64 protein-coding genes and 1 pseudogene (2 of these 65 running past the window's edge) are annotated in these 57,671 nt (G+C 35.2%); 42 read left to right on the top strand and 23 right to left on the bottom strand.

The annotated features are described in order from the left end of the window. Positions 1-114, top strand: the 3' end of a protein-coding gene (locus tag A6J74_RS12860; protein ID WP_000437728.1) for a DsrE/DsrF/DrsH-like family protein. The gene continues 366 nt to the left of window position 1, outside the view; 114 of the gene's 480 nt are visible here — the last part of the coding sequence; its start codon lies off the left edge, out of view; the stop codon is at positions 112-114. 33 nt (positions 115-147) lie between these two features. Then, positions 148-912 carry a sulfite exporter TauE/SafE family protein gene (locus tag A6J74_RS12855; RefSeq protein ID WP_000060711.1) on the top strand — a complete coding sequence of 255 codons (765 nt, stop codon included), beginning with the start codon at positions 148-150 and terminating at the stop codon, positions 910-912. Positions 913-994: 82 nt separating this feature from the next. Here the strand turns inward: A6J74_RS12855 and A6J74_RS12850 are convergent, their stop codons facing one another. Then, positions 995-1,435: a hypothetical protein gene (locus A6J74_RS12850; protein WP_000642366.1), complete on the bottom strand. Its 441-nt coding sequence runs from the start codon at positions 1,433-1,435 to the stop codon at positions 995-997. A 142-nt stretch (positions 1,436-1,577) separates the two neighbouring features. Further along, complete coding sequence (locus A6J74_RS12845) at positions 1,578-2,921, bottom strand: LCP family protein (RefSeq protein WP_002109586.1); 1,344 nt, start codon at positions 2,919-2,921, stop codon at positions 1,578-1,580. 248 nt (positions 2,922-3,169) lie between these two features. Between A6J74_RS12845 and A6J74_RS12840 the strand changes: the two genes are divergently transcribed. Next, complete coding sequence (locus tag A6J74_RS12840; protein WP_303745858.1) at positions 3,170-4,234, top strand: YhdH/YhfP family quinone oxidoreductase; 1,065 nt, start codon at positions 3,170-3,172, stop codon at positions 4,232-4,234. Between the two features lie 33 nt (positions 4,235-4,267). Here A6J74_RS12840 and A6J74_RS12835 read toward each other — a convergent pair whose 3' ends face one another. Next, positions 4,268-5,923 (bottom strand): Na/Pi cotransporter family protein, encoded by a 1,656-nt coding sequence (locus tag A6J74_RS12835; RefSeq protein WP_000456283.1) that lies wholly within the window; start codon positions 5,921-5,923, stop codon positions 4,268-4,270. 362 nt (positions 5,924-6,285) lie between these two features. Then, positions 6,286-7,488 (bottom strand): MFS transporter, encoded by a 1,203-nt coding sequence (locus A6J74_RS12830; protein WP_000503251.1) that lies wholly within the window; start codon positions 7,486-7,488, stop codon positions 6,286-6,288. A gap of 472 nt (positions 7,489-7,960) precedes the next feature. Here A6J74_RS12830 and A6J74_RS12820 point away from each other — a divergent pair, with 472 nt between their 5' ends. From A6J74_RS12820 to A6J74_RS12790, 7 genes are all read left to right on the top strand, one after another. After that, positions 7,961-9,049, top strand: a complete 1,089-nt coding sequence (locus A6J74_RS12820) for a DUF871 domain-containing protein (RefSeq protein WP_001253375.1) — start codon at positions 7,961-7,963, stop codon at positions 9,047-9,049. 76 nt (positions 9,050-9,125) lie between these two features. Continuing rightward, positions 9,126-11,066 carry a BglG family transcription antiterminator gene (locus A6J74_RS12815; RefSeq protein ID WP_000169807.1) on the top strand — a complete coding sequence of 647 codons (1,941 nt, stop codon included), beginning with the start codon at positions 9,126-9,128 and terminating at the stop codon, positions 11,064-11,066. A 109-nt stretch (positions 11,067-11,175) separates the two neighbouring features. Continuing rightward, the gene (locus A6J74_RS12810; RefSeq protein ID WP_000131325.1) at positions 11,176-11,496 is read left to right on the top strand and encodes a PTS lactose/cellobiose transporter subunit IIA; all 321 of its coding nucleotides are present in this window, start codon (positions 11,176-11,178) and stop codon (positions 11,494-11,496) included. Position 11,497: 1 nt separating this feature from the next. Continuing rightward, positions 11,498-11,803, top strand: coding sequence for a PTS sugar transporter subunit IIB (locus A6J74_RS12805; protein ID WP_000275635.1), 306 nt, complete (start codon positions 11,498-11,500; stop codon positions 11,801-11,803). 71 nt (positions 11,804-11,874) lie between these two features. Then, positions 11,875-13,185, top strand: a complete 1,311-nt coding sequence (locus A6J74_RS12800) for a PTS sugar transporter subunit IIC (protein WP_001013063.1) — start codon at positions 11,875-11,877, stop codon at positions 13,183-13,185. Beyond that, on the top strand, positions 13,161-13,439 hold the full coding sequence (locus A6J74_RS12795) for a hypothetical protein (RefSeq protein ID WP_000900038.1): 279 nt from the start codon (positions 13,161-13,163) through the stop codon (positions 13,437-13,439). Before A6J74_RS12800 ends, A6J74_RS12795 begins: the two co-directional genes overlap by 25 nt. Then, the gene (locus A6J74_RS12790) at positions 13,429-14,514 is read left to right on the top strand and encodes a DUF871 domain-containing protein (protein WP_000440064.1); all 1,086 of its coding nucleotides are present in this window, start codon (positions 13,429-13,431) and stop codon (positions 14,512-14,514) included. The genes A6J74_RS12795 and A6J74_RS12790 overlap by 11 nt, the downstream gene beginning before the upstream one ends. Positions 14,515-14,793: 279 nt before the next feature. Here the strand turns inward: A6J74_RS12790 and entC are convergent, their stop codons facing one another. The 4 genes from entC to A6J74_RS12770 form a co-directional block, all read right to left on the bottom strand. Then, positions 14,794-16,173 (bottom strand): cell wall-binding protein EntC, encoded by a 1,380-nt coding sequence (gene entC / locus A6J74_RS12785; protein ID WP_000421954.1) that lies wholly within the window; start codon positions 16,171-16,173, stop codon positions 14,794-14,796. A 458-nt stretch (positions 16,174-16,631) separates the two neighbouring features. Continuing rightward, the gene (locus A6J74_RS12780; RefSeq protein ID WP_002038017.1) at positions 16,632-17,783 is read right to left on the bottom strand and encodes an ABC transporter permease; all 1,152 of its coding nucleotides are present in this window, start codon (positions 17,781-17,783) and stop codon (positions 16,632-16,634) included. 26 nt (positions 17,784-17,809) lie between these two features. Continuing rightward, positions 17,810-18,484 carry an ABC transporter ATP-binding protein gene (locus tag A6J74_RS12775; RefSeq protein WP_000609098.1) on the bottom strand — a complete coding sequence of 225 codons (675 nt, stop codon included), beginning with the start codon at positions 18,482-18,484 and terminating at the stop codon, positions 17,810-17,812. Further along, positions 18,481-19,584 (bottom strand): efflux RND transporter periplasmic adaptor subunit, encoded by a 1,104-nt coding sequence (locus tag A6J74_RS12770; RefSeq protein ID WP_000728809.1) that lies wholly within the window; start codon positions 19,582-19,584, stop codon positions 18,481-18,483. The genes A6J74_RS12775 and A6J74_RS12770 overlap by 4 nt, the downstream gene beginning before the upstream one ends. Before the next feature lie 211 nt (positions 19,585-19,795). On the opposite strand from A6J74_RS12770, the gene A6J74_RS12765 reads away from it, so the two are divergent. The 3 genes from A6J74_RS12765 (at position 19,796) to A6J74_RS12755 (ending at position 22,496) form a co-directional block, all read left to right on the top strand. Next, positions 19,796-20,530 carry a YwaF family protein gene (locus A6J74_RS12765; protein ID WP_000451310.1) on the top strand — a complete coding sequence of 245 codons (735 nt, stop codon included), beginning with the start codon at positions 19,796-19,798 and terminating at the stop codon, positions 20,528-20,530. 87 nt (positions 20,531-20,617) lie between these two features. Next, positions 20,618-21,484, top strand: coding sequence for an ABC transporter permease subunit (locus A6J74_RS12760; RefSeq protein WP_000239651.1), 867 nt, complete (start codon positions 20,618-20,620; stop codon positions 21,482-21,484). Position 21,485: 1 nt separating this feature from the next. Beyond that, positions 21,486-22,496, top strand: a complete 1,011-nt coding sequence (locus tag A6J74_RS12755) for an ABC transporter permease (protein WP_000269941.1) — start codon at positions 21,486-21,488, stop codon at positions 22,494-22,496. 42 nt (positions 22,497-22,538) lie between these two features. Here the strand turns inward: A6J74_RS12755 and brnQ2 are convergent, their stop codons facing one another. The 4 genes from brnQ2 to A6J74_RS12735 form a co-directional block, all read right to left on the bottom strand. Further along, on the bottom strand, positions 22,539-23,855 hold the full coding sequence (gene brnQ2, locus A6J74_RS12750; RefSeq protein ID WP_001260922.1) for a branched-chain amino acid transport system II carrier protein BrnQ2: 1,317 nt from the start codon (positions 23,853-23,855) through the stop codon (positions 22,539-22,541). Between the two features lie 219 nt (positions 23,856-24,074). Beyond that, a complete protein-coding gene (cotJC, locus tag A6J74_RS12745; protein WP_000265285.1) occupies positions 24,075-24,644 on the bottom strand; it encodes a spore coat protein CotJC in 570 nt (189 codons plus the stop codon). Positions 24,645-24,656: 12 nt separating this feature from the next. After that, a complete protein-coding gene (locus tag A6J74_RS12740) occupies positions 24,657-24,920 on the bottom strand; it encodes a spore coat protein CotJB (protein ID WP_000194492.1) in 264 nt (87 codons plus the stop codon). Between the two features lie 8 nt (positions 24,921-24,928). Next, positions 24,929-25,144 carry a spore coat associated protein CotJA gene (locus tag A6J74_RS12735; protein ID WP_080609517.1) on the bottom strand — a complete coding sequence of 72 codons (216 nt, stop codon included), beginning with the start codon at positions 25,142-25,144 and terminating at the stop codon, positions 24,929-24,931. Between the two features lie 93 nt (positions 25,145-25,237). Between A6J74_RS12735 and A6J74_RS12730 the strand changes: the two genes are divergently transcribed. Both A6J74_RS12730 and A6J74_RS12725 read left to right on the top strand, forming a co-directional pair. Beyond that, positions 25,238-25,651, top strand: a complete 414-nt coding sequence (locus A6J74_RS12730; protein ID WP_080025437.1) for a VOC family protein — start codon at positions 25,238-25,240, stop codon at positions 25,649-25,651. Next, the gene (locus A6J74_RS12725; RefSeq protein ID WP_000533385.1) at positions 25,617-26,396 is read left to right on the top strand and encodes a DUF2935 domain-containing protein; all 780 of its coding nucleotides are present in this window, start codon (positions 25,617-25,619) and stop codon (positions 26,394-26,396) included. Before A6J74_RS12730 ends, A6J74_RS12725 begins: the two co-directional genes overlap by 35 nt. A 17-nt stretch (positions 26,397-26,413) precedes the next feature. On the opposite strand, the gene ku is transcribed toward A6J74_RS12725, so the two are convergent. Further along, positions 26,414-27,226: a non-homologous end joining protein Ku gene (gene ku, locus A6J74_RS12720; protein ID WP_000557727.1), complete on the bottom strand. Its 813-nt coding sequence runs from the start codon at positions 27,224-27,226 to the stop codon at positions 26,414-26,416. A gap of 352 nt (positions 27,227-27,578) precedes the next feature. On the opposite strand from ku, the gene A6J74_RS12715 reads away from it, so the two are divergent. The 4 genes from A6J74_RS12715 to A6J74_RS12700 all read left to right on the top strand — a co-directional run bounded on the left by A6J74_RS12715 (position 27,579) and on the right by A6J74_RS12700 (position 29,321). Next, positions 27,579-27,860 (top strand): YkvA family protein, encoded by a 282-nt coding sequence (locus A6J74_RS12715; protein WP_000733839.1) that lies wholly within the window; start codon positions 27,579-27,581, stop codon positions 27,858-27,860. 11 nt (positions 27,861-27,871) lie between these two features. Further along, the gene (locus tag A6J74_RS12710; RefSeq protein ID WP_000435004.1) at positions 27,872-28,477 is read left to right on the top strand and encodes a DedA family protein; all 606 of its coding nucleotides are present in this window, start codon (positions 27,872-27,874) and stop codon (positions 28,475-28,477) included. A gap of 110 nt (positions 28,478-28,587) precedes the next feature. After that, a complete protein-coding gene (locus A6J74_RS12705) occupies positions 28,588-28,956 on the top strand; it encodes a DUF3992 domain-containing protein (protein WP_001277536.1) in 369 nt (122 codons plus the stop codon). Between the two features lie 20 nt (positions 28,957-28,976). Further along, positions 28,977-29,321 carry a DUF3992 domain-containing protein gene (locus A6J74_RS12700; protein ID WP_000525817.1) on the top strand — a complete coding sequence of 115 codons (345 nt, stop codon included), beginning with the start codon at positions 28,977-28,979 and terminating at the stop codon, positions 29,319-29,321. Positions 29,322-29,378: 57 nt separating this feature from the next. Here A6J74_RS12700 and A6J74_RS12695 read toward each other — a convergent pair whose 3' ends face one another. Beyond that, positions 29,379-29,804 carry an S-Ena type endospore appendage gene (locus tag A6J74_RS12695; RefSeq protein WP_000791321.1) on the bottom strand — a complete coding sequence of 142 codons (426 nt, stop codon included), beginning with the start codon at positions 29,802-29,804 and terminating at the stop codon, positions 29,379-29,381. 353 nt (positions 29,805-30,157) lie between these two features. On the opposite strand from A6J74_RS12695, the gene A6J74_RS12690 reads away from it, so the two are divergent. From A6J74_RS12690 to A6J74_RS12680, 3 genes are all read left to right on the top strand, one after another. Beyond that, on the top strand, positions 30,158-32,620 hold the full coding sequence (locus A6J74_RS12690; RefSeq protein WP_000373850.1) for a LamG-like jellyroll fold domain-containing protein: 2,463 nt from the start codon (positions 30,158-30,160) through the stop codon (positions 32,618-32,620). A gap of 80 nt (positions 32,621-32,700) precedes the next feature. Beyond that, a complete protein-coding gene (locus A6J74_RS12685; protein ID WP_000435798.1) occupies positions 32,701-32,901 on the top strand; it encodes a hypothetical protein in 201 nt (66 codons plus the stop codon). 38 nt (positions 32,902-32,939) lie between these two features. Continuing rightward, complete coding sequence (locus tag A6J74_RS12680) at positions 32,940-33,083, top strand: hypothetical protein (RefSeq protein WP_000583224.1); 144 nt, start codon at positions 32,940-32,942, stop codon at positions 33,081-33,083. Between the two features lie 28 nt (positions 33,084-33,111). Here A6J74_RS12680 and A6J74_RS12675 read toward each other — a convergent pair whose 3' ends face one another. Next, positions 33,112-34,515: a branched-chain amino acid transporter BcaP gene (locus A6J74_RS12675; protein WP_000838706.1), complete on the bottom strand. Its 1,404-nt coding sequence runs from the start codon at positions 34,513-34,515 to the stop codon at positions 33,112-33,114. 256 nt (positions 34,516-34,771) lie between these two features. Between A6J74_RS12675 and A6J74_RS12670 the strand changes: the two genes are divergently transcribed. The 9 genes and pseudogenes from A6J74_RS12670 to A6J74_RS12630 all read left to right on the top strand — a co-directional run bounded on the left by A6J74_RS12670 (position 34,772) and on the right by A6J74_RS12630 (position 42,484). Further along, positions 34,772-35,899, top strand: a complete 1,128-nt coding sequence (locus tag A6J74_RS12670) for a cation:proton antiporter (protein ID WP_000899813.1) — start codon at positions 34,772-34,774, stop codon at positions 35,897-35,899. Between the two features lie 125 nt (positions 35,900-36,024). Further along, a pseudogene (locus A6J74_RS12665) lies at positions 36,025-36,353 on the top strand (outer surface protein). 17 nt (positions 36,354-36,370) lie between these two features. Beyond that, complete coding sequence (locus A6J74_RS12660; protein WP_000648150.1) at positions 36,371-37,234, top strand: MurR/RpiR family transcriptional regulator; 864 nt, start codon at positions 36,371-36,373, stop codon at positions 37,232-37,234. Positions 37,235-37,390: 156 nt separating this feature from the next. Continuing rightward, entirely contained in the window at positions 37,391-38,275 is an 885-nt protein-coding gene (murQ, locus tag A6J74_RS12655; RefSeq protein WP_000892375.1) for an N-acetylmuramic acid 6-phosphate etherase, read from the top strand. A gap of 35 nt (positions 38,276-38,310) precedes the next feature. After that, positions 38,311-39,675 carry a PTS transporter subunit EIIC gene (locus A6J74_RS12650; RefSeq protein ID WP_080609513.1) on the top strand — a complete coding sequence of 455 codons (1,365 nt, stop codon included), beginning with the start codon at positions 38,311-38,313 and terminating at the stop codon, positions 39,673-39,675. 48 nt (positions 39,676-39,723) lie between these two features. After that, the gene (locus A6J74_RS12645; protein ID WP_000580648.1) at positions 39,724-40,785 is read left to right on the top strand and encodes a DUF871 domain-containing protein; all 1,062 of its coding nucleotides are present in this window, start codon (positions 39,724-39,726) and stop codon (positions 40,783-40,785) included. A 164-nt stretch (positions 40,786-40,949) separates the two neighbouring features. After that, entirely contained in the window at positions 40,950-41,354 is a 405-nt protein-coding gene (locus A6J74_RS12640) for a DoxX family protein (protein WP_001077742.1), read from the top strand. A 158-nt stretch (positions 41,355-41,512) separates the two neighbouring features. Continuing rightward, positions 41,513-41,914 carry a nuclear transport factor 2 family protein gene (locus A6J74_RS12635; protein ID WP_000920284.1) on the top strand — a complete coding sequence of 134 codons (402 nt, stop codon included), beginning with the start codon at positions 41,513-41,515 and terminating at the stop codon, positions 41,912-41,914. An 87-nt stretch (positions 41,915-42,001) separates the two neighbouring features. Further along, positions 42,002-42,484 (top strand): PRK06770 family protein, encoded by a 483-nt coding sequence (locus tag A6J74_RS12630; RefSeq protein WP_000758760.1) that lies wholly within the window; start codon positions 42,002-42,004, stop codon positions 42,482-42,484. A gap of 34 nt (positions 42,485-42,518) precedes the next feature. Here A6J74_RS12630 and A6J74_RS12625 read toward each other — a convergent pair whose 3' ends face one another. Beyond that, positions 42,519-43,430, bottom strand: coding sequence for a DMT family transporter (locus A6J74_RS12625; RefSeq protein ID WP_001146259.1), 912 nt, complete (start codon positions 43,428-43,430; stop codon positions 42,519-42,521). Positions 43,431-43,635: 205 nt separating this feature from the next. Here A6J74_RS12625 and A6J74_RS12620 point away from each other — a divergent pair, with 205 nt between their 5' ends. Together A6J74_RS12620 and A6J74_RS12615 are read left to right on the top strand one after the other, a co-directional pair. Continuing rightward, on the top strand, positions 43,636-44,130 hold the full coding sequence (locus A6J74_RS12620) for an Lrp/AsnC family transcriptional regulator (RefSeq protein ID WP_000446110.1): 495 nt from the start codon (positions 43,636-43,638) through the stop codon (positions 44,128-44,130). 128 nt (positions 44,131-44,258) lie between these two features. Then, a complete protein-coding gene (locus A6J74_RS12615) occupies positions 44,259-44,714 on the top strand; it encodes an N-acetyltransferase (RefSeq protein ID WP_000686679.1) in 456 nt (151 codons plus the stop codon). A 77-nt stretch (positions 44,715-44,791) separates the two neighbouring features. On the opposite strand, the gene A6J74_RS12610 is transcribed toward A6J74_RS12615, so the two are convergent. Then, positions 44,792-45,562: an SDR family NAD(P)-dependent oxidoreductase gene (locus A6J74_RS12610; protein WP_000878089.1), complete on the bottom strand. Its 771-nt coding sequence runs from the start codon at positions 45,560-45,562 to the stop codon at positions 44,792-44,794. A gap of 137 nt (positions 45,563-45,699) precedes the next feature. On the opposite strand from A6J74_RS12610, the gene A6J74_RS12605 reads away from it, so the two are divergent. The 6 genes from A6J74_RS12605 (at position 45,700) to A6J74_RS12575 (ending at position 50,969) form a co-directional block, all read left to right on the top strand. Then, positions 45,700-46,059: a MerR family transcriptional regulator gene (locus tag A6J74_RS12605; RefSeq protein WP_000288079.1), complete on the top strand. Its 360-nt coding sequence runs from the start codon at positions 45,700-45,702 to the stop codon at positions 46,057-46,059. A gap of 517 nt (positions 46,060-46,576) precedes the next feature. Further along, positions 46,577-47,635, top strand: a complete 1,059-nt coding sequence (locus A6J74_RS12595) for a glucan-binding protein (RefSeq protein WP_000755815.1) — start codon at positions 46,577-46,579, stop codon at positions 47,633-47,635. A gap of 463 nt (positions 47,636-48,098) precedes the next feature. After that, a complete protein-coding gene (locus tag A6J74_RS12590; protein ID WP_000790621.1) occupies positions 48,099-48,455 on the top strand; it encodes a DMT family transporter in 357 nt (118 codons plus the stop codon). Positions 48,456-48,457: 2 nt separating this feature from the next. After that, complete coding sequence (locus A6J74_RS12585; protein WP_000539672.1) at positions 48,458-48,772, top strand: DMT family transporter; 315 nt, start codon at positions 48,458-48,460, stop codon at positions 48,770-48,772. Between the two features lie 137 nt (positions 48,773-48,909). Continuing rightward, positions 48,910-49,488 (top strand): TetR/AcrR family transcriptional regulator, encoded by a 579-nt coding sequence (locus tag A6J74_RS12580; RefSeq protein ID WP_002038002.1) that lies wholly within the window; start codon positions 48,910-48,912, stop codon positions 49,486-49,488. Between the two features lie 278 nt (positions 49,489-49,766). Next, positions 49,767-50,969, top strand: coding sequence for an MFS transporter (locus A6J74_RS12575; protein ID WP_000742964.1), 1,203 nt, complete (start codon positions 49,767-49,769; stop codon positions 50,967-50,969). Positions 50,970-51,022: 53 nt separating this feature from the next. Here A6J74_RS12575 and A6J74_RS12570 read toward each other — a convergent pair whose 3' ends face one another. After that, positions 51,023-51,361, bottom strand: coding sequence for a winged helix-turn-helix transcriptional regulator (locus A6J74_RS12570; protein ID WP_001059478.1), 339 nt, complete (start codon positions 51,359-51,361; stop codon positions 51,023-51,025). A gap of 169 nt (positions 51,362-51,530) precedes the next feature. Here A6J74_RS12570 and A6J74_RS12565 point away from each other — a divergent pair, with 169 nt between their 5' ends. Further along, entirely contained in the window at positions 51,531-52,070 is a 540-nt protein-coding gene (locus A6J74_RS12565; protein ID WP_000061962.1) for an ester cyclase, read from the top strand. Positions 52,071-52,093: 23 nt separating this feature from the next. Next, the gene (locus tag A6J74_RS12560) at positions 52,094-52,642 is read left to right on the top strand and encodes an NAD(P)H-dependent oxidoreductase (protein WP_000789203.1); all 549 of its coding nucleotides are present in this window, start codon (positions 52,094-52,096) and stop codon (positions 52,640-52,642) included. A 49-nt stretch (positions 52,643-52,691) separates the two neighbouring features. Here A6J74_RS12560 and A6J74_RS12555 read toward each other — a convergent pair whose 3' ends face one another. Further along, on the bottom strand, positions 52,692-53,210 hold the full coding sequence (locus A6J74_RS12555; RefSeq protein ID WP_000682229.1) for a hypothetical protein: 519 nt from the start codon (positions 53,208-53,210) through the stop codon (positions 52,692-52,694). A 30-nt stretch (positions 53,211-53,240) separates the two neighbouring features. Further along, the gene (locus A6J74_RS12550) at positions 53,241-55,001 is read right to left on the bottom strand and encodes an SgrR family transcriptional regulator (protein WP_000569527.1); all 1,761 of its coding nucleotides are present in this window, start codon (positions 54,999-55,001) and stop codon (positions 53,241-53,243) included. Between the two features lie 84 nt (positions 55,002-55,085). Between A6J74_RS12550 and A6J74_RS12545 the strand changes: the two genes are divergently transcribed. Further along, positions 55,086-56,348 (top strand): MDR family MFS transporter, encoded by a 1,263-nt coding sequence (locus A6J74_RS12545; RefSeq protein ID WP_000508184.1) that lies wholly within the window; start codon positions 55,086-55,088, stop codon positions 56,346-56,348. 57 nt (positions 56,349-56,405) lie between these two features. On the opposite strand, the gene A6J74_RS12540 is transcribed toward A6J74_RS12545, so the two are convergent. The 3 genes from A6J74_RS12540 to A6J74_RS12530 form a co-directional block, all read right to left on the bottom strand. Next, complete coding sequence (locus A6J74_RS12540; protein WP_001066489.1) at positions 56,406-56,609, bottom strand: hypothetical protein; 204 nt, start codon at positions 56,607-56,609, stop codon at positions 56,406-56,408. A gap of 266 nt (positions 56,610-56,875) precedes the next feature. After that, positions 56,876-57,391 carry a type 1 glutamine amidotransferase domain-containing protein gene (locus A6J74_RS12535; protein ID WP_000037539.1) on the bottom strand — a complete coding sequence of 172 codons (516 nt, stop codon included), beginning with the start codon at positions 57,389-57,391 and terminating at the stop codon, positions 56,876-56,878. Between the two features lie 267 nt (positions 57,392-57,658). Then, a protein-coding gene (locus tag A6J74_RS12530) for an ABC transporter permease (protein WP_000021402.1) crosses the window boundary here: on the bottom strand, positions 57,659-57,671 show its final stretch. Its footprint extends 1,187 nt past the window's final position; 13 of the gene's 1,200 nt are visible here — the last part of the coding sequence; the start codon falls outside the window, past its right edge; it ends in the stop codon at positions 57,659-57,661.

The following is a 57,671-nucleotide window of genomic DNA, read 5'->3' as shown; positions in this document are numbered from 1 at the left end:
ACAGTAGATTTATTAGGGTTAAAAGAGGAAGAGATTATGGAAGGGGTAGAGTTTGCTGGGGTAGGAGCATATTTAGCAGATGCTTCGGATGGGAATGTAAACTTATTCATTTAAATCACCTTCTTTTAAGAAGGCGGGGGATGTAAGGTGAGCTTAGTCGTATTACTTTTTATAATTGGGTTTATAGGATCGTTTATATCAGGAATGGTTGGGATTGGCGGCGCGATTATTAATTATCCGATGATCTTTTACATTCCAGTATTGCTAGGGTTTACTGGTTATACTGCACATGAGGTGAGCGGTATTACAGCGGTACAAGTATTCTTTGCAACTTTTGCAGGTGCGTGGGCATACCGAAAAAGTAATGACATGAATAAAACGTTAGTTATGTATATGGGAGCTAGTATATTAATAGGAAGCTTCATAGGGAGTTTCGGTGCTAACATATTAGAGGAACATACAGTGAATGTTGTTTATGCAGCATTAGCTACAATTGCAGCTATTATGATGTTTGTACCGAAACAAAATAATAGTGGAGACGTGAAGTATAACAAATGGTTAGCGAGCTTGTTAGCGTTCGTTGTAGGGGGAGCTTCAGGCATTATAGGAGCTGGAGGTTCGTTCCTTTTAGTTCCCATTATGCTAGTTATTTTAAAATTACCACTGCGCATGACGATCGCAACATCTATCGCTATTACGTTTATTTCCTCAATAGGGATTACTACAGGAAAAGTGATTACTGGGCAAGTAGTTATCATTCCAGCTCTAATTATTGCGGTTGCAAGTATATTTGCTGCGCCACTTGGAGCACGAGTCGGGAAGAGGCTAAATCAAAAAGTACTGCAATATGTATTGTCCACTTTAATTGTAGGAACTGCTGTTAAAATGTGGGTTGATATGATATCGAAGTAAAAGGATGGTGCTGCTTGCAGCCCATCCTTTTGTTTATCCCGCTAATTGTGGGTAGTAAAACGTCACTGATTATAGTTTTACTTTATGCCCAAATAACTTTCATTAAGTTTTTATATTCGTCGTTCGCTAATTTATACAGCATTCTCGTATGCTCAAAAACAAGTGCCGGATTAAAGTTTGGTTCTGAGAATGCAAGAGATGTCGAAATATCAATTGCATTTTGCTTATTTAGTGTGAATTTTGCAAATCGGTAAGATGTGTTTAATTCATTGATGACATGTAAAATGTCATTTGTTGATGTTTCGTCAGGTACGTGAGCAACATTGAAGCAGTATATATCCACAGTCGGATTTTCATTTTCGAAAGCAGCGATAAGTTGAATTTTTGCGCCAGCTTCTGTTTCTAATCCTACTGAAAAATGCACCGAACCATCATTTTTATCTATATTTTCTTCCATGTATATATCGTTGGATTTTAAGTAGTCTTTAAAATCTGAAATGTTATGTTTTACTGCAGCTTTCATATGTATGAGCCCCCTGATAATTGGAATAGATTACTATTATTTATTATAATTTAAAAATATTAAAAAAGATAGTTGGAAAGTTCTGATTTTTTATGTTTGAAAAAAGAAGCCGCACTCTACCTCCATAGAGTACGGTTTCTTTTTATTCATTGTTATTAGATGATGTTTTTATATCTTCATTGTTATTATCATTATGGTTGTTGTTACTTGACTCACGTTTGTTTGTATTTTCAGAGTCAGTGTCTTTTATTCTCTCAGAGTTAGTGTCTTTTGTTCTCTCAGAGTTAGTGTCTTTTGTTTTCTCAGAGTCAGTGTCTTTTGTTCTCTCAGAGTTAGTGTCTTTTGTTCTCTCAGAGTCAGTGTCTTTTGTTCTCTCAGAGTTAGTGTCTTTCGTTTTCTCTGAATCTGTTTTTTTCGAATCAAAGTCAGTTTTTGTATAGGCAGGTAGTCCAAGGTGAGTACGAAGTTCGTTCGTAACATTTGCTAGTGCTTTTTTATCTGGATTGTAGTAATATGTTCGACCGCCACCAGCAGATTTGCTACATGTATCATCACCTTTTTCCATATAGCAGTCATCACCTTGAATTTGTAACTTTTCAACTGAAGAATCTGCGCCATATTTATAGAATGAAAGCATATCATCGAATGTTAAGTTTGTAACGAATTGTCCGTTAATATCATCAATGATGTTGCCAACTTTTGTTACAGATCCAACGTTTGTTATTTTCTTTAAAATAGCTTCAATAACGAGTTGTTGACGTTGCCCACGCATTGCATCACTATCGATGTGTCGCGTTCTAGCAAGAGCAAGAGCCTCTTCGCCATTTAACTTTTGGACACCTTTTTTCAGGTGAATTGCATCGGCATTATCATTACTATCTTGTTCTGAAAATTCAACAGGTACATCGACTTCAATGCCGCCTAAATCATCGACAATTTTTATAAATGATTTAAAGTTAAATTTTACAAAGTAATCGACAGGAACATTCATTAATTTTTCAACTGCATCGATACTTGCTTGTGGTCCACCCTTTTTACCGTTTTTAGCAGAACCGAATGCATGAGCGTGTGTAATTTTATCTTTTTTCTTTTCTACTGGAATGTAAGTATATGTGTCACGTGGAATACTTAATAGTTTAACAGTTTTGCTGTCTTTATTAAAAGTTGCAAGCAACAGCGCATCTGTTCTTATAGCTTCACCATATTCTTTTCCTCGGACATCGCTTTCATCAACACCCATTATTAAGACAGAGACATTGTTCGTAATAGGTTTTACAGCTTTATCACGTAAATCAGATTTATCACCGCGTGCTAAATCGTGTGCGGCATTTCGAACAGCAGAAGATGCTTTATTTACTAAAAACCACGTATAACCGCCTCCTACTATTAAAAAGAATAGAATGACGCTTATAATAATTTTTGTTTTTTTCTTACTTTTTTTCGGTTTATTGCGTGTATTTTCTTGCAAAGATGGGTTTTGCTCCATTTCTTGTACTCCTTCATTTGGATTGAAATACGACACTCACATCCACTTATTATAATGAAATTTGACGAAAAAAAACATTACAAATCATTTACATTTCGTAAAAATTCAATTTATTTATAAAAAGTCAGATTTTCTATATGTTATTTTTCAGATGTAGGATAAGTATATGTTTTTTTAGTAGAAATGAAAATATATATTGTGAGAAAGTGAGAGAGAAGTAAGATTTGTTGAAATATAGCCAATAAGAAATTGGTAGTACTACTTATTTCTTCTATATAATAAAGAAGAATTTTACGGATGAAGGAGAGAGCATAATGGGTCATACATCATTCCGAGCAATCGTCGTGAAAGAAAAAGAAAATAATCAATTTGAAAGAAAGCTTGTCGAGAGAGAAATCAATCTTTTACCTGAAGGAGATGTGCTAATACGAGTTCATTACTCTTCATTAAATTATAAAGATGCGCTTTCAGCTACTGGTAATAAAGGTGTAACGAGAACATATCCTCATACGCCAGGAATCGATGCTGCAGGAGAAGTTGTGAGTAGTGAAGATGGTTCCTTTAAGGTAGGGGATCAAGTTATTGTAACGGGGTATGATTTAGGTATGAATACGTCTGGTGGATTCGGAGAATATATTCGCGTGCCATCATCTTGGATTGTTTCTTTACCAGAAGGAATGTCTTTGAAGGAAAGTATGATGTATGGGACAGCTGGTTTTACAGCTGCACTATCGGTATATAAGCTCATTGGAGCAGGAATTATGCCTAATATGGGAGATGTTTTAGTAACTGGTGCTACGGGCGGTGTAGGTAGTGTAGCGGTTAGTATTTTAAGTAAGTTAGGATATAACGTAGTCGGAGCAACAGGGAAATTGGAAGAAGAAGAGATGTTACTACGTTTAGGAGCAAAGAAGGTAATTCAGCGTGTAGAGTTGAGTGATGAATCAGGAAGGCCAATGCTTAAAGGAATATACGCCGGGGTTATCGATACTGTGGGCGGAAAGATGTTAGAAACAGTATTGAAATTGGTACGATATGCCGGTTGTGTAACGACATGTGGTAATGTGGCAGGGCATGAATTACACACAACAGTATATCCGTTTATTTTGCGAGGTATTAGCCTTGTAGGAATAGATTCCGTACAATGTCCAGTAGATATGAGAAGAGAAGTGTGGGCATTGTTAGCGACAGAGTGGAAAAACTTAGAACTATTATCTTATACAGAAGAATGTACATTAGAAAAATTAGATGAGAAGTTTTCGCTCATATTGCAAGGAAAGTTAAAAGGAAGAACAGTTGTAAATATGAAATAAAAAAGAGACGCTAACTTGAGCGTCTCTTTCCTATTATAATGATTGTTTTAAATTGACTTTTCCTTGTTCACCTAAAACACCGTCAGCGATATTTACAGCGTGATCACCGATACGCTCTAAGTTACTTACCATGTCAACGAAGATGATGCTTGCATCGCCTGAACAGCTGCGTTCGTTTAGACGTATTACGTGACGTTTGCGAAGAACACGTTCCATTTGGTCGATTTTACGTTCTTTTGCAATAACAGTTTGAGCTAGTTCAGTGTCAAAGTTTGTTAAAGCATTGATTGCATCTTGTAATGTTGAAATTGTTAATTCAAGCATTTCATTTAATTCAGTTAGTGCGTCGTCTGATAGTGAAACGCGGTTTGAAATTTGGAAATCTACAAGTTCTACAAGGTTTTCTACATGATCACCGACACGTTCAATATCTCCAACAACACCAGCTAAAACAGAATGCTTCTCAGAATCTGCTGATGAAAGTGGTTTTTCTGATAGTAAAACTAAATACTCGGTAATTTTTTTATCTAAATTGTTAATAGCTCCTTCTAATTGAGTAGCCATATTAGCGTGTTTTTTGTCTTGTGTATTTAAAAACTGGTTTGCTTCTTTTAATCCATCTAATGAAAACTCCGCCATACGGATAATCTCTTTTTGAGCTTCTGTTAAAGCAATAGCTGGAGATTGTTCAATAAAGATTGGATTTAAATGTTGTGGTTTGAAGTTAATAGATGCATCTTCACCACGAATAATTTTTGTTACAATCCAGGCTAATACTGCAATGAATGGGAACTGAATGATTGTATTCGTTACGTTAAATGTTCCATGTGCAAATGCAATTGTCATTTCTGGATTCAAGTTTAATGACGTTTGGAAATATTGAATTAAATTTGTAAATGGTATCAATATAATCGTAAAGATAATGGTACCGATAATATTAAAGATAACGTGAACTAATGCTGCACGTCTTGCTGCAATTGAAGTACCGATTGCTGCTAATACTGCTGTAATTGTCGTACCGATGTTATCACCGAATAATACAGGAAGGGCAGCTTGTAAATCGATTGCACCTTGACCGAATAATTCTTGTAAAATACCGATTGTTGCGCTTGAGCTTTGTACAATTAAAGTGAAGACTGTACCGACAATAATTCCTAAAATTGGATTATCACTCATGCTAATCATTAAATCTTGGAATGCCTCTAATGAACGAAGAGGTTTCATACCTGCGCTCATTAATTCTAAACCGAAGAATAACATACCAAAACCGAATACAACTTGACCTACAGAATGTACTTTTTTATTTTTAAAGAAGAATAGTAAAATCGCTCCAACTGCCATAACTGGGAGAGCGTATTCTCCGATTTTAATCCCGATAATAAATGCAGTAACTGTCGTACCGATGTTCGCACCCATAATAACACCAATTGCTTGTCTTAATGTCATAAATCCGGCACTTACAAGTCCGACTGTTAAAGCGGTTGTTCCTGAACTTGATTGAATTAATACAGTAACTAACATACCTGCTAGTACACCCATAAGTGGGTTCGTTGTAAAACGATCTAAAATATCGCGAAGACGATCTCCAGCTGCTTGTTGCAGTCCATCGCCCATGTATTTAATCCCGAATAAGAAAATACCTAATCCACCAATGAATTGGAAGATCATTTCTTGAACATTATATTCCACGCATTCCACTCCTTAAATTTCATGTACGATGTAATTATTAACTAAACCTTGAGGCACTGTAAACGGTTTGCTAGTAAAATTTACACTAAATTTACAAAGAGGTGAAAAGTTTACAATTCTTTAAAGAAACAGCTGTATTTTAATGGTTTTCGTCTTTTGTAAATAGTGTTTTTGTAAAGAAATCACACTTTTTAGAATAGTATTATTCAATTGTATATCAAAGAAATCTTCTACAAGTTCATTGTATATTTTTTGATGATAGTTAAAAAAATATGTAGGGAAATGCATGTAGTTTTATAAAGCCAACATGGGGTTTAATATTTATTAAGTAGTCTTTTTTTGCAAGAAAAAAAGCCGCTAAATTATCCAGCAGCTTTTTCTGTATTTTTATCTCCGTGCTTTTGTTTTCTTATACTTGTAATGTAAATGAACAGAAAAGCAATAAGTAATAGGGAAGAATAACGATATACAGTCGCATAGTTTGTAAAATGTGCAATGAATCCGAAAATAATCGCTCCCGCACCAATTCCAAGGTCAAATGCTGAGAAGAATGTAGCTGTTGCGACTCCTCGTCGGTGCGGTGCTACTCGGTCGATCATCCATGCTTGTAGCGCAGGCTGAATCGCTCCGAAGCCACTTCCGTAACAGGCTGCCGCAATAACTAAGCTCGGAATTGTCGTTGTATACGACAATAAAATAATACCTGCGAACGTTATAATAACCCCTGGAATGATGACGAATGTATGGCCTTTCGCATCATATAACTTTCCGGAAAATGGACGAGTTACAGCGATTGCTAGCGCGTTACATAAAAAGAAGAGACTAATATCAGCAATGCCAACTTCGGTAGCAAATAGTGTGATAAAGCTGCCGATTCCTCCGTACATTAATGTAATACATAATATTAATAATGAAGGAAGTAAAGCTTTGCGCTCAATAAATCCATCGAGAAAAGTACCAGATGATTGTTTTGGTGGTTGTTTCGTTTTTTGGATTTGAAGTAGTTTCGTTAAAATTAATGAAACGATTGTGCATGAAAGTGCACATAAAAAAAGAACGTTGAAATTATATGCTTGCATAAGCCATAGTCCGATTAGTGGGCCGAGAGCCATTGCAATGGTTCCAGAAAGTCCGAAATATCCCATGCCTTCTCCGCGGCGAGCTGCTGGAATTAAATCAGAAACGACAGTTCCATATGTAGTCGTTGTAATACCGAAGCCAGCTCCGTGTAAAATACGAACGGCAAGCAAGAGAAAAATGGTAGAGGCGAAAAGGTAACTGCCCATAGCGAGTAAACAAATAGCAGTACCGATCATTAAAATGATTTTTTTATTAAATTTCTGTAAGGCGTTTCCAGTTAGCGGTCTAACAAAAAGTGCCGCAACGGTAAACATACCGACGACCAATCCGATATTTGAACTTGTGCCACCGATTTCTTTCACATAAACAGGTAAAGTTGGAATTAACATTTGAAACCCTAAAAACATACATAAGTTTGCAAAAATTAAAGCAACAAACTCTTTTGTCCATAACGGTTCTCGTTTTACGAGTATTGCCTCTCCCATATATTCATCCCCTATATACATTTTTTCCGCTAATTGCGGACAGTAAAATTTCCACCTCAAAATCTGGCTGGAGCAAAGAAGTTAGGTGGAAGCCCTGCTGCCCGCAAACGCCCGATTGGTGAAGGCTAATAATCGATGGGGGATGAACAAAACCCCCACTGATTAAAGTTTCACTTTATCTCTTTTCTTTTGAGTATATGTATTGGTCAATGTAGCAGTCAAGGAAGGTGTCTTGAAAGCGGATAACAATTTTTAAAATGAAAAACTGACAAATTTGTGTAAACGCTACACAACTATGAAAAAAAGATGTAAAGTATAGATGTATAGACTTGTAGTTGTTATGAATGATAGAAATTGTTTTTTCTTTAAAGAAAGCGGATTCAAAAGGTAGTGAATGAGAAGGGGATATATACTTTTTTACTACATATATTTGAAAAGGTTTACAAAACAATGAAGAAAGAGGCGTGTACATATGAGACGATTAGGTATTTCTATTTATCCAGAACATTCAACGGTAGAGAAAGATAAGGAATATGTAACATTAGCAAGTAAATACGGATTTACACGTGTGTTCACATGTTTACTATCTGTGGATAGAGAAAAAGAGAAAATTATTGAAGAATTTAAAGAAACGATCTCTCATGCGAATGCATTAGGGTTCCAAGTATTAGTTGATATTAGTCCATCTGTTTTTGAACAATTAGGTATTTCGTATAATGATTTATCATTCTTCCATGAATTAGGTGCGTACGGTATTCGTTTAGATGTTGGTTTCTCAGGATTAGAAGAATCAATTATGACTTATAATCCGTATGGTTTGAAAATTGAGATTAATATGAGCAATGGTACGAAGTATGTAGATAACATTATGAGTCATAGACCAAATCGTGAAAATTTAATTGGCTGTCATAATTTTTATCCGCACCGCTATTCGGGGTTATCATACGATCATTTCATTACATGCTCGAAACAATTTAAAGATTACGGCATGAGAACAGCTGCATTTATTTCATCATTTGATGCAACATACGGACCTTGGCCAGTAACAGAAGGTTTATGTACGTTAGAAGAGCATCGTGAATTACCGATGACAACGCAAGCGAAGCATTTATTTGCGACAGAATTAATTAATGATGTTATCATTGCAAACGCTTATGCTTCAGAAGAAGAATTACAAGCACTAGGTGCGTTAAATAAAGAGAAACAAACATTTGATATAGAACTATACGATACAACGACAAATTTAGAAAGAATTATCGTATTAGAAGAACCTCATTTTTATCGCGGGGATGTATCTGAATATATGATTCGTTCTACACAAAGTCGTGTGAAATATAAAAAAGAAGAGTTTAAACCTCATAATACGCGTGAAATTAAGCGTGGCGATCTTTTAATTGATAATGAGCAATATGGCCAGTATAAAGGTGAATTACAAATTGCATTAAAAGATATGGTGAATACAGGAAAAACAAATGTAGTTGGTCGAATTATAGAAGAAGAGATTTTCTTACTAGATTATTTACATGCTTGGGATAAATTCGGATTTACATTAAAGAAATAGAGAGAATATAAAGGGGAAAAACTACTGATTTCAGTAGCTTTTCCCCCTTTATATATAAAGAGCGAGAGGAAGAGCTATGACAAAGGTGCATCAGCGATTAATTTCTATTTTAGAGGAGTTTTTAGAAGAGAAATCGATGTTAAATCGAGCTTTTTTAGCGAACCGATTACATGTATCAACGAAGACGATTCAAAAAGATATAAAATTATTAAATGATATATTGGAAGAAAACGGAGCGAAAATCGAATCGCAAAGAGGGACTGGATATGAACTAGAAATTATACAAACGAAGATATTTGAAGAGTTTTGTGTGAGTCTATTTCAAAAACAGACGGAAAAGATCCCAACTTCTTATGAAGAAAGAGTTGCGTATATTTTACAACGTGTTTTAACGACAGAAGGATATGTGAAGCTTTCGCAGTTAGCAGAAGAAATTTACGTGAGTAAATCAACTGTAAATTTAATTATGAAAGATGTTACAGATATATGCGGTCGCTATACATTGCAAATTGAAAAGAGACCGTATTATGGTATACGTATTGTGGGAGAGGAATTTAATATTCGTTCTTGTTTATCACAATATGGTTTACCACGTTATGAACATACTCCGTTTCATGAGCAATTTGAGCAGACGGATACATATGTATCGTTACCTCATATATCACTCATTCGTTCAATTATATTAAAGTATATTGAGGGTGGAACAATATATTTATCTGATATAGAAATTGATAATCTAGTTATTCATATTGCAATCGCATTAAAGCGTTGTCAAAGTCAACATTATATGACAGGACTGCATGTGGAGCAATCAGAACTTATAATAAAGAAAGAATATACAATTGCGAAGCAGATTTTAGGAGATTTAGAGAAAGAGTTAAAACTTTTATTTCCAGAAGAAGAAGTATTATATGTGACGGTGCATTTGTTAAGTACTGCTGTTACAGCGAGAGATCGCTATGAAAATGTAGAAGAACTATTAGGAAAAGATATATATGCATTTATGCAACATATTCTTTTTAAAGTAGCGGAAGAACGGAATCTTATTTTTTATTATGATGAAGAATTATTATTTGGATTTGGTGTTCATTTAAAAACGTTATTAAATCGTTTGAAGTATAAGTTAAATACGAGAAATCCTCTTTTGGCAGAAGTGAAAAAGAATTATCCGTATGCTTTTGAAATTGCGGTTCTCGTTGGAGATATAATCGGTGAATATACGGGTGAATCGATCCCTGAAAGTGAAATTGGTTATATTGCTATTCATTTCGGCGGAGCGATGAGCCGTTTGCAGGAGCAGAATCAAAAGAAAAGATGTTTATTAGTTTGTGCGACTGGTCAAGGGAGTGCACAACTATTAAAATATAAAATTTTATCACAGTTTCGAGATAAATTAGAGATTGTAGGTATTACAGGCTATTATCAATTGAAAGTAGAAGACCTTTATAAAGACAAAATAGATTGTATTATTAGTACGATTCATATACCTAGTGGTTTGCCTGTTCCAGTTATAAAAGTGAACTCAATATTTGATGATAAAGAGATTAAATCGATTGGTCAGCAATTGTTTACGCATGTGAATAATAGTGTGCAGCAATATATAAAAGAAGATTTAATCTTTTTAAATCGTAGCGCTTCTACGAAAGAAGAAGTTATTCAATTTTTATGTGAGAAAGCCGCTGAGAAAAACTATGTGCCAGAAAATTTTTATGCTTCTGTTATGGAAAGAGAAAATACATCTCCGACAGCGGTTGGAAATTTAGTGGCGATTCCGCATCCGATGCAGTTATTAAGTGAGGAAACATTTTTGATATTTTGTACACTTGATAAGGCTGTTGAGTGGGGAGATAAAAAAGTACAATTGATTATTTTATTTAGTGTGAAGCGCAATAATAATGAAGATTTGCAACGGCTTTATGATTTTTTATATGATATTATGTCTAATCAGAATACGATAGAGAAATTAACTCAGGCTGAATTAATTGAAGGTTTTCAAGAGATTTTATTATCGTATTGAAAAAGTATATAAAAACTTCCGTTACATAACGGAAGTTTTTTATGTTTAATTGTATGCGTTTTCATAATAAGATGAACATATAGAAAAACAAAGCTTGGGGGAAGTTAAAATGACTGATATGCAAACTCCATTTGCGTTAATTTTACATGGTGGCAACGCGAGAAGCGCGGCGCTTGAAGCAATCGCTTTTGCAAGACAAGGAGATTTTGAGAATGCGAGTGAAAAGATGGAACTTGCTAGTGAAGAAATTTCAGCAGCTCATCGTATTCAGACGGATTTAATTCAAGAGGAAGCAAGAGGAAATCATGCAGAAATAAGTTTACTGTTAGTGCATGCACAGGATCATTTAATGAATGCAATTACAGTGAAAGAACTTGCTGAAGAATTTATCGCTCTTCATAAACGTGTGGAAGAGAAAGTGACAGTATAATATGTATATTTTATTATGTTGTGCTGCAGGTATGTCAACGAGTATGGTTGTAAGAAAAATGCAAGAAGAGGCGAAGAAACAAGGGAAGGATTATAAAATTAAGGCAGTTGATTCAGAACTTGTGAAGCTTGAAATTAAGGAAGCAGATGTCGTTTTAATTGGTCCGCAAGTGAAATATTTATTTCCGGCCGTAGCGTTTCTTGCAAAGTCATACGATATACCAGTTGCTATTATAAACCAACGAGATTATGGCATGTGTGACGGTTTGAAAGTACTTAAGCAGGCAGAAGAATTAGTTTTAGCGTAATTATATTTTTTTAAACATAAACATTATAATGTTATAACTTTTGGTTATATTGAACAAAGGGAGGGCTATTGATGAATGGGTTTATGAGTTTTATGGAACAGAAGATTATGCCAACAACGCAAAAGATTGCAGGACAGCGACATTTATTAGCAATTCGAAACGGGGTTATTTCTACATTACCATTAACGATCGTCGGATCATTTTTCGTTATCTTTTTAAACTTACCAATTGATGCATATATGGAGTGGATTGCACCGTTTCGTCATATTTTAGATATTCCATTCCGATTTACAGTAGGCTTAATGGCATTATACGCAGCTTTTGGGGTAGGGGCTTCGCTCGCTAATTTTTATCAGCTCAATCAATTAAGCGCAGGGTTACTCTCTGTACTCGCCTTTTTATTAGCATCAGTTGAACCAATTCAAATTACGAAAGCTGTACCAGGTGTTATTGATGCGGGTAGATACATTTCAGTAGGAACATTAAGTGCCACGTCTTTATTCGGCGCAATTGTTACTGCATTAATTGCAGTAGAAATTTATCATTTTATGATTAAGCATAATATTTCGATTAAATTACCAGAAAGTGTACCACCAGCAGTTGCAAACTCGTTTGCAGCATTAATTCCAACTTTAGTTGTTATTCTTTTATTCTGGGGTATTCGTTACGGTTTAAAATTTGATGTAAATACAACAATCACATATTTAATTGCACCATTAAAGTCAGTATTAGTAGGAAACAATTTATTCGGCGGTCTATTAACAGTATTTTTAATCGTGTTCTTCTGGTCATTCGGTATTCATGGCCCAGCGATTTTAGGACCAATCATTCGTCCGATGTGGGATTCAGCAATTCTTGAAAATATGGAAGTGTTCACGGCTACAGGAAATGCACATCAGTTACCAAACTTATTTACAGAGCAATTTATTCAATGGTTCGTATGGATTGGTGGGTCGGGTTCAACGTTAGCTTTAGTCATTATGTTTATGTTCTCTAAATCTAAGTTCTTAAAAGAGTTAGGTAGATTATCATTCGTGCCAGGTTTATTCAATATTAACGAGCCAATTATTTTCGGGGCACCGATTGTAATGAACCCAATCTTAATTATTCCGTTCGTTATTACACCGTTAGTTACAACGACGGTATCATATTTCGCAGTTGTTTCAGGTATGATTCCACTTATGATGGCGAAGTTGCCATTTACGATGTTAGCGCCAATTGCAGCAGTGATTAGTACGGACTGGACAATTATGGCTGGCGTACTTGTAATTATTAACTTTGTAATCTCATTTATTATTTACTATCCATTCTTCAAAATGTATGAGAAACAACAAATAGCAGGAGAGGAGAAAACAGAATGCTCGGAGCAATTATCATCTTAATTACATTTGTGATCGGACAATGCATTGCTCATTATTCGAAATGGGTACAAAGTAAATCTTTATTAGTTTTACTACTCGTATCAGTTTTGTTTATCGGTTGTTCAATGGGTGCATATGTAATTTTAGGTCTACACTCACCGTACGTAATTATTGTACCGACAATTTTATGTGCAACATGTTTATCTGCAAAATATAGATTTACGAGCATGGCATTAATACAACGTGTGAAGGAGATGCAAAAGCATGGAGCGTAAATTAGGAATTTCACTTTATCCAGAGCATTCAACGAAAGAAAAAGATATGGCTTATATTTCCGCAGCGGCACGACACGGTTTTTCAAGAATATTTACTTGTTTGTTATCTGTGAATCGTCCAAAAGAAGAAATTGTAGCTGAATTTAAAGAGATTATTAATCACGCAAAAGATAACAATATGGAAGTTATTTTAGATGTAGCTCCAGCTGTGTTTGATCAGCTTGGTATTAGTTATAGCAATCTATTATTTTTCGCAGAATTAGGCGCAGACGGTATTCGTTTAGATGTAGGTTTTGACGGATTAACGGAAGCGAAAATGACGAATAATCCGTACGGTTTAAAAATTGAGTTAAATGTAAGTAACGATATTGCGTACTTAGAAAATATTCTTTCGCATCAAGCGAATAAATCAGCTTTAATCGGTTGCCATAATTTTTATCCACAAAAGTTTACTGGTCTTCCGTACGATTATTTCATTCGATGTAGTGAACGTTTTAAAAAGCACGGTATTCGCAGTGCAGCCTTTATTACATCAAATGCCGCAAACATCGGTCCATGGGATATTAACGACGGTTTATGTACGTTAGAAGAGCATCGTAATTTACCAATTGAAGTACAAGCGAAGCATTTATGGGCAACAGGGCTAATTGATGATGTCATTATCGGAAATGCTTATGCGAGTGAAGAAGAGTTAGAGAAATTAGGAAACTTAAATCGTTACATGTTACAGCTAAAGGTACACTTTGTAGACGAAGCAACGGAAGTAGAGAAGAAAGCGACGCTGCAAGAATTACACGTAAGACGCGGCGACATAACAGAATATATGGTACGTTCTACAGAAGTGCGTAAAAAGTACAAAGACTATGACTTCCCGGTGCGCGAAAGTGTGCTACAGGAAAGAGGGCAAGTTGTAATTGGTAATAACTCATTCGGAAAGTATAAAGGTGAACTGCAAATCATCTTGAAAGAAATGCCGATAGATGAACGGAAAAACATTGTCGGTACAATTGCAGAAGAAGAGTTATTCTTACTAGATTATGTAGGAGCTTGGACGCAGTTTACTTGTGTGGAATAGGGAAGATAGGGGGCGTTCTAAATTTTGGAACGCCTTTTTAATAGTAAAGCGCTTTTAATGTAAAAATTTGTCGATAAATCGATATTTCTTGTCGAATCGTTGATATATTATAAGTTACGATAGATATATTCGAAAAATCGTTGATATATTGTAGGTTACGATAGATATATTTGAAAAATCGTTGATATAATTTCATTTACTGTGACATTTTTCAGTAGTTTAATAGAGTAAAAAAAAGAGTCAGCCTCAACAATGAGACTGACTCTTTTTTTATAGTAATTAGTTTAAAATTTTCACTGTAACTGTTTTACGTCCCCAGTTACTTGAAGTGCCTTTATCTGGCATTAAAACGTCGATTTTATTTCCTTTAATAGCTCCACCAGTATCACCAGCGATTGCTACTCCGTAACCTTCAACCCATACTTTTGAACCTAATGGAATGACACTTGGATCAACTGCAATTAGTTTCATGTTTGGATTTGCTGTTAAGTTGTGACCTAAAGCTGATTTTACTTGGTCGCCTGCTTTATAACCATTTTCAAGTGGATCTGCTGTGTAAGCTGTTGCTACAACTCTTAACTCACGAGAAGATGATGGTGTGCTTGTTTCAGTTTCTTTTGCAACAGGTTTTTGTGTGGCTGGTTTTTGAGCTTTAGCTTCTGCTTGAGCCTTAGCCGTTTCACGAGCTTCAGCTGCTTCCTGAGCCTTAGCTGCTTCACGAGCTTCAGCATCTGCTTGAGCTTTAGCCGCTTCACGAGCTTTAGCTGCTTCTTGAGCCTTAGCCGCTGCTTGAACTTCAGCTGCTGCCTGAGCTTTAGCTTCTTCACGAGCTTTAGCTGCTTCCTCTGCTTTAGCTTCAGCATCTGCCTGAGCTTTAGCTTCTGCCTGAGCCTTAGCTTCTTCACGAGCTTTAGCTGCTTCCTGAGCTTTAACTTCTGCTTGAGCTTCAGCAACTTCACGAGCTTTAGTTGCTTCCTCTGCTTTAGCTTTTGCTTGAGTTTCAGCTACTTCACCAGCTTTAACTGCTTCACGAACTTTAGCTGTGTCTTGAACTTTAATTGCTTTTTCAACTTTAACTGCTGGTTGAACTTTAACTGGTGCTTTACCTGTTAAGTATGGAACATGAACATAAGCTGTTTTTCCGTTATATTCAAATTGAATCCAGTCATTTTGCACTTCGTGTGTTGTTTCGATTACATCATCTTGTTTCAACTTACCAAGAATTTCTGAGTCTGTGTTTGCTCCAGCACGTACGTTTAATACGTTTGCTGTTACGTAGTAAGTATCTTTCGTATAGTCAGCGCTTATGAAAGCTTCTTTACCGCTATTCAATTTAACTTTTGACCATCCGTTTTCTGTATGTAAAACATTTACTTTATATCCATCTAATAATTTTCCTACAACTTTTGATTCAGTAGTTGGGTTTTCTCGTACGTTTAGTACGTCAGTCGTTACGATTGTTTCTGCTTTAGCAGATGTTGTGAAAATCCCAAGACCAAAAACCGCTGCTGTTGCTATACCCATAAATTTTTTCATAATAGCCTCCATTGCATTTGTTTTCGTTGACCTCATTATAGCAACCATTATTTTCTTATTTGCGAAAAACATAAAATTACAAAGCTTTCGTAACGGGGCATTAATATTCTGTAATAATTCCATAAATAACCTGATAGCGCTTCCTTATTGTTTTTTGGAGGATTAGAGCGTGTGAAACATAAAATGAGTGGTATTTCAATTTCTATAACGTTAATAATATTACAGAAATGTTTCTAATTGTTTTCTGCAGTATTACAAAAATGGTGTGTTTTACTGTCGAAACGAAAATTTAGTTATAAAATAATAATATTTTTGACTGTGGAAATATATAAATGAGGTGAAATTTAATGAAATATCGATAGAATTGTTACAAAATAAGTCGATGCATGGAAAAAATTACGCCTTGTATTTTGTCTATTACATATTATTTTTGCAATAATAGGATTCGATAATAGCCCGAGTATCTATAAAGAATGAAGAGTATTAGAAAGATAGTTGTAACGTGAAACATATATAATAGAAGAAACACAATTTGATAGGTAAATAAAAAACGTAGGAGTGTACACTCCTACGTTTTTTATTTACTCATATCGTAAACATTCAATTGGATCAAGTTTTGCAGCTTTGTTAGCTGGTAGTAGTCCGAATGCAATACCGATTAGCATTGAAATACCTACTGAAAGAAGTCCAAGTTCTTTTGAGATAACAAGTGGCCATCCGGCAAAGATTGAGACGATCCAAGCGAAGAAAATACCGAGCATGAATCCGATAAAACCACCTAGTCCTGTTAAAATACAAGATTCGATTAAGAATTGCGTTAATACTTTACCGCGTGTTGCACCAAGTGCTTTACGAATACCAATCTCACGTGTACGTTCTGTTACAGATACAAGCATGATGTTCATTACACCGATACCACCAACAAGTAATGAAATAGCAGCGATACCACCGAATACCATTTTCATCATACCGATTGATTCATCTAGTTGCTTCGTAAATTCACCCATATCTTGAGCTTCAAATTTATGCTCAAATTTAGGAGCTTTCATATCGTTTAAAACAGAAGCGGCTTGTTTTTCTACACTTTTACGTTCTGCTGGTGAAGTTAATATTAATCTTACAGAGTCATACTCAGTTACTCCTGAGATTACAGGAGCGTTTTCAAGTGATGTATAACCTTCTGACATAGCCATTCCGAAATCATTTTTCGTTTCATACACACCGACTACTTTATATGGCTTTCCTTTTATGTCAGTGTATAAATTTGATTCCCAGCCGTTAAATAATTTATTGAAAGCTTCTTCATTTAAAATAACAGCAGGAATCGCTTGCTTTAATTCACTATCATTTAATTCACGACCGTGAACTAATTTTATTTTCGCATCTGTCATGAAGGCGCCTGTTCCACCTCTTAAATCAAGAGAGACATCTTTTGAACCAGAAGATGCTTTTACTTTCATACTTACATCTGGATAAACATCTTTAACGCCTGGCACAGTTTGAAGACGTTTTAACATATCAGCTGTAATTTTGGCACTATCAGTTCCGTAATCAGGGTTGTTGTAGTAAATCGTTACTTCTGTATCTTTTCCTTGGCCTAATTCTTTTTTAAACTTTGCATTTGTACCATCACCCATTGAAATGATAGTAATAATGGCGCTAATACCAATAATAATACCTAGCATTGTTAATATAGAACGCATTTTATGAGCAAAGATAGAGGAAAGGGCCATGCGTATATTTTCACTCGTGTTCAAAATTAACCTCTCCAATCTTGGACGATATTTCCGTCACGAATTACAATTTGACGTGCTGCAGCTTCCCCGATTTCACGATCATGGGTAATCATAATAATTGTTGAGCCTTGTTTGTTTAATTCGTAAAAGAGGTCCATAATTTGTGTACTCGTTTTCGTATCAAGTGCACCCGTTGGTTCATCAGCTAAAATGAATTTTGGGTTATTTACAATTGCACGGGCAACGGCAACACGCTGCTTTTGACCACCGGATAATTCGTTCGGTAAGTGAGTAGCTCGATCTGCTAAACCAACTTTTGTTAAAGCGGCTAATGAGCGTTCACGTCTTTCTTTTTTATCGACTCCAGCGTAAATAAGAGGTAGTTCTACATTTTGAAGTGCTGTAAGTCTTGGTAATAACATGAAGTTTTGAAATACGAACCCGATCTCTTTATTACGAACGCGTGCAAGTTCGGTTTCAGACATGTTTGAAATATTTTGTCCCGCTAATTCATACGCACCTGTCGTTGGTTTATCTAAGCAACCGATAATGTTCATTAAAGTTGATTTACCAGAACCAGAAGGTCCCATTATAGAAGTGAATTCTCCTTGGTTTAGTGTTACGTCAATTCCGTGTAATATTTGAACGGACTCTGCACCATTTTGGAAGGATTTCGTGATGCCTTTTAAGTTAATCACTGGGCGACAACCTCCATACCATCTTTTAAGTCTTTTTCAGGTTTAGAGATAATTTGTTCTCCTTTTTTCACTCCAGAAACTTTTGCTTCGCTATCTGTCTCGAATTCGACAGTAATCGCTTGTTCTTTCGCTTTACCATCTTTTACAACGAAGACAACATTTTTGTCACCTTTTTTCACGATGCTGCTTTTCGGAACAATTGTACCAGTTGCTTCGCCAGATTTACTTGTTACATAAACGTGGAAGCCGTTTTGTAATTCTTCACTATTATCTAATGTGACAGTGAATTGATAGTTAGAAACAGTTTTATTTTCGTCTATACTCTTTAATGGTGTAGAACCAATTTCCGTTACTTTTCCTGTCCAAGTCTTACCAGCGACCGTTTTTGATGAAACAGTTACTTCTTGCCCAACTTTCATACTAGCAAGCTCATATTCAGAAAGTTGACCTTTTACTTTAAATTGACCAGCATGACGAAGAGTAATGCCACTCATACCTGTTTTTTCATCAGCAGTTTTCACGATATCATCAATTACACCATCAACAGGACTTGTTACAGAAAGAGTGTTTACTTTCTCTTTTGCTGCTTTAATCATTTCATCAGATTTTTCAACTTCAAACTTTTTCATTTCAAGTTGTGATTCTAATTGTTGCACTTCGACTTCCGATGCTTTTAATGCTTCCTGAGGAAGACCTGCATTTTTATCTTTTTGTAATTTTTGTTTCGCTGCATCGATTTGTTTTTGGAACAATGTTACTTCTTTTTGTGCGATTTTCTTTTGCATTTCTGCTTCCGTTACACCTTGTTTAGCAGTGGGGTCATTATATTTAAACAGAAGTTGCCCTTTTTTCACTTCATCGCCTTTTTTAACCGCTAATTCATACGTGCCTTTTGTTGGATCAAATGAAATAGTTTCAATTCCGTTTGGAATAACTTCACCGCCAAATTTTTGCGCGTTTTCGATTTGTTTTTCTGTTACTTTATAACTGCTATATGCCATTGCAACATCTGAACCACCACCAGCAAATGCAAAGTATGATCCAGCTGCAATTCCGATTGCTACTACACTAGTAATTAACACTTTATTTTTCTTCTTCATCTATTTATCACCTTTTCGTTCGTTTTAGTATCTACATTAAGTATAGAAGAGGTGAAGAATCTGACAAATCGTTTTAGCTTACAATAACCTTACAGTTTTGTAAGGTATGAATATGTAAATGTAAGGTAGAGGTTGTCCTAGCTTAAGCAAATGAATTGACTCGTTGTTTCTTTCCTACAATAATATTGTAGGAAGGAGAGGAGGAAGGAAGATGGAAACTTATTTTAGTGCGCATCCATTAAAGCTATTTATTCCATACTCAAGGCAACATGCCATTATATTATTTATTATGTTGGTGGGGATCGTTTTTCTATATCAATACCAAGATGTATTACGTCAAATTGAGTGGAATATAACGGTTAGATATGCGATTGCATTTCTATTTATAGGAAGTGAAATTGGGCTTCATATGTGGGAATGGAAAGCCGGGATTTTTGACCTAGGCACTTCATTACCATTTGAGTTATGTACGATTAGTTTATTATTAGCGTCAATTATGATTGTAACGAAAAGTTATCGCATATATGAGATTGTGTTTTTCACAGGAATTATCGGTGCATCACAAGCCATTTTAACGCCAAACTTGCAGTATGCTTTTCCGCATTTTCGTTTCATTGAATATTTCATTGCGCATGTATTGCTCATTTGGGCACCGCTCTTTATGACCTGGGTAGAAGGGTATCGTCCGACAGTACAATCTATTAAACGCACAATGATATTTTTAAACATATTGATTCCAATTGTTTCGTTTGTGAATTACAAAACGGGTGGAAATTATATGTTTTTAGCTCATAAGCCAGAAACTGCCTCATTACTCGATATGTTAGGACCGCATCCTTACTACATTATTTCATTAGAACTCGCAGCGCTTATTGGATGTTTTATTGTGTATATGCCGTTTGCGAAAAGAGAAAAACATGTACATAAAGAATCACTAGGATCATAACCTAGTGATTTTTTGCGTTTGAATATTTACAATTCAGAAAATTAAGAATAAAATTAAAGGGTAAATCATAGAGAGAGAAGGGGAAAAATGGTCAAAAAAGTATTTTTGAATGGGATGGAAATGACGATTCAATTTATTATTTCGATTTTGGGGATTATTTGTTTAGGAGCACTGCCGAAATTATTTTATGGATTTGAGCTGCATGTATCAGAGTACATAAAGAGTTTAAAAGAAGTATTTTTGAACTTAATGGATCTCTCCAATTTGCAATATGTGAGAGATAAATTTTTATTCCCACAGTTGTTTATCCATTATAAAGAAACGATTGTTATTTTTTTGGCCGCTTTTTTCATTTCATTATTTGTAGCATTTTGTATCGTTTATATGATTATGAGTAGTTCACCGCGTATACAACATCGAATTAAATCATTTCTTATCTTCCTAGAATCCATTCCAGACATTCTTCTTATTTTAGTATCACAAATTTTAGTTATATGGTTTTTTAAACAAACAGGTTTTTTACCTTTTCAAATTGCGTCAATTGGAGGCGAGTCGATTAGAGGATTGCCAATATTATGTTTGAGTATACCGACAACGATTATGTTTGTAAAAATGTTAGTGCTTCGTTTTGAAAATGAGCTAGAAAAAGATTATGTACTATTTGCTAAAGCGAAAGGGCTGAATCGCTTTCATATTTTAAATCGTCATATTTTACGAAATGTGTTGCTTAGTACACTTTTCTTTGCGAAAACGAATGTTTTTTTTATGCTATCTAATTTATATATTATAGAATGGATTTTTAATACGAGTGGTATTTTTATGTTTTTGAAATCGTATGAGGGTATTAGGATTGAGGTTTTCATCGTTAGTGTGCTGCTTATTTATATTCCGATTTTTATTATATTTAAATTGTTTCATTATCTCATTCCAGCTGCGATGAAGGAGAGATTATAATATGTGGACGTATATAAAACGCGATAAAAGATTTTGGATAAGCATTGGGTTTCTTCTCCTATTAGTTCTTTTGAGCATCGGAAATACGATATGGAATGATGGACAGATTAAAAAAGTTACACTGCAATATGATGCGGATGGAAATCCAGAAGTGCCACCGTTTTCACCTTCACTACAATTTTTACTCGGGACAGATTTGAAAGGATATGACCTTTTACATTTAGTCATTGAAGGCGCGAAGTGGACGATTGGTATATCTATTTTAATTGCGGCACTTAGAATGGTAATAGGTGTGTTTTTCGGTGTTATACTCGGAACATATATAAAAAGAGGCTTTTCAAAGATTGAGGCTTTTTTTGATAGTTTCACAGTTATTCCGACAGTTATGATTGCGTATTTCTTTCTTCAAGCTGTGAATATATTTGGAAGTGGAGAGGAAACAACAACTTTTTTTGAAAGGGCTTCGTTTCAAGTTGTATTACTTGTAATGCTTGTGATGCCAGTTATTGCACTGTATGTTGCGAAGGAAGTTCGTAAATTACAAACAGAAGAATTTGTTGATGCCGCGCGCATATTAGGTGGATCGAGAAGGCACATTGTTATAAGGCATCTTTTTCCGCATCTCTATATGACGTTTATACTTGTATTTCTTCAACAGTTTACTCAAACCTTGACCATTTTACTTCATTTAGGGTTACTTGAGGTGTTTTTTGGAGGGACAGTCCAGTTTGGTGGACCGATAGGGATAAAAGAAATAGACTCTTACACACATGAATGGTCAGGGTTAATAGGAGTCTATTTTAGATCATTAACAGTGCATCCGTGGATTCCTCTCGTCCCAATTACATTTTTCGGGCTTACTATTTTTTCAGGAAATATGATTGTAAAAAGTATAGAAGAGGCGATGTCAAAAGTAAGGTTAGGCGGAGAGATAAAGAAGCCAGTTGTAGAAGAAGAACAATCTGTTGTGCAGTCAAAAGAAGAGTTATTTACTTTTAAACATACGATGTGAAAATAAAGAAGAAGCAAGCATAATCAATGCTTGCTTCTTTTTTTATTTCGTAGAAACTTCACCTTCAGCTTCTGTTTGCGGAATAAAGTATCCGATTATACCACCGATAATTGCCGGAACAATCCAGCCGATCCCTAAGTTATAAAAAGGAATTGTGTGTACGATATTAGCGATAAAGTTTGGAATCATTTCCACATTATCAAGTGCATGAATACAGCTAATAAGGAATGCAGCGATCATTGCTCCGATATAGACAGAAGGTTTACGTTTCGTATATTTATCAATAAATGATACGAAAATTAAAATGATTGTAATTGGATATAAAATAATTAATACAGGTAATGTAATTTTAATTAATAAGCTTAAGCCTAGGTTTGAAATGATGAAGCTAAATATACAAACGTATAATACCAGTTTCTTGTATGAAACATTCGTTAACACTGTTGCGAAATAGTTTGCGAATGCACTTACAACACCGATTGCAGTCGTTAAACAAGCGAAAATAATTGCGATACTTAATAAAACATTACCGCTTGTCCCAAAGAATTGATACATAATCGTAGCTAATAGCTGACCACCGTTTTCAAATTGTCCTAAGTTTCCGTTTGAAGCCCCGATATAACCGAGTAAGAAATAAACAATTGTTAAGAAAAGGGCAGCAATGCTTCCGCAAATAATTGTATATTTTGCGATGGATTTTTTATCTTGTATACCGTTTTGGCGTATTGCATTTACAACAATCGTTGATAATACGAGCGCCCCAATTGCATCTAACGTTAAAAACCCTTCAAGAAATCCTTTGAAAAATGGGATGTCTTTATAGTCACCGATAGGTTCTGTGAATGATCCTGGTGAAAGAATTGCTTTTGTTGCCATAATTGCAATAATTACAAGTAAAATTGGCGTTAATATTTTACCGATATGATCTACTAATTTGGATGGATTTAATGATAGGAAGTAAACGACTGTAAAGAAAATAGCGCTAAAAGCCAACATAGAATACCATTGATCTGGGAAAAGTGGTGCAATCCCAATTTCGTAAGATACAGATCCAGTTCGTGGAATAACAAATAGTGGGCCGATTGAAAGATAAATAATGATAGCGAATACTGCTGCGAATTTTGGGTGAACACGGCTTGCTAAAGTGTTAAAACTACCACCGGCAAGGGCAACAGCGACGATAGCTAGTAAAGATAAACCGACGTCTGTAATAATAAATCCTGTAATGGAAACCCACATGTTTTCTCCGGAAGAAAGACCGAGAAGGGGCGGGAAAATCATATTACCAGCACCGAAGAAAACTGCGAATAGTAGTAAACTAATCGAAAGTATTTGCGCTGGTTTTAAAGTTGTACGCATATAAAGAAAATCCTCCTAATGAGTATTTTTGTCGAAAATTCAAATAATTTGTCGAGTAACTGTTATTATTTTAAAGGTCTGATGACTAGAAAGCAAGAGGGAATTTTATAAAAATTAAAAAATAATGCATTAAATTGAATAAATATACTATTTATATGTTAATTAGGAAGGATTTAACTTTACATATAAAAAAACACACATATCGTTACGATATGTGTGTTAAAAGAAAATCTTTTTATCACGTTCTTCTTTTAAAATTTCAACTGCTTCTCGGAAGCGTTGTGAATGCACAATTTCTCGTTCACGTAAAAAGCGTAAGCTATCATTTATATCTGGATCATCGGATAAGTTAATGAGCCATTGATATGTTGCGCGCGCTTTTTCTTCAGCGGCAATATCTTCATATAAATCTGCGATGGGGTCTCCTTTTGCCTGAATATAAGTAGCAGTAAAAGGAACACCACCTGCATTATGATAAAATAAAGCGCTATCGTGATTAGCGTACTGTGCGTCTAATCCGGCAGCTTTCATTTGTTCCGGTGTTGCATCTTTTGTTAATTTATAAATCATTGTAGCGATCATTTCTAGGTGTGCGAATTCTTCGGTGCCGATATCGGTTAGCAAGCCAACGACTTTGTCAGGGATAGTATAACGCTGATTTAAGTAACGAAGGGCAGCAGCTAGTTCGCCGTCAGCACCACCGTACTGTTCAACTAATAATTTGGCAAGGGCTGGATTACAGGTGCTTACTTTAACTGGGTATTGTAATTTCTTCTCATAAATCCACATATTTTCTCTCCTTCATATTTGCCATGGCCAAGGACCTTTGCTCCATTCCCATGGAGCGTTAGAATAACTATTTCCAAACTGCTGAAGTGGTCCGTATTTTTCTTCCATCTTTTGTTTTAATACCCTTCGTTTATAGGAGAAGTCATTAAATTGATTAATCGCAGCAGTGTCATCTGGATGTGTATCTAAATAAAGAGTTAGTTCAACTAGTACAAAGTCTAGTTCTTGAAGCTCCAGTAAAAGTTGATAATATTCTTCTGGTAGCGATTGAGTCACGTCAGTAGTCACCGCCCTTTTTTATAAGGATTTTCATAATAGTCATAAAAAACAGGCCATAAAGTTCCTTTTTGTAATGCCTCTTTTGGTGTGAATTGCGGTAAATTTGGCGGTTGAAAACCTAAAAATAAATTAGGAGGAGTAGAATAATATTTTTTTCCGATAGGAGGACAAGGATCTTGAGGGCTATGGTATGGCACGAATGCTCTCATATATTTATTCATGAATAAACCTCCTTAACTCTTCATCACTACGTATTGTATTCAGACATAACAGGCATTTATGACACATATAAAAAAGTAATAAGTACAGGGGGAATGAATGTGGAGAATGTAAAGAATTTCATTGTGCTAGAAGTAAAGAACTTAAAGGAAACGCTGTATTTTTACGAAGGGATTTTAGGAATAAGCCCCAGTTCAGAGAGACCTCAATTAGATATAACAGGGGTTTGGTATGATGCTGATTCAATGAGAGTTAGTTTTGTAATGAATCGTAGTTTGGGTGGGCGTGAGAAGAGTGTTACGGATGCGGTTGATGTTCTAATGTTTTCAATTTCTAACATAGAGAACTTAAAGAAGAGGTTAGTGTTTTATAAAATTGCATATACAGAAAACAAAAGTGAGAAGAGTATTGTAGTACAAGACCCAGATGGATATAAAGTTCAAGTGATAGAAAGAAACATAGGGAGGCGATTTGATGGGGAGAAATTACGAAGAAAGTGCGTTGTTTGAGCATAAGTTTTGGCTAAAGGTACTTAGTGATCATGCGCAATTTTTACTTGATGCGTTAGCTCCAAAGGAGAAGGAAGATATAAAGAAAGCTACTTATTTTGTTGAGACGTTTACAGGCTTTTTAAATAAAATTCATACTGTCAATCTCATTGCATTCTCAAAAGAGGCAGAGCGAGCTGCTAAGGAGATACGAACGTTTAAATTAAATATTATACAGAAACAGTTGGAGGGGAAAATTACTATTCATTTTACGCCGACTTTTATTAATCATATGGTAAATGAAGTAGAAGAGTATATAACGGTGTTAGAGTTTTTAAAGAAAGGAGAAGTTCCGCCTGTTTTTCATGAATTACATTATCATCTCGTTTGGTTAACAGATGCAGCTGGTCATGCAGGGTCTATTTCTGGTGGATTAGATCTTGTTGAAAAAAGATTGAAAGAGAAAAGCGAAGAATTCGAGAAGCACTTTGAACAATTTTACTTAAAGGCAGTTGAGATGACGGGGTATTTACGGACAGAGCTTCATCATTTTCCGGCGTTAAAGAAGTTTACAAAAGATGTTTCACTTGAGTTAAAATTATTTTCGCATTTTCTCCATGAGGTTGAAGAGATGGAGTTATCGAATGAAATATTAAGTGCGTTATCAGCGAGAATGGCAGATCATATGGCAAGAGAGGAATGTTATTATTTATTAAAGTTAGCACAATCATCTGGACTTGAGATGCCAAAATGTAATCCACTTTAAAGAACAAGAGGTCGATTTCAGTTGGCCTCTTGTTCTTTTTTATTATCTCTTTTTATTTTTGCTTGCTCAATACTTGCCTGTAATGTCTCCATAATATTGATGATGTTTGGAGCTGGGGAGATTGTTTCAGTTTTTTCCTGTTGTTCAATTTTGTTTTCGATTAATTCGGTAAGAGCTTCTTTATACTCGTCTTTAAATAGCTCTTGTTCGAAAGGATTTGTAAGATGATGAATTAAATTGATTGCCGCGGTGAGTTCTTGTTTTTGAATAGGATGATCTTCGTTACTTGGTAAATTAGGTGTAGTTGTTATATTGCGAATTTCATTAGGGTAATGAATGGTTTGTAACATAAGCCCATCTTCAAAGCTACGGATAATAGCTAAGTGTTGTTTTTTTCTGATAGAAATATGAATTAGACCAAGTTTATTCGTACGTTCAAGAGCTTCTTTTAATAATAAATATGACTTTTCGTGTCCCGGCGTAGGGCCTATAAAATAAGAACGGTCATAGAGAACAGAATCAATTTCGCTATTTTGGACAAAAGATATAATACGAATGGACCGTGGCTCATGAACTTTTTGCAGCTCAGCTAATTCTTTTTCATCAATAATGATGTATTTATGAGGTGCATATTCATAGGCTTTTACAATATCTTTATCATCGATTTCTTCATCCGTACAATCAGGAGCAAACTTTTTATATTTAATAGGTGTTAGGCATTCTTTATGGAGACTTAAAAACTTTATATCGTTTTCTTCTACGGCACTATATAGTTTGATTCCTATATTTAATAGCCCAAGTGAAAGTGCACCTTTCCATACGGTATGCATATGAAATTTCTCCTTTCATTTAAAAAAATAAGTATGTTTATTATGAGATAGTAAGAAATTTCATATACGTTTTTTATTTTTAGTCAAGGGTAAGCTAGATAGTTCGAGTCATAAAATGTATTGACAAGCCCTCTAAAATATTTTAATGTGATTGTATAAAATTGTGTATATAAAGGGGAGTAACTTATTACAGTAAAGTCGTCATTACAGGGAGAAACCCTCGGCTTTATTGGCAACGTTTCGTTGTTAGTGAGACCTTTACCAGCAATGGTACAGGCCCCTTATTGTCTTTTTTAGGACCCTTACCATATTTGGTAGGGGCCTTTTTGTATACAAAGAGAGGAGATAAAAAATGAAAAAACTTATTAGTAGATTAAGAGTTGTATTTCATGTCCGCAAGTTTGTTCCATTCCTATTTGACTTTTTCACTTCAAAAGAGGTTTCAATAAAGAAGAAAATTTTATCTGTTGCTTTTTTAGTTGGTTATGTGGCGATGCCGCTTGATTTAATTCCAGACTTCCTGCCGTTTATCGGTATTTTAGATGATATTGGAATTGTGTTATTCATTTTGAATCGAATTGTAAAAATGGCACCAGTGCAATTACAAGAAAAGCATAATGTAAATATTGGATAGGAGTTAAAAGAATGGAGCAAATTATTTTAGATATAATCGAGTTTTTAAAGCAGTTTTCTTATTTTGGAGTTGTGTTAGCATTAACGTTTGAATTTATTCCAGCAGAAGTAGTTTTACCCATGGTTGGATATTGGGTGTACGAGGGAGATATGAATTTTTGGCTAGCTGTATTAGCTGGAACGCTTGGTGGAACGACAGGACCATTAACGTTATATGCACTCGGTTATTACGGTGGTCGTCCTCTATTAATAAAATACGGAAAATACTTCTTCATTAAGGAAGAACAAATTCAAAAGGCAGATGATTTCTTTGAGAAATACGGACCGGTTGTAGCATTTGTTGGACGCTTCGTTCCAGGAGTTCGAACACTTATTTCCGTTCCATGTGGTATGGCGAAAATGAACATATGGAAATTTAGCATATATACATTTGTAGCGATGTTCCCGTTAACGGCTTTGTATATATATGTAGGAATGAAATTAGGTCCGCATTGGGAAAAAGCAGCGGATATTGTTGGACAATATATGCTACTGATATTAGGAGGCGTTCTTCTTATCGTGGCTAGTATCTTTATCTATAAATTTATGAAAAAACGAAACAAAACGGAATCTATCTAGTTATTAGCATTGAGTTTTGATTAATTTTTGAAAATAGATGAATAGTACAGGCAAAAGACTCTAAAGGACATACACATATAGGGAATATAAAAGAGAGAGGGGAAACAACTATGTCTTGTGAGTGCTCAGGGTCAGCGTTAACTTGCTGTCCAGATAAAAATTATGTGCAAGATAAAGTGTGTAGTCCGTGGTCTGCTACTGTAGTTGCAACAGCAATTGATAATGTTCTCTATACAAATAATATTAATCAAAATGTAATTGGTACTGGCTTTGTGAAATATGATGTTGGACCGGGCCCAATCACTGTAGAAGCACTTGATTCTGCTGGGGCTACAATTGATACACAAACATTAAACCCAGGAACGAGTATTGCTTTTACGTATCGCCGCTTTGATAGTATACAAGTTGTGTTACCGGCAACACCTGCTGGAACGTATCAGGGAGAGTTTTGTATTACAACACGTTATCCACTTTCATAGCAGAATAGGAGAGGATCAAAATGGGAATGAGAAGTTCCAGTTTGTCTTGTTGTTCTAATAAAACGCTTGTACAAGATCAAGTATGTACAGACTGGTCTATTACAGGTGCTGGTACTCAAATTGTATATACGAATAATATTACGCAAGAAGTGTATGGTTCGGGTTATGTGAAATATGATGTAGGCGCAAATCCAATTACTGTTGATTTTTTAGTAGGTGCTACAGTAGTTGATACGATTACTGTTCAACCGCAAAGTAGCGGTACTTTCACTATACGATATTTTACTACAATTCGAATTACTACGACAGGAACAACTGTTAGTCAAGGAGAGTTTTGTATTACAGTACGTTATCCGATTTCATAAAAAAGCATACCGTAAAGGGTATGTTTTTTTTATTGAGGAAGTAATGAAATTGGTATTCTATAAGCAACATGTAAATTGGCAACAGTACTTGCCTTCTAAATATAGTGAAGAATTACTTTGTATATTAATAATACTAACGGATATTAAACCTTTACCTGTGTAAGATATTGTATTGCCAGGAAACACAGTGAAAATATTAGTTACTGCTCCAACGATTTGAATTGTAATTGCTTCAGTGCTGCTAGTACTATTGTAAACCGAGACAGTACCTGATATAAGGAGTATCCCATCACTTTGCCATAGTATCATTGATTGTAATGCATCTTTGGCAGAGGGAATGGTGCTATTAGTTATGAGGAAATTCCCTGCAAATTCATTTGTTACTAGCTCGCAACTTGGATTTGGAGGAGGGGGCGGTGGACAAGGGTCTGGACAAATGATAGATAAAGGAGCGAAACAGCCAATATTTTTTTTATTCTTCAATACAACCCCTCCTTTTTAAGTTGTCTTTTACTACTATTAAATGTAGAAGCATGGCCGATGTGTTAAGAAAAGAAGAAAATGTTAAAAATTAAGATTGTCTAATAGGCTTACATCTTAACGTATCATTCATGTTATAGAAAAGAGTATATGTGAATAGACATGGGAAAAGAATGATCAGAATCTTTTAGACAAAAGGTGGTTGTATACAATAGTACGAGGAATGTGGGACTTAATTTATAATTAACTGTATATTTACAAAAATCTAATAAAATTCATTTGTGATTTAAACGACATTAATATGCTTTAGATAAAATAGCCCTTGTAATGAATCAATTATTATGAGGAGGATTCACGTGGACAGAATTGCTTTAAGAAAAGTAAAAGGTCTTATTGGATTATTAATGATTTTTGTATTGGCGTTTGTATCATTTCCATGGAGTACATCAGTCAAAGCGGAAGAGAAGAAACAAGAAAAGATGCAGAGTGAGAAGAAGTTAGTTTTTCCAGTTGTAAGTGATGTACATATTAAAAACAGTGGAACGGATGATACGTTTCGCTGGAAAAGAGCGATTGAACAGTTTAATACACTTGCTCCAAAACAAGATGCATTTGTAATTGTAGGAGATTTTACTGATTCAGGATCGGTACAACAATATGATCGCTTCATGCAAGTGTATAATGAAAATGCAAATAAAGATGCGGTACGAATGAATTCTCTCGGTAATCATGATTATTGGAACGGCTTATCTGTAGATGGAGCGCAGAAGCGTTTCTTAGAAAAAACAGGAATGGAATCGATTTATTATCATAAAGTGGTGAAAGGGTATCACTTCCTTGTTATGTCTCCGGAAGATGGGACAACTCATGGATATTATTCAGACAAGCAAATTAACTGGTTAAAAGAAGAAATGGCAAAAGCGCAAAAGGATGATCCAGAAAAGCCGATTTTCGTATTTTTACATCAACATATTAAAGATACAGTATACGGTAGCCAAGAGTGGGGAACGAAAGATAGTACGAAAATTAATGTAGTATTAAAAGAATACCCACAAGTCATTACGTTTTCAGGTCATTCTCATTATCCGTTAGATGATCCAAGATCAATTCATCAAAAAGACTTTACGTCTGTTGGTACATCTTCTGTAAGTTATATGGAAGTTGAAGGCGGTAAAGTACAAGGAAATATCCCGCCAGGAGCTAGTACGTTAAGCCAAGGTTTATTAGTAGAAGTAGATGATGAAGAGGTAACGATTAACCGTCGTGATTTCCATACGAATGCTTGGACAGGTGAGCCTTGGAAAATTAAATTGCCAGCAAAGAAAGAAACATTTACACATGTAGAAAATCGTGATAAAGAAAAGCCATACTTCGCTAAGGATGCAAAGCTTGCTGTATCAAATGTAACAGAAAACGCAGCAACAGTAACATTCCCGCAAGCATTGGACAACCTTCTTGTCCATTCTTATCGTGTACAAGCGAAGGATAAACAAACAGGTGAGATTAAAAATAAGTTATTAGCATTCTCAGAGTTTTACCGTGACCCAGTGCCGAAAGACCTTACATTTACGCTTGCAGGGTTAGATGGTGGGAAAACATACCTACTTGAAGTCGTCGCAATTGATTCATTTGGCAATGAAAGTGTGCAGCCGTTAACGGCAGAAATTACTACGAAAAAAGATAATATCGATCCGAATGTAAAAGTGCCAAAGGCTGATGTTTTCGATGTGAACTTTGCAGATGGTACATTTAAAGACAATTCACCATTTGTTACAAAAGGTGGTGTGAAGGGTAATGTGACTATTGAATATGATAAAGCTTTGAAAAAAAATGTTATGAAGTTAAACGGGAAAGCAAATACATTTGGGTATCTGCCGTTTTCAGCAGCCCAAAAAGAAAAAGTAGCAAATGCATTTACGTTAGAAACTGTATTTTCAATGAATGAAATTCGTGGACAAGGTATTTTGCAAAATACAGAGAGTGGTGGAATTGGTTTTGAGTCTACAGGAAGTGGAAATGTTGAATTGTGGGCTCATATTGGTGGTAGTTATAAACGTGTTGGCGTTCAGTTAGAAGCGAACAAAACATATCATTTAACAGGAACGTATAACGGAAGTGAAATAGCAATTTATGTAGATGGTAAAAAAATAAATAGCCAACCAGCTCAAGGAAAAGTGTATCATCCGAACGTACCGTTTGCATTTGGAGCTGATCCAGATAGCAATGGAAATGGTGGCATTTCGTTAAATGGTCAAATTGCGCTAGCAAAATTATATAGTAAAGCATTAAGTTCTTCAGAAGTATTAGCAGCGTACAATGAGTTTTTTAATCGTACGAAGTTAGAGCAAGTAAACGCGTTATATGAAGAGCTAGGAAAAGTAAAAGCAGTGTTAGCTGGTACATATGAATTTGGTGATAAGCCAGGTCAATACTCAAAGGAAGCATTTCAAGAACTAGAGAAAAGCTATAACACTGCAAAGCAAGCGTTTGAAAATATCGGAAGTACTGGGGAACAAATTATTCAAACGTATAACGAATTAAAAACAGCTAATGTAACCTTTGTACAATCTAAAGTAGCAGAAGAGCAACCAAAAACACCGAAAGAAAAATTAAAAATCAATATTGAATCTGCAAAAGTTGTAGTACAGAAAGCGCAAGCTGCGAATGTAACGGACGGTTCAGTGAAATCATTACAACAAAAAATTACAGTTGCAGAAGCTGTATTAAAAGATGCGAAAGTGAAAGACGAACAGGTAGAAACGATGAATCGTACGATAGAGCATGCGATTTCACTTGTTGAAAAAAGCATGAACAAATAAGAGAGAAGAAAAAGAAGCTTATCATGATAGGCTTCTTTTTTGTTATACTAAAAGTAGTATAGAAAGAGGGAGCGAATAATTTGGAACAGAAAAAGCTAAAAAGAATTCTTGAATATGTATGGATCGCGGTTGTGCTCCTTGTAGGATATTATTTATTAAAAGATAAAAGTATATGGATTCTATTTTTAATGACTTTCTTATTAGCGGGTTTAGGCACGTTATTTATTAATTTCTTCTTTGATAGTGTAAATGCATGGAAGAAAAAGAAGGAGACGAAGTAAAGAGGGAAGCTATGCAAAAGTGGAAGCTTATATATTAGGTGATTATTTTCTTATTGCTTGTAAGTATTGGAGTTTTTAAATACGCTACACCAATAGGGAATTGGGCATCGCTTACAGCTTACATCGGCATATTCATCATTTTACAATCGTTAACGAGAAAACATAATAAAACAGGAAAATAGCTCGCCGTTTCATCGGCGAGCTATTTTATTATGCTTCTTTCGTCTCATCATTTGTTTTTTCAGTAGCTAAATGACTATGCTTTCTAGAGTAGAAGAAATAGAAGCATAAGCCGACTATAAGCCAAACTGCAAAGCTAATCCATGTCGTTTTAGACAAATTGATCATTAAATATAAACAGCAAAGGATTGCGACAACTGGTAGTACAGGTACGAAAGGAGTACGGAATCCGCGTTTTAAGTCAGGATGTGTTTTTCGTAAAATAAGTACAGCACAGCAAACGAATGTGAAGGCTGTTAACGTACCGATGTTTACTAAATTCGCGAGTAAATGTAGGTCTAAAAGTCCTGCTAATAAAGCGGCAACAACGCCAGTAATCCACGTATTTAATAAAGGGATTTTCACTTTTTTATTTACACGTGCTAACGCTTTTGGAAGTAAACCGTCGCGGCTCATCGCATATGAAACACGAACTTGTCCATACATAACGACTAAGAGAACGGTTGTCATTCCAGTCATCGCACCAACAGCGAGTAACCCTGCAATTGTATCTTCACCAACGAAATGCAATGCAAATGCAACTGGATCAGAAACATCTAATTGTGTATAAGGAACCATGCCTGTTAAAACGAAAGATACAATCATGTATAAAACAGTACAAATAAGAAGGGAACCGATAATGCCGATTGGTAAATCACGCTGTGGTTTTTTCGTTTCTTCTGCAGCGGTTGCGATTGCATCAAACCCTAAAAAGGCGAAGAATACAGTGGCAGCTCCAGTAATAATACCGTCGTATCCGAATGGAATGAACGGTGTCCAATTTTCAGGCTTTACATATTTTGCGCCTGCAACGATAAAGGCAATGATAACAGCTAGTTTAATAAGAACCATAATATTATTAATGCGTGCACTTTCACGTATACCGAAACTTAAAAGGCCAGTAATAAGAAGTAAAATACAGACAGCTGGTAAATCGATGATACCACCTTTTCCAACACCGGGGGCCGAGGCGATTATGGCGGGAAGGTGTATGTTAAATCCTTGTAGTAAAGATTGTAAATAACCAGACCACCCAACAGCTACAGCTGCAACGGCAAGTAAATATTCGAGCATTAAACACCATCCGACGATGAAGGCGACGACTTCTCCGACTGTCATATATGCGTAAGTATACACACTTCCTGAGACAGGTATAGAAGAAGCAAATTCAGCATAACAAAAGGCTACACAAGCACAAGTAAATGCAGCGATAAGAAATGATAGCATAATACCAGGACCAGAATGTTTTGCTGCAACAATACCCGTTAATACAAAGATTCCTGTCCCAATTACGGCGCCGATTCCTAAAAACGTTAAATCGAGTGCAGTTAATGTTCTATCTAGTTGCTTTGGTGATTCAGTACTGAGCGCTTTTTTTCGTAATAATGACTTCATTTTGGACTCTCCCCCCGTTTTTCATTTCCATAACTGCGAATATAGTATGAGCCCATTAGAAAAGAGTACGTAAGTAAATGGAGGTACAGTTATGGTATGTAGTTTTTTAAAGTTTCTGGATTAACTTTATTATAATTCAGAATATTTTGTCAAATAAAACTTTAACAAATAAAATCCGGATGAATAGGGGAAACTATGTGCGGAAATGGATACGGGTTAACAAATAGATTTATTTTATATAGTAGGAGAAGATGCTATGTTATTTTATTTTGAACTTGTCGTCATTTTACTTTGTACGAAATTAGCTGGTGATATTAGCGTTAGACTCGGTCAGCCTTCTGTACTTGGTAAATTACTTGTTGGTATTATTATCGGTCCTGCGGTGCTAGGTATTATTAATAGTTCAGAACTTATTGATGAGCTTAGTGAAATTGGTGTTTTGCTACTTATGTTTATGGCGGGACTTGAAACAGATTTAGAAGAGTTAAATCGGAATTTGAAATCGTCGTTTGCAGTAGCGGCTGGTGGAATTATTTTTCCTTTCATCGGTGGATATGTGACAGGACTGTTGTTTGGATTAATGCAATCTCATGCCATTTTTTTAGGATTATTACTTTGTGCAACATCGGTTAGTATTACAGTGCAAACGCTAAGAGATTTAGGGAAGATGAATACGAGAGAAAGTACAACGATTTTAGGTGCTGCTGTATTTGATGATGTAATTGTCGTTATTTTATTAGCGTTTGTTATGAGCTTTTTAGGAACGCAAGATGTGAATATAACACTTGTCATTGTAAAGAAAATCGTTTTCTTTGTAAGTATTGTTTTTATCGCATGGAAAGTCGTTCCTTGGATTATGAAAATGCTTGTGCCGCTTCGCGTAACAGAAGCTTTAATTAGCGCAGCTCTTATTATTTGTTTCTCTTTTTCGTATTACAGTGAAATGATGGGAATTGCAGGTATTATTGGAGCATTTGCAGCAGGAATTGCCATTTCTCAAACGGAGTATAAGCATGAAGTGGAACATAAAATTGAACCGATTGCTTATGCGATATTTGTACCAGTGTTCTTCGTAAGTATCGGAATGGAAATTACATTTCAAGGAATCGGGAGTCAGCTTTGGTTCATTATCATTATGACGCTCGTTGCGATTTTCACAAAGTTAATCGGATCAGGTTTAGGAGCAAGACTGACAGGATTCAACCTCCAATCTTCTATTAGTGTTGGTGCAGGGATGGTGTCACGCGGAGAAGTAGCGCTGATTATCGCAGCAAATGGACTTACGGCGAATTTATTAGCGAAAGAAAATTTCACAGCGATTGTTATTGTTGTTATATTGACGACGATTATTACACCGCCACTTTTAAAGAAGTATTTTGTATAGAGGAGAAGAGCTTATCTGACGTAGATAAGCTCTTTTTTTATTCTAAAAAGCAATGGTCCTGTAGCATAGAAGGTTTGTAAGTATGGTAAAATCTATGTATATGATGTGGACGAGGAGAGGGATGTGTGAAGATTACGAAGGGGAAGGTTATAGGCGTAATCATACTTATTGCACTATGTATACCATTTACCGCATGGAAAGAATCAAAAGTGAAATGTTTTCCAGTTTCTATTTTTTCTTCCTATGTAGAAGATGAAAACCGAAAGACTATAAGTACACTGCTTTTGTACCTGACTTTGCAGTTTGGATACATGGATGGGAAAAACAGAGATCTGAAGGTGAAATAACGTCATATAAAAAAGGGGATCGAACTGTAATTGTTCATCATCCACCTGGTAATGATGGTTTTTATCTATATGATACAAATGATATTAGAGAATATACGCAACCGTAAGAAGTGGAGGTTAAATAGTGAAAGCTTCAACATTACTATTTAAAATTGAAAATAATATGGACCAATTTTCACCAGCTGAAAAGAAGGTTGCCATGTACATAATGGAGAACGCAGAGATTGTTCCAAATTTAACGACAAAAGAAGTGTCTACAAATGCGGGATCGAGTGAGGCGAGTGTTGTACGTTTTTGTAAAACAATCGGTATTGGAAGCTTTAAAGCATTTAAGATAGCGCTCGTTCGTGAATTAACAATTGCTGATTATAATATTAACGATTTTTCAGTGATGAATAAGGAAGATGGACCGTATGATTTGTTTAATAAAGTTACGTATGTGAATAAAGCTGCAATTGAGGCAAGTGTTACGGCGATAGATAAGAAGGAACTTGAGAAAGCTGCAGATCGTATTGTAAATGCGGATAAGATTTTATTTTACGGCGTAGGTGGGTCAGCGACACCGGCGATGGATGGGGCGTATAAATTTACACGGCTCGGATTTACAGCGATGATGCTATCTGATTTTCATATGATGTTGCCGCTTGTGACGAATTTAAAAGAAGGCGATATATTTGTGGCGATTTCAACATCTGGGCGAACGAAAGATGTGCTTGAAATGGCGCAATATGCAAAGAGACAAGGTGCAACTGTTATCGGAATTACGAAACTTGACCAATCATCACCTTTATATAAAGAAGCGGACATTCGCCTTTGTATGCCGGATGTAGAGCAAGATCATCGTATTGCGAGTATTGCTTCGAGAATGACGCAACTGAATATGATTGATGCTTTATATGTGATTACTTTTAATCGAATTGGCAATAAAGTGCTGGATCAATTTATGGAGACGCGAGAAGAAGCTTTGCGGTTACGGAAGTTGAAGTAGAAGAAAAGATGAGGGGACTCATCTTTTTTTATTAACTTTGACACAAATATGTCACGTTGTGAAATTTTATTTCATAAAATAAGAAAGAGTTATTGATTTTTAGTTTCTTAAAGTTATAATAAAAGTGTGAAATATAATTTCGAAGAGGGTGGCAATATGTTAGAAAATTTATCGACAGAACACCGTAATGAGAAAACGACGAATCTAGATGAGATGAGTATAAAAGAAGTGTTACAAAGTATGAATGAAGAAGATAGAACTGTTGCGTTAGCAGTTGAAAAAGAAATAGAACACATTGAAAAGGTCGTACAGACTGTTATTAAATCTTTTGAAGAAGAGGGCCGATTAATTTATATTGGGGCTGGTACGAGTGGTCGTTTAGGTATTCTAGATGCGGTTGAATGCCCACCAACATTTGGAACAGATGATAAAATGGTGCAAGGATTTATAGCAGGTGGATTGAAAGCGTTTACTAAGGCGGTGGAAGGTGCCGAAGATCGCGAAGAGTTAGCAGAAGAAGATTTGAAAAGTATTGGATTAAACGAGAAAGATACAGTGATTGGTATTGCCGCAAGTGGAAGAACCCCTTACGTAATTGGCGGATTGAAATACGCACATAGTGTGGGAGCAAGTACGGCGAGTATTTCTTGTAATAAAAATGCTGAAATAAGTAAGTATGCAAAACTCAATGTAGAAGTGGAGACAGGTGCAGAAATATTAACAGGCTCAACACGTTTGAAGGCTGGTACAGCGCAAAAATTAGTGCTCAATATGATTTCAACAGCGTCAATGATTGGTGTAGGAAAAGTATATAAAAACTTAATGGTAGATGTTCAATCTACGAATGAAAAGTTAGTAGAACGATCAAAACGAATTATTGTGGAAGCAACAGGAGTTAGTTGTGAAGTAGCAGCAGAGTATTACGAAAAAGCAAATCGTAATGTGAAAGTTGCTATCGTTATGGTATTACTACAGTGTGAGTATGGGGAAGCACTAGAAAAACTAAAAGAAGCGAAAGGCTTTGTGAAGAAAGCATTATAAAGTGAAACGATAAGAATAGGGAGGGGGATTCTATTATGAAGAAAGAAGAGAGAATGGCCAAAGAAATTTCAGAGCAACTTGGGGGAATAAAAAATATTCGTAGCATTGCTCATTGTATGACGAGACTGAGGTTAACGCTTCATGATGAAAGTAAAGTGAATATGGATCTTTTGAAAAAGGTTGAAGGCGTTATGGGCGTCATTGAAGATGAAACACTTCAAGTTGTTGTTGGTCCAGGAACTGTAAATAAAGTAGCAGCTGCAATGGAAGTTTTAACAGGATTGCGAATTGGTGAGGTTGCAGATCATCATCTTGAAGATATTGGTCAAGAGATTAAATCAGAGATGAAGAAGAAAAATAATACACCAGTGAAGAACTTTTTACGAAAAATAGGTAACATTTTTATTCCGTTAATACCTGGTCTTGTTGCATCAGGGATTATAAACGGAGTTGCTAACTTTGCGAAAAACGCCGGTGCTGATCCGAATGCTACATGGCTACAAATGTTACTACTTATTGGCGGCGGTATCTTTACATTTTTAGGGATTTTAGTCGGTTGGAATACAGCGAAAGAATTTGGCGGGACACCAGTTCTTGGGGCGATTGCGGGTATTTTAATTTTCAATCCGGCGATGGCAAATGTGAAATTATTTGGTGAGGAAATGGTACCTGGGCGGGGCGGATTGTTTGCAGTTATTTTTGCAGCGTGGCTTATGGTAGTAGTTGAGAGAAGAGTACGAAAAGCAGTGCCGAATGCAGTAGATATTATTGTAACACCGCTTATTACTGTATTAGCTGTAAGTATAGTAACGATGTTAGCGATTCAGCCAGCAGCGGGATTTTTATCTGATGGTATTACGAGCGGTATTAACGCAATTTTAAATGTTGGTGGGGCATTTGCTGGAGCAGTGCTAGCCGGAACGTTTTTACCACTCGTTATGGTCGGATTACACCACGGTTTAACACCGATTCATATGGAATTTATTAATCAAACGCACGTAACACCTTTATTACCAGTACTCGCAATGGCTGGTGCCGGTCAAGTGGGCGCAGCGATTGCAATTTATGTGAAAACAAAAAATAAACGACTTCGTAACGTAATTAAAGGTGGATTGCCAGTTGGGTTTTTAGGGATTGGTGAGCCGTTATTATACGGGGTTACATTACCACTTGGAAAACCTTTTATCACTGCTTGTTTAGGAGCGGCTGTCGGGGGTGCATTCCAAGCAGTTATGAAAACGGCTTCACTCGGAATTGGCGTATCAGGATTATCTTTAATCCCGTTAATTGCTGATAATAAATATTTACTATATTTCTTAGGTTTAGTCATTGCATATACTTTCGGATTTATCTTCACGTACTTCTTCGGATTTAAAGAAGAAATGGCAGAAAACATATAGAGAAAGGGATTCCTTTCTCTTTTTCTATTCATAGAAAGGGAGATTCATATGATAGGAGTTTCAATTTATCTTTCAAAAGGGCAAGCAGACAAACAAAAAGAGTGGCTAAAAATAGCGAAGGAAAACGGATTTTCATCTATTTTTACATCACTTCATATTCCGGAAGATGATCCAGATACGTATAAAGAGTTAATTCAAACATTAGGGAAACAGGCTCTCGAAAATGAAATGGAATTAATGGTGGATATATCTCCAAAGTCGTTAAATCATTTAGGAATAACGTATGAAAATGTGGAAGTGTTATTGGGCTTTGGTATTACTGGTTTACGAATGGATTATGGCATTGCGCCGAAGGAAATTGCGCGTGTATCTCATAAGATGAAAGTAGCTTTAAATGCGAGTACGATTACAGAATCTTTCTGGGAAGAGTTACTTGCGGAAAATATACGGGTAGAGAATGTTGAAGCGTGGCATAATTTTTATCCGCGTCCAGAAACAGGACTAGCAAGGTCCTTCTTACAAAAGCAAAATCAATATTTACATGCGTGTGGAATAACAACGATGGCATTTATTCCGGGAGATGAGGATAAACGTGGCCCGTTATATGAAGGGTTACCAACGTTAGAAAAGCACCGCAATATGCGCCCGCTTGAAGCGTTTTTAGAACTTGTTCAAGATTGTGATGTCGATAAAGTGTTGATTGGAGATATAAGTGCTAGTTTAGAAAGTGTACAAGAAATTGCGAGCGCGAGTAGAGGGATTATTCCGCTGCGATATGAGTCATTTATAAATGAAAATGAAGTATTAAAAGTAGTAGAGCAAGTGCATACAAATAGATTAGACCCAGCACGTGATGTCATTCGCTCAGTAGAATCAAGGGAAGGAAATAAAGTGATTTTACAGCCGATGCATGCAATCGCAAGAAAGAAAGGCAGTATCACAATTGATAATGAATTGTACGGTAGATATGCCGGGGAGATGCAAGTTGTTATAAATGATTTGCCTACAGATGAGAAGGTGAATGTTGTCGGAATGGTTGTGGAAGAGGACGTGCTGTTATTGCCTTATATTGGTGCTGGAAAAAAGTTTCAACTTTTTCTGTGCGATTGAGTAAAAGCTTGAATTAGCGCTATTTTATAAAAGACATTATTCGTAAAACGGATAATGTTTTTTGTTTTCTTTAAAAAAAGCATTTGACGAATGAAACGAAATACCGTATTGTTTTGTCTTGTGAATAAATGTTCACCATAACAAAACAAAAAGGAGAGTTCAAAATGAATCAATATATTGGGAATTTAATTATTCGTATCGTGTTAGGAGTTACGTTCTTTGCACACGGTTTAGCAAAGTTTCAATCAGGTATAGATAACGTAGCAGGATGGTTTACAAGTATCGGTTTACCAGGTGGCCTTGCGTATGGTATAGCGACAGTTGAATTAGTTGGTGGTATATTATTAATTATCGGTTTAGGTGTTCGATATGTAGGATTGTTATTCGCTCTTATTTTAGCTGGAGCTATCGTAAAGGTAAATGGAGCAGCAGGATTATTAGGAGATGGCAAGAATCCAGGATATGAATTAGATCTTGCATTATTATCAATGGGTGCGTATTTATTCGTTGTAAAAGCAGAAGGATATGTAGATCGTTTCTTAAAAGAGAAAGTAATGAAAACGAAGTAAATTTTATTTATAAATTGTTGACTTAAAGAGTTATTGTAACTATAATAGTTACAATAACTAAGTTAAGAATGAAATGAATTAGCATATTTTTTTACACAAGTTGTAACTACAATAGTTACGACTCGTGTGAAGAATAAATAAACGAGGGAGGAATTACTATGCTTAAATCAAATTTAGAAATTATTCAAAGTACGTATGAAGGATCAGCTTCTTCGAATGCAAAACATTTAGCAGAATCCCTCTCTGAAAAAATAGAATGGACAGAGGCAAAAGGTTTCCCGTACGGCGGAACGTATATAGGTACAGAGGATATAATGGAAAATGTATTTAGTCGTTTAGGATCAGAATGGGATGATTATAAAGCGAGTGTAAATATGTATCATGAAGTAAACGGAAAAGATGTAATTATTGCTGAAGGTGTTTATTCAGGAGTTTATAAAGAAACGGGAAAATTGTTTGAAGCAGAATTTGTTCATATATGGCAGCTTGAAAATGGGAAAATTATAAAATTTAAGCAATATGTGGATAGTTTTATTGTACGAGAAGCGATGAAGGTTTAAAATATAATAAGGAAACAAATGGAATCGGCTGTGCGCAGGCGATTCCATTTGTTTATGTGATTATTAGGGGAATGGGGAATACATAATATGAAAAAATGGATTATAGGGACAATTACAATGATTGTAATTGCAATAGGAGCTGTATTCGGTGTTACGAAACTTCTTAATTATATAGAAGAAGAGGAGAAGAGTCTGAAAGCACAAAATGTAACGGGGCAACAAGGGAAGAAAGCAAAGGAAGAGAAGCAACAAGCTAGTGAAGATGAAATTATTTCTACCATGCATAGGATGGTACATCAAAAAGTGAAATCCTCTGAAAAATGGGGATTTATTGAAATGACAAATAAGGAAATTCGTAGTGCGAAGGAAGCGGTAGAAAGCAGTACAAATTTTAAAAATAAATCAAAGTTACTTGCTACTTTGGAGCGCTGGGAGAAAGGGGATTTTTCACAAACGGTTGAGGAGCATAACTTTTTGTGGGAAATTCAAGGTGGTGATACTGGAAAGGCAACAGAACGTTTATCGCCAGAAGAAGAAAAGAAGTATGTGAAAGAAATGAAAGGTAAATAAAAACATCGCCACTTTGGTGGCGATGTTTTTTTGATTAAGAATGTTTGCGCAGTAAAGCTCTAGTTGGCTGAACAGCAACTGTTTTGAAATGAGAAAATAAATAACATCCTGTCACGACGACAATTGTACCTAAAATTTGTATCCATGTTAATTCTTCTCCTAGGAAAAGGAATGCTAAAATAGCTGTGAAAATCGGATTGAAGTTTAGAAAAATTCCCGATGTTGTAGCTCCTAATTTTTGTACACCAATGTTCCAAAATACCATACAAAGTACTGTTGAAATGATTCCTGTATATAAAAGCGATGTAATGAATGATGTATTTATATTTGAAACAGTGAAGTTACCGATGTTAAATGGCAGTAATAAAATAATGCCGAAAATACCAGAATATAACGTCGCCATTAGTGGTGTAGTTGTTTTTGTTGCCCATTTACTGCACACAGAATATATCCCCCAAATACAAACTGCCGCAATCATCCATAAATCTCCGCTATTAAAATGTAGTGAAAATAAAAGTGAGAAATCACCTTTTAATAGAACGAGGATAACCCCGAAGAATGAAAGGGTCATGGATAATATTTGAAGTGTATTTACTTTTTCTTTTAGAAATAATACCGAAAATAGTGCAATTGAAATTGCATTCAATGTAGAGATGAGACCCACATTCGTTGCGGATGTTTTTTCTAATGCTAAAAATTGAAAGATGTTAAAGAGAGCGACTCCTGAAATCCCCATCAGTATTAAAGGTAGTATCGCAGCGCGCGGTGGCAGGATTTTCTTTTCTTTAAACCATACCATAGGTAATAAACAAACGATCGCAATGATCCATCTTAAACTCGTCAGTGTCATCGGCGAGGCATGATCGACGAGAGATTTCCCAACGACAAAATTCCCTCCCCATAATAAGCTCGTTAATAATAGTAAAAAGACATAAAAATAAGGCATATTAAAATCCCCTTTGTTATAATCAATACGAATTGTAAATAATTTTAGCATTTTTCTTTATTGTGTAATATATTCTTTTGTGTAATGGTTAAAAATCAATAAAACATTTCGTTTCGTTTGTATCTTAAAGAATAATATTCAGTTTCGTTTGAATTAAGGGATGTTTTTTCGAATAATCATCGGTAAGAAAAAAGGGGGAATTATAATGGAGTCATCTGTTATTAAAGTGTTAGATGATTTGGATGTACAAATTTTAGATATATTGCAGAAAGAATCACAAGTAAGTAATGCAGAGCTTGCACGCCGTGTTAATTTATCTCCAGCTGCGATGCATGCAAGAATAAAAAGGTTAGATGGAGAAGGTTTTATTGATAAGCAAGTAGCAATTTTAAATCAAGAAAAGCTCGGTTTTGATTTACTATGCTTCATTTTTATGAGTACGAATATTCATCAGTATGAAAAGCTTGAAGTGCTAGAACGAGAATTAGAATCGATGCCTGAAGTGTTAGAATGTCATTGTTTAACAGGGGAATATGATTATTTATTAAAAGTTGCAAATCGTGATCGTAAAGAACTGGAGCAGTTTATTAGAAAGTTGAACAAGCTTGGTATTACACGGATACAGACAAGTTTAGCACTGCGTGAAATTAAATATTCGACGGTATTGCCGATACGAAATGAGGAACCGAGCATCGATTAGATTGCTTGGTTTTTTGTTTGTATAAAGTGATTGACGAGAAGAAAAGAGAGATGTATTATTATATAAAATTATGTATTAAAATTCATTTAAAGTTATAAATATTAATATTGGGGGCAAGGGGATATAATATGAAAATCTGTAATGCGGTTACGAGTGATGTGAAAGAAATTTATAGTCTCATTGAAGTTTATGCAAAAGAGGGGGTTGTTTTACCGCGTTCTCTTTTGTCTCTCTATCAATATTTGCAATGTTTATATGTTATGAAAGAAGGAGAGGAAGTCGTTGGAGTTGCTGGCTTACATGTATTAGGAGAGGATCTTGCAGAAGTACGATCTTTAGTAGTTTCGCATACATATGCAGGGAAAGGGATAGGGCGTATGTTAGTGAATCATGTTATGAATGAGGCGGCAAAGATAAAAGTGAACAGGGTAATTTCTTTAACATATGAAACGGAATTTTTTCAAAAGTGTGGGTTTGATTTTGTGAATAAGGAAGTGTTGCCAGAGAAAGTGTGGATTGATTGCAGGCATTGTCCAAAAGTTGATTATTGTGATGAAGTGGCGATGATTAGGTATGTTGGGTGAAATGTTTAGAGAGAAAAAAGCCCACTATTATTTAAGAAATAGTGGGTATCTATATTTTAGGTAGAAATGAGATGTTGTTAAGAATTTGAATTTGTTTTTCTTACTGCAAAATTAAAAATGGGATTTTTAAGTTCATAGTTATAAGTAGAACCATCGACAAGCCCTATAACTTTATCGCTATCATAAAGGTCGAGCATAAATTGTGCCATTTGTTTTGCAGTGTGGAATTTTGGTACAACATTATCGTATTGGAATTCATCAATATCAAATGATCGTTTCGCGAACTCTGTTTCAGTTGCACCAGGAGCTAAAACTTTTGCTTGTAATTTTGCACCTTTTTCTTTCAGTTCGTGAGATAATCCTTCTGTAAATGCACTTACATAGAATTTCGTAGCGCAATACGTAACAGCATTAGCGACAATCGTATATCCACCGCCTGATGAAACGTTAATAAGCTGTGTTCCATCAATCATTGAATAATCTCGAACGAAAAGGGAAGAGAGTATTGTTAGTGCTTCTATATTTACATGCAACATCGTTTCTATTTTATTTAAATTTTGTTCAGCAATTGAGGCAAAATTACCAAAACCTGCGTTGTTAATCCACGTTTCAATCTGGAAACTTTGGAGACTTTCATAAAGTTTATAAACATTTTCCGTGACGGATAAATCAGTTCTTCGAATGACAACATCTAACTCCGGATACATTTCGTTAATTTTCAATTTTAATCCATCTAATTCTTCTTTTCTTCGAGCTACAAGTATTATATTTTTTCCACGAGATGCAAAGGCTAAAGCCGATTCATAGCCAATTCCAGAACTAGCACCAGTAATAACAGTATATTTCATATAAAATCCCCCTAAGTTCAAATTCATTTATGGTTAGATTGTATTTGTTAGAGTATACTCTAAGTCAAATGTTTTTTATAAATTTGATAAGAACGCAAAATATATGAGGGCAAATGGCATGCGGAGGGAGTATGAGTATGTACACAATTAGCGAGGTAGCTACATTATTAGGAGTGAGCACACATACATTACGTTATTATGAAAAAGAGAACATACTAATTGCAAATCGCGATACAAATGGAAATCGACTGTATGAAGAATCACATATAAAGTGGTTGCAGTTTGTAATGAAGTTAAAACAAACGCAAATGCCAATAGCGAAAATAAGAGAATACGCTAGATTATATTTAGAAGGGGAGCATACAACTGAAGCTCGTTTGCAGCTCCTAGAAGATCATAGGAAATCTATTCAGATTCAAAGAGAAAACTTAGAAGTTACAGAGAAGATGCTTGAAAATAAAATCATTGCATACAAAGACTCGTTGAAAAATACATAGATTAAAAAATACGCTGTTTCCTGTTAAGTGATGAAAAATGGATTTGATCTATGAGTATTTCATCATAGTGTGCGGACAAATAAAAAGAGCAGCTAGCAAAAGCTAACTGCTCCATTCAAGGGATCTCTCCAAGGGGGAGTGGAGAAAGTATCGTATTATCAATATTATTGACGGAATATTGATTTTATTAAACTAGATTAAAAATTTGAAAGACTATTGTTTTAACTAAAATTATAACAGTATTAAAAAGTTCATGTATACGCTCAAAGTTTTGACTACTATGAAATCCATACTTTTTATCTTTTTGATATTTGGAACGAATGAATTACTTGAAAAAATGGATGATTAATTATAACGATTATGTAATTATAATTACATTAAAAACTCATATGTTTCTAATATATAAAAAATATTACAATTACATTACAAAAACTGTTGACTATATTTAACTAACGTAATACAATTCTGTTTGTGGAAATAAAAACTAAAAATATTCATTAATTGGGGGATTTGGAAAATGAAGAAAGTTATTTTGCCGATTTTAATGTCTTCAATGTTTATCATACCAGCAGTGTCTCATGCAGAAGAAAATGTAGTTTCTCAAAAGAAAGCGGATACAATTGAGCAAGTTCAAGAAAAACGTGGTTGGTTTCAAGGGACGGGATACTGGTTGTACTATAATGAAGATGGTTCTTTGGCTATAGGTTGGAAAAATATTAATGGAAAATGGTATCACTTTGATGAAACAGGCATGATGGCTACATATATGAAAAATATTCAAGGAAAAACATATTATTTTAATGAAGATGGTTCAATGCAAATAGGATGGAAGAAAGTTCGAGTTTGGCATTATTTTAACGAAGATGGCTCTATGGCTAAAGATTGGAAAAAAATCAATGGTTCATGGTATCACTTTGACAAAGATGGTTACATGTCTGATGGCCGTAGGACTATAGGAGGAAAAACATACACTTTTAATGCAGATGGAACTATGGTTACAGGTTGGCAAGAGATTAAAAGTGGGCCTTATACAGGGAAATGGTTTTACTATAATGCAGATGGCGCTATGGCAACAGGTTGGGCACAAGTGAAAGGGAAATGGTATTATTTTGATGCATCTGGTGTCATGCAAACAGGCTGGTTAAAAAATAATAACGTATGGTATTACTTAAATACAGATGGATCAATGAAAAGCACAGAAAATAACTGGAACGAAGGCTGGTTAGAAGAAAACGGAAAGCGTTATGTTTTTGATGACACTGGTGCTATGCGAAAAGGGAAACTAGCTGAAGGCGGTACGGTTTGGTACTTTAATGAAGATGGTTCAATGCTAACAGGATGGAAACAGCTAGAAGAAGGATGGTATTACTTTAATGATCAATCTGGTGCAAGTGAACAAGGTTGGTTTAGCAATAAAGGGAAATGGTATTACTTTGAAGATGGCCCAATGAAAACAGGTTGGTTACAAGAAAATAAAAATTGGTATTATTTACAGTCTAGCGGTGACATGGCAGTTGGAAAACATTTAATTAATGGAAAATGGTATACGTTCAAACATAACGGTATTATGATGTAACAAAAGGTTTTTAAATAGAAATGTATTTTAAGAGATTTCCATAATGAAAAGGACACCTGTGAGGGTGTCTTTTTTACGCTAGCCCCCTATTAATAAAGAAAGAATAACATTTTTAACAATAATGAGTACCGATTTTTATTAAGTTGATTGATGGAGGAAGAGACATTGTTGCCATCAAGTTAAGCAATTTACGGTTTCTAAAAATGTAAAGTATTACAAGTAGTTAAATTGTTTATGGAATGTTGGTATTGACATTTTATAAATTATTCGTGTAAAATAATTTATGAATGACATTCAGTCATTTATTATGAAAGGGTGTAGATAAGTAATTTTTAATAACTGAACAAATATAAGGATAAATGAGGCTGATATTGTTTTTTTTAAATAGTAGTTTGCGTGAGATTATATTTTTTAAATTAAAAATGACTGACGGTCAGTCATATAATAATAGAAGGTGAGAGATATGAAAAATAAAGCTTGGTTATATGTGATATTAACATGTATCTTTGAAATATTTTGGGTGTTCGGTTTTAATACAGCCCATACTTGGTGGCATTGGGGTGTTATTGTAGGAGTTATTGCTGTTGATTTTCATTTTCTTTCTAAAGCGTGCGAACATCTTGCAACAGGGACTGTATATGCTGTGTTTGCCGGAGCTGGTACGGTAGGTACTTTCCTAATGGATGTATTCCTTTTCGGCGGCAGTTTCAGTGTAGGGAAACTATTCTTTATCGTGATGGTCGTAGCGGGTGTTATCGGTTTAAAACTGGCTGATAATAAAGAAGAAACCGCGGAAGAAATTGTGAAAGGAGCTGCTTAAAAATGGGTTGGTTTTTCGTATTTTGTGCCGCAATTAGTGAAATAGTCGGTGTGATAGGACTTAAAATGTATAGTAAAGATAAGACGTTAGCAAATGGAGCGATTTATATAGGTGGATTTGCAACGTCCTTCGCATTCTTATACACTTCTTTCTTGTTCTTACAAGTAAGTGTGGCTTATGCGGTTTGGATTGGTATTGGAACAGCAGGCGCAGTTTTATTAAATATGTTTCTGTTTGGTGAATCAAAAAGTAAGGCACGTTTGATTAGCGTAGCTCTTATCGTATGTGGAGTTACGGGATTAAAGGCCCTTTCATAAGAAAAGGATATTAAAGCTAAATCTCCTAACGATCTGTTGGGAGATTTTTATTATGAAAGTACATGATGATTGACAGTACAGCTAGTTATTTTATAAAATGAGTGACAGTCATTCAATATGAGTGTGAAAGGGTTTAGATGATGAATAAAAAAGAAAAAATTGTCTATGCAGCTATTGAAGTGTTTCAGGAAAAGGGCGTTGAAAAAACGAAGATTTCTGATATCGTGAAATTGGCTGGCATTGCACAAGGAACTTTCTATTTATATTTTCCTTCTAAGCTATCTGTTATGCCTGCAATAGCAGAAGTGATGGTTGAGAAGATGATACTTGCAGTGAAAGAAAAAGTACAGAACGATGCATCTTTTTCAAGTAAAGTTGAGCAAGTAATAGATGCAGTATTTAACTTTATAGCTGAATATCGTGAAATACAAGCATTAATGTATGCGGGCCTTGCATCTACTGAACATATAAAAGAATGGGAAGCTGTGTATGAGCCTCTTTATATGTGGCTAAGCGAATTTTTAAGCGAGGCAAAAGAAGCTGGTGAAATTCGTGACTCGGTTCACGCAGAGCGAACAGCCAAGTTATTTATCGCTCTTGTTGAATCAGCAGCGGAACAAGTTTATTTATACGATCATAAAGATGATGAGCAAGTGGAGCTTCAAAAGGCAGAAGTACTAGATTTTTTAATACATGCACTACATATAAAGAAATAAAGGGAAACTTTAGTTGGTAGGGCATGCCCTGCTGATTATTAGCCCGCATTAATGGGGACAAAACAGTTAGGTGAACCTATCTTAAGAAGGTAGGTTCATTTCTACGAAAAACTGAATGATAGTCATTCACCCTGTATTTATGTATGTGTGGAAAGATAAAGTGAAACTTTAATGAGTGGGGTATCTCCACTCATTATTAGCCCAAAAATAGTAGGATAAAGAAAAAGCTTCTTGGGCATTATTTTTTGAGAGGAACTTGCGGGAAGAGGTGTTAAAAAGTGAAGAAACCGATAAAAGAACAAAAGATGGTATTGGTCATTCTTTTAAGCAATATATTTATCGCTTTTTTAGGGATTGGGTTAATCATTCCGGTTATGCCGTCCTTTATGAATGATATGAATTTAACAGGTAAAACGATGGGCTATCTCGTTGCAGTGTTTGCAATGGCTCAGCTCATAACTTCACCAATTACAGGTCGTTGGGTCGATCTTTACGGTAGGAAGAAAATGATAATCATTGGATTATTTATTTTTGGTGTTTCAGAGCTTCTTTTTGGATTAGGAAAAGATGTGTGGATGCTTTATGTAGCGAGGGTGTTAGGCGGAGTTAGTGCTGCGTTTATTATGCCGGGTGTTACAGCATATGTTGCGGATATTACATCGATTCAGGAACGACCAAAGGCGATGGGTTATCTTTCAGCAGCTATTAGCACTGGATTTATTATAGGGCCTGGAATCGGCGGGTTTATTGCAGAATACGGAATACGTGTGCCGTTCTTTGTGGCAGCAGTGATTGCCTTTATAGCATGTGTGATTTCGATCTTTATTTTAAAAGAACCGTTAACGAAAGAAGAGCTTGCAGAAATTTCTTCTAATACGAAAGAATCAAGCTTTATTGGAGATTTAAAGAAATCATTAAACCCAATGTATGCAATCGCATTTATTATCGTATTTGTACTTGCATTCGGTTTATCGGCATATGAAACTGTGTTTAGTCTGTTTTCTGATCATAAATTTGGTTTCACGCCGAAAGATATTGCTGCAATTATTACAATTAGTTCAATCTTTGGGGTAGTTGTGCAAGTATTTATGTTTGGAAAATTAGTTGACATGTTTGGTGAAAAAGTGTTAATTCAAATATGTTTAATTGTGGGGGCAGTGTTAGCCTTCGTTTCAACTGTAGTCTTTAATTATTGGGTTGTACTGCTCGTTACTTGCTTCATTTTCCTAGCATTTGATTTACTTCGTCCGGCTTTAACGACGTTTTTATCAAAAGCAGCTGGAAAAGAGCAAGGATTTGTTGCTGGTATGAACTCAACGTATACGAGTTTAGGAAATATCGCAGGACCTGCTATGGGCGGAATATTATTTGATATGAATATTCATTATCCATATGCATTTTCAGGAGTTGTTTTAATCGTTGGTCTCGGCATTACATTTATGTGGAGAGAGAAACAGCTAGCTGAAAGTTTTGCGAAGTAATGTAGTGAATAATGAAAAGCCTCTTACTATTTGTATGGTAAGGGGCTTTTCGTTTATAAACTTAATCCAAACCGCTTTAATTCAATAAAAATCCCCTCTAACTGCTTTCCTTTATCCGTTAAAGTGTACTCTACGCGGGGCGGAACTTCTGGATATACTTTTCGCGTTATAATCCCTTGTGCTTCCAATTCTTTTAGGCGAAGCGATAATGTTTTTGGGCTGATGCCGTCCATTGATTTTTGTAAATCACTAAAACGTAAAGTTCCTTCAATAAGAAGGTCACGAATGATTAAAAACGTCCATTTTGTACTGATTACGTCAAGCGTTTTAGCGATAGGACAAGGTATGCCAGGTAAACCTTTCGTTAATACAACTGAATCTATATTGTTCATGGAACTAGCCTCCATAAAAATTTTTTGAATGAATTTGCTTTATAGTATCACAAAACTATACTTTTGGTAACTATATGAAAAAAATATCACTACTTCCATAAAGAAAGTTAGTGCATATACAATAGCAATATGAAATAAAAAGGGTTTAGATGAAGAGGAGGTGATTTCCATGAGTATGAAAAAATTGTTTATGTTCCTTAGTTTGTTTGTTGTTTGTATTGTACTTGTAGCATGCGGCGTGGAAGAAAAAACTGAAATTCATTTATTAAAAGAAATGCCAAAGCCAAAAGCAATGACAATTGATTCTTCATTAAGTAAAAAGGAAGCGACAGAAATGGTTCATGCAGCGCAGCGTTTTTATGCATTTTGGGATACAGGTAAAGAGAATCTTATTCCGCATACTGTTACGGAAAATTTCTTTGATAATACATTACCGAAAGGTCGTCCGCAAGGTACTGAAGGATTAAAGGTTGCGGCACAAAATTTTCGTAAAGTCGTTCCTAATATACATTGCGAGATTGAAGATTTATTAGTCGTTGGTGATAAAGTAACAGCTCGTCTTTCTTTTACGGGAACGCATAATGATAAGAAAATCAATTTTTTTGCAATTGATATGTTACATGTGAAAGACGGAAAGATCACGGAAGACTGGCATTTAGAAGATAATCTTACGCTGAAGCAGCAACTGGGCTTAATAGCTGAAGAGTAGATCATATAGGGGAGAGAAAAGCGATGAAAAATATTTTTATTATAAATGGACATGAGAAATACGGTACGAAAGAAGGACGATTAAATAGAACGTTAGTAGATTATATGGTAACAGTATTAAGCGAGAATCATCATGTGAAAACAACAACGATTCAAGATGGCTATAGTATTAAAGAAGAGCAAGAGAAGTTTTTATGGGCGGATGTTGTGATTTATCAAACACCAATTTATTGGTTTAGTGTACCGGGACTATTTAAAACATATATGGATGAAGTGTATGAATACGGTTTGTTCTTTAAAGGTGCTGATGAATATGGAACAGGTGGTTTACTAAAAGAGAAGCAATATATGTTTTCTACAACTTGGAATGCACCTGAAAAAGCATTTGGAGATAAGACGAAGTTTTTTGAAGGAGAAAGTTTAGAGTCAGCGCTTAGTCACTTACATCGCGTACAAAAGTTTCTTGGCATGAGTCCGTTAAAGAGTTTTGCTTGTTATGATGTGGTGAAGAATCCGGATATTGAGCAATATTTATTGAACTTGAAAAATCACTTGGATGGAGTAATTCAATAATAGTTTGTATTGTGAAGAAGGTACTACTAAGGATGTAGTACCTTCTCTTTTATGAAATACGTTGAAAATCTTTACTTATACAGGACTGCTTTAGTTTTTTTGATTTGATTAAATGTTTCATATCAGAGATGTTATCGTATGAAAGCTGAGTATGATAATAGTTAATGTACTCAAGTAATGCAAAAATATAAATAAATAGGGTGAATGATAGCCCACCTAAAGGTAAGTGGGGATACCAAATTACAAAATCAATAGTAAACGTAATAAATCCCGTGATAATGAATGCTATATTTATCTTTTTAAGTATTTTTAAATATTGAATCATCCTAATGGGCGTAACAGATGTTTTCTCTTTTTTTAGTCGTTTCCACTTTACGTACCAGTAAATTACTCCTTGTAATAAGATAAACTCTAAAAGAAGAAATGAGACCCAAAAAGAATATAGGGAATATAAATGTAATGTAGGATAAGCATAATTAAGTAAGTAACTTGTGAAGATAAAAGTAATGACTGAAAATAACTCACCTGTGTATAGATAGGAAAGTCTTTTTTCTAGGTTGTGTTTCATAGTTCCTCTCCTTTTATAATGACTCACATTTTAAGACATGGATGGCTGTATCCATAACTTTGCAAAATTTGCCCAACCGAATGAATCAATCGTTACGTTTTTTAAAGGAGAAGGATATGTTTTTCTTTTTAAAACGTGATAGTTAAATAAAATGATGTGTTCTGTTTGTAAAAATTCTTCGATTTCATACATGAGCTCGTAGCGCTTCTCCTTATTTCCTTCTAATAAAAATGTATCTAGCAAACAGTTAATTTGTTTTTCATAGTGCGGGTCCATGAACCGGTTTACGAAGCAACTTTTATTTTTAAATACATTTAAGAATGCAAGTTCATGATCGGCAGCAAATACTTCTCCCATGAAAATAATATCAGCATGTTGATCAATAGAACAATCCATATAATCTGAAACGAGAAATGGGTGAAGTTCTACGCGTATTCCTAATTGTTCGCAACGTTCTTTTAGGAAATGTGCGTCATTTGCACTGTCTTTAAATGCGAAGAAATAAATATGTACCGTTTCTCCATTATAGGTACTCTTTTTCAAATACTCTTTCGCTTTTTCTAAAGAGTAGGACCTATTAGGAACTTGGCGACTTCTTTCAGGGAAAAAGCTTGATGCAGCAATTGTTCGTCTACCTTCTATGCTACGAATTATCGTTTCAACATCATATAGTTCTCTCCAAGCCTTTCGAAAGTACATGTCATGATGAGGACCGGTTTTTTTTAAGTTGAAGCTAGCATAAATACAACCTATTTCTTCTATTTGTATATTATGCCTTTCATTTTCTTCTTCATTTGGTAGTTCATAATCAGCATCGATTTGTACATGATCAGGAATACCCCAAAATTCAATACGGTCTAATAACGCGCGCTCTTTAAAATAATGAGTGAACGCTTCGAACACGATATTATCTTCAGAGTAATGAGCAAGTTTGAAAGGTCCAGTACCTATGTAATGATGATTTTGGATACTCACATCACGCGGTAAAATTGCTAGTTGTATGGAACTTACATAGTGTAAGAAAAATAAATTTGGTTTTGCCAAATGGAATCGAATTTGCAATGGTGATGGTGTTTCAATTTGAACAATTTCTTCTGTTAACCATTCGAAAGGAGAGTGAATTTCTTTTAGTCTTTCAAATGAAAATCGTACATCTTTAGAAGTTAAAACTGTTTCGTTATGAAAATATACATCCTTTCGTAAATAAAAAGTCCACGTAAGCCCGTCTTCACTTAATTCCCACGTATGCGCAATGTGTGGTTCCATTTTTTCAGTAACATCGTTATAAACGACTAACGTATCAAAAATTTGACTCGTAAGATGGCTCTCTGTAGTTACAGCCACAAAAGCCGGATCTAATGGAAATATCTTTCTCGATATAGGAATCTTTAATATGTCGTACATATCATTTGAAGGTTCGTATCCAAAATGATGATGTAGTTTATTTTCTATCTTTTTTTGAAGTGCAAGGGGTAGGGGTTCTTTTAAAAGAAGAAAGATATCTTTTAATTTTTCTTGCGCTAACAGTTCATCTGTATAGGACTCAATCGCTTCTACGAAATTATGTATAAATAGAATTTCCGTTTTATTCCCGCGGCCTCGCCCTGGAGTCCAGTTAATTAATTGCTCCTCGCTCATTTTCTTTAATACAATCTTTACGTTTTTAGTACTGCAATATAAAACATCCGCTAATTCTTGTAAGCTATTTCGCATATGTTGTTGATCTTGTGCATGTAGTCTTAGTCTAATGTAATAGTCCATAATTTTCATATATACACTTCCTTCTATCATAAAAGGGGAAACTCTTTAGAATATTCTAACCTTTTTCTTCCTTTTTTTCAAAGTAAAATAAGTAAGCATAAGGAGGGGGAAACGATGGGATTTTGGAGTATGCATCGAAATATAAAAATTAGAATTATAACTTCGTTTTTAACACGTACTGTATCCACGATGATTTTTCCATTTATGGCGATTTATTTTTCAATAAAATTAGGTAGTGCAATTGCTGGTGCGTTGCTACTTATTAATGTAATTGCTTCATTAGTAATTGGTTTATACGGCGGATATGTTGGGGATCGACTTGGTCGTAAAAAAGTAATGATTATCGGTCAAAGTATACAAGTCATTTCAATCGCTTGTATGGGGATTGCAAATTCAGATTATGTAGATTCACCGTGGCTAACATTTATCTTTATGTTAGTGAATAGTTTAGGGTCTGGTCTTATGAATCCTGCGACAGAGGCGATGTTAATTGATGTGAGTACACCAGAAAATCGAAAAGTGATGTACAGCATTAACTACTGGGCGATTAATTTATCCATTGCAATTGGAGCGATATTTGGAGGACTATTGTTTGAAAACTATAGATTACAATTGTTTATTGGATTAACAGTTATTGCAGTTATTACTTTATATGTGATGGCTCTATATATGGAAGAAGTGTATGTAGCACGAAAAACGGTGGAGAAGAAAAATGTATTAAAAGATATGGCGGATAGTTATAAAGTCGTAATAAAAGATAGAGCGTTTTTAATTTTTTGTGCAGCAAGTATATGTACATTATCTTTAGAGTTTCAGGTTAATAATTATTTAGGAGTACGTTTGCAGCAGGAATTTGAAACGGTGCACTTTTTCTTTGGGAATGGTGTGAGGTTTGATTTAACAGGTATTCGAATGATGAGCTGGATTTCAGCAGAGAATACAATTTTAGTTGTGTTATGTTCGGCACTCCTTATTAAAATGCTGAAAAGCTTCAACGATTTGAAAATCTTATATGTAGGTTTATTCATTTATACAATTGGATTTACAATACTCGGAACGAGCAATAGCTTATCGATTTTATTAATTGCAGGGCTTTTCCAAACGGTAGGCGAGATGATGTATGTGCCAGTGCGTCAATCTATTATGGCAGATATGGTGCCGGATGAGGCAAGAGGTTCTTATATGGCGATTAACGGGATGGTCTTTCAAATGGCGAAAATGAACGGGGCATTAGGTGTTATGTTAGGTTCATTTATTGCATCTTGGGGCATGAGTGCTCTGTACTTTATTGTTGGTATGAGCAGTATTTTATTATTTATGAAGGCGATAGGGAAAGAGAAATATCAAGATGAAGGGAAGGTTTCTCAGATCGGATAAAGTGAAACGATATAAAAAGCGAACCAGTTATAATGAGGAGCGCTTTTTATACCATTTTTAAAACGGATCAACTTCAGCTAAATTTGGAGTGGTATTCGGCTGTAGTAAAAGATTTTTTAACGTTCCTACTTCAGAAAGTGCTACTAATATGTAGCCACTAATCAGTACAATAAGCCCAATGACGCGTAACGTTTGTAAGCTCACTTCATTATTATTCGTTTCCGTTGGATTTGGGGGCGTTGAAGGTGGAGTATTGTTCATAGTTAGGCTCCCATCTTTTGTATTTATATATGTGTAAAATCATGATTTAACTTATGGATAGGAATTATATAGTCATTTTCACTATATGAGAACTGCCTATGAATAGTGATTGGGAATTTTAGAGTGAGATAAGAGGTGTATTTGTGGGAGTCGGGTTGCCCATAAACACGTGATTAGTGTGAACTAATAATCAGTGGGGGATGAAATAAATCCCCCACTGATTACATTTTGTTTTTCATACAAATAAAAGAGGTTAACCAAAGTAGCTATCCTAATATACGCAACGATTCTTCAATAAAAGCGGGGATATCTTCCGGTTGTCTACTTGTGACTAGCTGATTTTGGCATACGACTACTTCTTTATCATGAAAGTTTCCGCCAGCATTTTTCAAATCGACCTCAATGGATTTATATCCAGTCACATCGCGTCCTTCAAGTGTTTGTGCAGTGATGAGTAGCTGAGGTCCGTGACAAATAGCGAAAACGGGTTTTTCCGCATCCATAAATGTTTTGCTAAAGTGAACAAAACGTTCATCTGCACGAAGTATATCTGGGGAAAATCCGCCCGGTATGAAGAGGGCATCAAAGTTCTCTGGGGAAACATCATCAATACTTTTATCAATTACGACTTCACTTTTTCTTTGCTTACCGTGTACCGTTTTACCTTTTTCCATTTCAATAGTTGTTAATTCATATCCCTTTTGCTTAAAAGCTTCTACTGGCTCTGTGTATTCTGTATCCTCGAAATAATCCGTTATTAAAATAGCAATTTTTTTACTCATTGCAGTCAGCTCCTTATATTATAGTATCGGTTCCAGAATCATCCTTGAGCAATGCCTTTTATAAAGTGAAACTTTAATTCATGTTTTTTCATTCCCTCCAGTTCCTTTGCCCTGTTAATTTAATAAATACCCTTTTTATTAGGACGTAAACATGTATTATCGTTTTTGTATGTAAAAATCATAAAATATCGGTTGTTTGAGGAAGAAAAATAAAAAAGCCAAGGAGATAATTTATTTTCTCCTTGGCTTTTAAGATAATTCTTTTCGTTAAAACGAAGAA

The organism is Bacillus sp. FDAARGOS_235, from assembly GCF_002073415.2.
Taxonomy (GTDB): Bacteria; Bacillota; Bacilli; order Bacillales; family Bacillaceae_G; genus Bacillus_A; species Bacillus_A toyonensis.
The sequence above is the reverse complement of the archived record's forward strand: the minus strand, read 5'-3'. Positions and strand labels throughout refer to the sequence as shown.

Coding starts and splice junctions, on each gene's coding strand:
- A6J74_RS12850 (WP_000642366.1), bottom strand. CDS start 1,435: ATGAAAGCTGCAGTAAAACATAACATTTCAGATTTTAAAGACTACTTA.
- A6J74_RS12845 (WP_002109586.1), bottom strand. CDS start 2,921: ATGGAGCAAAACCCATCTTTGCAAGAAAATACACGCAATAAACCGAAA.
- A6J74_RS12830 (WP_000503251.1), bottom strand. CDS start 7,488: ATGGGAGAGGCAATACTCGTAAAACGAGAACCGTTATGGACAAAAGAG.
- A6J74_RS12820 (WP_001253375.1), top strand. CDS start 7,961: ATGAGACGATTAGGTATTTCTATTTATCCAGAACATTCAACGGTAGAG.
- A6J74_RS12815 (WP_000169807.1), top strand. CDS start 9,126: ATGACAAAGGTGCATCAGCGATTAATTTCTATTTTAGAGGAGTTTTTA.
- A6J74_RS12810 (WP_000131325.1), top strand. CDS start 11,176: ATGACTGATATGCAAACTCCATTTGCGTTAATTTTACATGGTGGCAAC.
- A6J74_RS12805 (WP_000275635.1), top strand. CDS start 11,498: ATGTATATTTTATTATGTTGTGCTGCAGGTATGTCAACGAGTATGGTT.
- A6J74_RS12800 (WP_001013063.1), top strand. CDS start 11,875: ATGAATGGGTTTATGAGTTTTATGGAACAGAAGATTATGCCAACAACG.
- A6J74_RS12795 (WP_000900038.1), top strand. CDS start 13,161: ATGCTCGGAGCAATTATCATCTTAATTACATTTGTGATCGGACAATGC.
- A6J74_RS12790 (WP_000440064.1), top strand. CDS start 13,429: ATGGAGCGTAAATTAGGAATTTCACTTTATCCAGAGCATTCAACGAAA.
- entC (WP_000421954.1), bottom strand. CDS start 16,173: ATGGAATTATTACAGAATATTAATGCCCCGTTACGAAAGCTTTGTAAT.
- A6J74_RS12780 (WP_002038017.1), bottom strand. CDS start 17,783: ATGGCCCTTTCCTCTATCTTTGCTCATAAAATGCGTTCTATATTAACA.
- A6J74_RS12770 (WP_000728809.1), bottom strand. CDS start 19,584: ATGAAGAAGAAAAATAAAGTGTTAATTACTAGTGTAGTAGCAATCGGA.
- A6J74_RS12765 (WP_000451310.1), top strand. CDS start 19,796: ATGGAAACTTATTTTAGTGCGCATCCATTAAAGCTATTTATTCCATAC.
- A6J74_RS12760 (WP_000239651.1), top strand. CDS start 20,618: ATGGTCAAAAAAGTATTTTTGAATGGGATGGAAATGACGATTCAATTT.
- A6J74_RS12755 (WP_000269941.1), top strand. CDS start 21,486: ATGTGGACGTATATAAAACGCGATAAAAGATTTTGGATAAGCATTGGG.
- brnQ2 (WP_001260922.1), bottom strand. CDS start 23,855: ATGCGTACAACTTTAAAACCAGCGCAAATACTTTCGATTAGTTTACTA.
- cotJC (WP_000265285.1), bottom strand. CDS start 24,644: ATGTGGATTTATGAGAAGAAATTACAATACCCAGTTAAAGTAAGCACC.
- A6J74_RS12735 (WP_080609517.1), bottom strand. CDS start 25,144: ATGAATAAATATATGAGAGCATTCGTGCCATACCATAGCCCTCAAGAT.
- A6J74_RS12730 (WP_080025437.1), top strand. CDS start 25,238: ATGAATGTGGAGAATGTAAAGAATTTCATTGTGCTAGAAGTAAAGAAC.
- A6J74_RS12725 (WP_000533385.1), top strand. CDS start 25,617: ATGGGGAGAAATTACGAAGAAAGTGCGTTGTTTGAGCATAAGTTTTGG.
- ku (WP_000557727.1), bottom strand. CDS start 27,226: ATGCATACCGTATGGAAAGGTGCACTTTCACTTGGGCTATTAAATATA.
- A6J74_RS12715 (WP_000733839.1), top strand. CDS start 27,579: ATGAAAAAACTTATTAGTAGATTAAGAGTTGTATTTCATGTCCGCAAG.
- A6J74_RS12710 (WP_000435004.1), top strand. CDS start 27,872: ATGGAGCAAATTATTTTAGATATAATCGAGTTTTTAAAGCAGTTTTCT.
- A6J74_RS12705 (WP_001277536.1), top strand. CDS start 28,588: ATGTCTTGTGAGTGCTCAGGGTCAGCGTTAACTTGCTGTCCAGATAAA.
- A6J74_RS12700 (WP_000525817.1), top strand. CDS start 28,977: ATGGGAATGAGAAGTTCCAGTTTGTCTTGTTGTTCTAATAAAACGCTT.
- A6J74_RS12675 (WP_000838706.1), bottom strand. CDS start 34,515: ATGAAGTCATTATTACGAAAAAAAGCGCTCAGTACTGAATCACCAAAG.
- A6J74_RS12670 (WP_000899813.1), top strand. CDS start 34,772: ATGTTATTTTATTTTGAACTTGTCGTCATTTTACTTTGTACGAAATTA.
- murQ (WP_000892375.1), top strand. CDS start 37,391: ATGTTAGAAAATTTATCGACAGAACACCGTAATGAGAAAACGACGAAT.
- A6J74_RS12650 (WP_080609513.1), top strand. CDS start 38,311: ATGAAGAAAGAAGAGAGAATGGCCAAAGAAATTTCAGAGCAACTTGGG.
- A6J74_RS12645 (WP_000580648.1), top strand. CDS start 39,724: ATGATAGGAGTTTCAATTTATCTTTCAAAAGGGCAAGCAGACAAACAA.
- A6J74_RS12640 (WP_001077742.1), top strand. CDS start 40,950: ATGAATCAATATATTGGGAATTTAATTATTCGTATCGTGTTAGGAGTT.
- A6J74_RS12635 (WP_000920284.1), top strand. CDS start 41,513: ATGCTTAAATCAAATTTAGAAATTATTCAAAGTACGTATGAAGGATCA.
- A6J74_RS12630 (WP_000758760.1), top strand. CDS start 42,002: ATGAAAAAATGGATTATAGGGACAATTACAATGATTGTAATTGCAATA.
- A6J74_RS12625 (WP_001146259.1), bottom strand. CDS start 43,430: ATGCCTTATTTTTATGTCTTTTTACTATTATTAACGAGCTTATTATGG.
- A6J74_RS12620 (WP_000446110.1), top strand. CDS start 43,636: ATGGAGTCATCTGTTATTAAAGTGTTAGATGATTTGGATGTACAAATT.
- A6J74_RS12615 (WP_000686679.1), top strand. CDS start 44,259: ATGAAAATCTGTAATGCGGTTACGAGTGATGTGAAAGAAATTTATAGT.
- A6J74_RS12610 (WP_000878089.1), bottom strand. CDS start 45,562: ATGAAATATACTGTTATTACTGGTGCTAGTTCTGGAATTGGCTATGAA.
- A6J74_RS12605 (WP_000288079.1), top strand. CDS start 45,700: ATGTACACAATTAGCGAGGTAGCTACATTATTAGGAGTGAGCACACAT.
- A6J74_RS12595 (WP_000755815.1), top strand. CDS start 46,577: ATGAAGAAAGTTATTTTGCCGATTTTAATGTCTTCAATGTTTATCATA.
- A6J74_RS12590 (WP_000790621.1), top strand. CDS start 48,099: ATGAAAAATAAAGCTTGGTTATATGTGATATTAACATGTATCTTTGAA.
- A6J74_RS12585 (WP_000539672.1), top strand. CDS start 48,458: ATGGGTTGGTTTTTCGTATTTTGTGCCGCAATTAGTGAAATAGTCGGT.
- A6J74_RS12580 (WP_002038002.1), top strand. CDS start 48,910: ATGATGAATAAAAAAGAAAAAATTGTCTATGCAGCTATTGAAGTGTTT.
- A6J74_RS12570 (WP_001059478.1), bottom strand. CDS start 51,361: ATGAACAATATAGATTCAGTTGTATTAACGAAAGGTTTACCTGGCATA.
- A6J74_RS12565 (WP_000061962.1), top strand. CDS start 51,531: ATGAGTATGAAAAAATTGTTTATGTTCCTTAGTTTGTTTGTTGTTTGT.
- A6J74_RS12560 (WP_000789203.1), top strand. CDS start 52,094: ATGAAAAATATTTTTATTATAAATGGACATGAGAAATACGGTACGAAA.
- A6J74_RS12555 (WP_000682229.1), bottom strand. CDS start 53,210: ATGAAACACAACCTAGAAAAAAGACTTTCCTATCTATACACAGGTGAG.
- A6J74_RS12550 (WP_000569527.1), bottom strand. CDS start 55,001: ATGATAGAAGGAAGTGTATATATGAAAATTATGGACTATTACATTAGA.
- A6J74_RS12545 (WP_000508184.1), top strand. CDS start 55,086: ATGGGATTTTGGAGTATGCATCGAAATATAAAAATTAGAATTATAACT.
- A6J74_RS12540 (WP_001066489.1), bottom strand. CDS start 56,609: ATGAACAATACTCCACCTTCAACGCCCCCAAATCCAACGGAAACGAAT.
- A6J74_RS12535 (WP_000037539.1), bottom strand. CDS start 57,391: ATGAGTAAAAAAATTGCTATTTTAATAACGGATTATTTCGAGGATACA.